50 protein-coding genes and 1 pseudogene (1 of these 51 cut by a window edge) are annotated in these 57,439 nt (G+C 60.4%); 14 read left to right on the top strand and 37 right to left on the bottom strand.

Translation table 11 applies throughout. The annotated features are described in order from the left end of the window. A protein-coding gene (locus HBR94_RS12800) for a DUF6482 family protein (protein WP_115128216.1) crosses the window boundary here: on the top strand, positions 1 to 238 show its 3' portion. The gene continues 68 nt to the left of window position 1, outside the view; 238 of the gene's 306 nt are visible here — the last part of the coding sequence; its start codon lies beyond the left edge, outside the window; the stop codon is at positions 236 to 238. Here HBR94_RS12800 and HBR94_RS12795 read toward each other — a convergent pair. Further along, positions 233 to 850 (bottom strand): dTMP kinase, encoded by a 618-nt coding sequence (locus HBR94_RS12795; protein ID WP_170044914.1) that lies wholly within the window; start codon positions 848 to 850, stop codon positions 233 to 235. The two genes, HBR94_RS12800 and HBR94_RS12795, sit on opposite strands and share 6 nt — an antisense overlap. Continuing rightward, a complete protein-coding gene (locus tag HBR94_RS12790) occupies positions 847 to 1,176 on the bottom strand; it encodes a lysozyme inhibitor LprI family protein (protein WP_170044913.1) in 330 nt (109 codons plus the stop codon). Before HBR94_RS12790 ends, HBR94_RS12795 begins: the two co-directional genes overlap by 4 nt. Before the next feature lie 112 nt (positions 1,177 to 1,288). Between HBR94_RS12790 and HBR94_RS12785 the strand changes: the two genes are divergently transcribed. Next, the gene (locus HBR94_RS12785) at positions 1,289 to 1,942 is read left to right on the top strand and encodes a TetR/AcrR family transcriptional regulator (protein ID WP_222932007.1); all 654 of its coding nucleotides are present in this window, start codon (positions 1,289 to 1,291) and stop codon (positions 1,940 to 1,942) included. Positions 1,943 to 1,952: 10 nt separating this feature from the next. On the opposite strand, the gene HBR94_RS12780 is transcribed toward HBR94_RS12785, so the two are convergent. From HBR94_RS12780 to HBR94_RS12770, 3 genes are read right to left on the bottom strand one after another with little or no spacing between them, the layout of a single operon-like run. Continuing rightward, a complete protein-coding gene (locus tag HBR94_RS12780; RefSeq protein WP_170044912.1) occupies positions 1,953 to 2,420 on the bottom strand; it encodes an Atu1372/SO_1960 family protein in 468 nt (155 codons plus the stop codon). A gap of 24 nt (positions 2,421 to 2,444) precedes the next feature. Next, complete coding sequence (locus HBR94_RS12775; protein WP_115128213.1) at positions 2,445 to 3,347, bottom strand: glycine betaine ABC transporter substrate-binding protein; 903 nt, start codon at positions 3,345 to 3,347, stop codon at positions 2,445 to 2,447. Beyond that, complete coding sequence (locus tag HBR94_RS12770) at positions 3,347 to 3,817, bottom strand: VOC family protein (protein ID WP_115128212.1); 471 nt, start codon at positions 3,815 to 3,817, stop codon at positions 3,347 to 3,349. Before HBR94_RS12770 ends, HBR94_RS12775 begins: the two co-directional genes overlap by 1 nt. A gap of 142 nt (positions 3,818 to 3,959) precedes the next feature. Between HBR94_RS12770 and HBR94_RS12765 the strand changes: the two genes are divergently transcribed. Both HBR94_RS12765 and HBR94_RS12760 read left to right on the top strand, forming a co-directional pair. Further along, complete coding sequence (locus HBR94_RS12765; RefSeq protein WP_057438469.1) at positions 3,960 to 4,340, top strand: RidA family protein; 381 nt, start codon at positions 3,960 to 3,962, stop codon at positions 4,338 to 4,340. Positions 4,341 to 4,434: 94 nt separating this feature from the next. Further along, a complete protein-coding gene (locus HBR94_RS12760; RefSeq protein WP_170044911.1) occupies positions 4,435 to 6,438 on the top strand; it encodes a U32 family peptidase in 2,004 nt (667 codons plus the stop codon). A gap of 34 nt (positions 6,439 to 6,472) precedes the next feature. On the opposite strand, the gene HBR94_RS12755 is transcribed toward HBR94_RS12760, so the two are convergent. Continuing rightward, the gene (locus tag HBR94_RS12755; protein WP_170044910.1) at positions 6,473 to 7,387 is read right to left on the bottom strand and encodes a DMT family transporter; all 915 of its coding nucleotides are present in this window, start codon (positions 7,385 to 7,387) and stop codon (positions 6,473 to 6,475) included. A 131-nt stretch (positions 7,388 to 7,518) separates the two neighbouring features. On the opposite strand from HBR94_RS12755, the gene HBR94_RS12750 reads away from it, so the two are divergent. Then, positions 7,519 to 7,962 carry an Lrp/AsnC family transcriptional regulator gene (locus HBR94_RS12750; RefSeq protein WP_057438466.1) on the top strand — a complete coding sequence of 148 codons (444 nt, stop codon included), beginning with the start codon at positions 7,519 to 7,521 and terminating at the stop codon, positions 7,960 to 7,962. Between the two features lie 71 nt (positions 7,963 to 8,033). On the opposite strand, the gene HBR94_RS28680 is transcribed toward HBR94_RS12750, so the two are convergent. The 3 genes from HBR94_RS28680 to HBR94_RS12740 all read right to left on the bottom strand — a co-directional run bounded on the left by HBR94_RS28680 (position 8,034) and on the right by HBR94_RS12740 (position 9,028). Beyond that, the gene (locus HBR94_RS28680) at positions 8,034 to 8,165 is read right to left on the bottom strand and encodes a hypothetical protein (RefSeq protein ID WP_262383389.1); all 132 of its coding nucleotides are present in this window, start codon (positions 8,163 to 8,165) and stop codon (positions 8,034 to 8,036) included. A gap of 4 nt (positions 8,166 to 8,169) precedes the next feature. Further along, positions 8,170 to 8,397, bottom strand: a complete 228-nt coding sequence (locus HBR94_RS12745) for a hypothetical protein (RefSeq protein ID WP_081044249.1) — start codon at positions 8,395 to 8,397, stop codon at positions 8,170 to 8,172. A gap of 85 nt (positions 8,398 to 8,482) precedes the next feature. Next, the gene (locus HBR94_RS12740) at positions 8,483 to 9,028 is read right to left on the bottom strand and encodes a hypothetical protein (RefSeq protein WP_057438464.1); all 546 of its coding nucleotides are present in this window, start codon (positions 9,026 to 9,028) and stop codon (positions 8,483 to 8,485) included. A 375-nt stretch (positions 9,029 to 9,403) separates the two neighbouring features. On the opposite strand from HBR94_RS12740, the gene HBR94_RS12735 reads away from it, so the two are divergent. From HBR94_RS12735 to HBR94_RS12725, 3 genes are all read left to right on the top strand, one after another. Next, positions 9,404 to 10,813, top strand: a complete 1,410-nt coding sequence (locus HBR94_RS12735) for a circularly permuted type 2 ATP-grasp protein (RefSeq protein WP_057959664.1) — start codon at positions 9,404 to 9,406, stop codon at positions 10,811 to 10,813. A gap of 2 nt (positions 10,814 to 10,815) precedes the next feature. Then, a complete protein-coding gene (locus HBR94_RS12730) occupies positions 10,816 to 11,766 on the top strand; it encodes an alpha-E domain-containing protein (protein WP_170044909.1) in 951 nt (316 codons plus the stop codon). A 620-nt stretch (positions 11,767 to 12,386) separates the two neighbouring features. Further along, positions 12,387 to 12,818, top strand: a complete 432-nt coding sequence (locus tag HBR94_RS12725) for a nuclear transport factor 2 family protein (RefSeq protein WP_057444786.1) — start codon at positions 12,387 to 12,389, stop codon at positions 12,816 to 12,818. A gap of 3 nt (positions 12,819 to 12,821) precedes the next feature. Here HBR94_RS12725 and HBR94_RS12720 read toward each other — a convergent pair whose 3' ends face one another. From HBR94_RS12720 to HBR94_RS12710, 3 genes are all read right to left on the bottom strand, one after another. After that, complete coding sequence (locus HBR94_RS12720; RefSeq protein WP_170044908.1) at positions 12,822 to 13,757, bottom strand: alpha/beta hydrolase; 936 nt, start codon at positions 13,755 to 13,757, stop codon at positions 12,822 to 12,824. 80 nt (positions 13,758 to 13,837) lie between these two features. Continuing rightward, positions 13,838 to 16,090 carry an ATP-dependent DNA helicase gene (locus tag HBR94_RS12715; RefSeq protein WP_170044907.1) on the bottom strand — a complete coding sequence of 751 codons (2,253 nt, stop codon included), beginning with the start codon at positions 16,088 to 16,090 and terminating at the stop codon, positions 13,838 to 13,840. After that, positions 16,087 to 17,736, bottom strand: coding sequence for a VRR-NUC domain-containing protein (locus tag HBR94_RS12710; protein WP_170044906.1), 1,650 nt, complete (start codon positions 17,734 to 17,736; stop codon positions 16,087 to 16,089). The genes HBR94_RS12715 and HBR94_RS12710 overlap by 4 nt, the downstream gene beginning before the upstream one ends. Before the next feature lie 188 nt (positions 17,737 to 17,924). Here HBR94_RS12710 and HBR94_RS12705 point away from each other — a divergent pair, with 188 nt between their 5' ends. Next, positions 17,925 to 18,149, top strand: a complete 225-nt coding sequence (locus HBR94_RS12705; protein ID WP_057438460.1) for a YgdI/YgdR family lipoprotein — start codon at positions 17,925 to 17,927, stop codon at positions 18,147 to 18,149. A gap of 44 nt (positions 18,150 to 18,193) precedes the next feature. On the opposite strand, the gene HBR94_RS12700 is transcribed toward HBR94_RS12705, so the two are convergent. The 10 genes from HBR94_RS12700 to HBR94_RS12655 form a co-directional block, all read right to left on the bottom strand. Continuing rightward, the gene (locus HBR94_RS12700) at positions 18,194 to 20,041 is read right to left on the bottom strand and encodes a polyurethanase (RefSeq protein ID WP_057959667.1); all 1,848 of its coding nucleotides are present in this window, start codon (positions 20,039 to 20,041) and stop codon (positions 18,194 to 18,196) included. 101 nt (positions 20,042 to 20,142) lie between these two features. Beyond that, positions 20,143 to 23,274 (bottom strand): autotransporter serine protease, encoded by a 3,132-nt coding sequence (locus tag HBR94_RS12695; protein ID WP_170044905.1) that lies wholly within the window; start codon positions 23,272 to 23,274, stop codon positions 20,143 to 20,145. A gap of 31 nt (positions 23,275 to 23,305) precedes the next feature. Further along, positions 23,306 to 26,230 (bottom strand): autotransporter serine protease, encoded by a 2,925-nt coding sequence (locus HBR94_RS12690; protein WP_170044969.1) that lies wholly within the window; start codon positions 26,228 to 26,230, stop codon positions 23,306 to 23,308. 66 nt (positions 26,231 to 26,296) lie between these two features. Beyond that, positions 26,297 to 27,634 (bottom strand): TolC family outer membrane protein, encoded by a 1,338-nt coding sequence (locus HBR94_RS12685; protein ID WP_057959670.1) that lies wholly within the window; start codon positions 27,632 to 27,634, stop codon positions 26,297 to 26,299. Positions 27,635 to 27,636: 2 nt separating this feature from the next. Next, entirely contained in the window at positions 27,637 to 28,959 is a 1,323-nt protein-coding gene (locus HBR94_RS12680; RefSeq protein WP_170044904.1) for an HlyD family type I secretion periplasmic adaptor subunit, read from the bottom strand. Beyond that, positions 28,956 to 30,707 (bottom strand): type I secretion system permease/ATPase, encoded by a 1,752-nt coding sequence (locus HBR94_RS12675; protein WP_170044903.1) that lies wholly within the window; start codon positions 30,705 to 30,707, stop codon positions 28,956 to 28,958. The genes HBR94_RS12680 and HBR94_RS12675 overlap by 4 nt, the downstream gene beginning before the upstream one ends. A 177-nt stretch (positions 30,708 to 30,884) precedes the next feature. Continuing rightward, on the bottom strand, positions 30,885 to 31,259 hold the full coding sequence (locus HBR94_RS12670; protein WP_170044902.1) for an AprI/Inh family metalloprotease inhibitor: 375 nt from the start codon (positions 31,257 to 31,259) through the stop codon (positions 30,885 to 30,887). 66 nt (positions 31,260 to 31,325) lie between these two features. After that, positions 31,326 to 32,774 carry a serralysin family metalloprotease gene (locus tag HBR94_RS12665; RefSeq protein WP_170044901.1) on the bottom strand — a complete coding sequence of 483 codons (1,449 nt, stop codon included), beginning with the start codon at positions 32,772 to 32,774 and terminating at the stop codon, positions 31,326 to 31,328. A gap of 426 nt (positions 32,775 to 33,200) precedes the next feature. Next, positions 33,201 to 34,298, bottom strand: a complete 1,098-nt coding sequence (locus HBR94_RS12660) for a P1 family peptidase (RefSeq protein ID WP_170044900.1) — start codon at positions 34,296 to 34,298, stop codon at positions 33,201 to 33,203. A 9-nt stretch (positions 34,299 to 34,307) separates the two neighbouring features. After that, positions 34,308 to 35,672 carry an APC family permease gene (locus tag HBR94_RS12655; RefSeq protein WP_057444785.1) on the bottom strand — a complete coding sequence of 455 codons (1,365 nt, stop codon included), beginning with the start codon at positions 35,670 to 35,672 and terminating at the stop codon, positions 34,308 to 34,310. Between the two features lie 212 nt (positions 35,673 to 35,884). Between HBR94_RS12655 and HBR94_RS12650 the strand changes: the two genes are divergently transcribed. Continuing rightward, positions 35,885 to 36,679 carry a helix-turn-helix transcriptional regulator gene (locus tag HBR94_RS12650; protein WP_057438452.1) on the top strand — a complete coding sequence of 265 codons (795 nt, stop codon included), beginning with the start codon at positions 35,885 to 35,887 and terminating at the stop codon, positions 36,677 to 36,679. Between the two features lie 200 nt (positions 36,680 to 36,879). Here the strand turns inward: HBR94_RS12650 and HBR94_RS12645 are convergent, their stop codons facing one another. From HBR94_RS12645 to HBR94_RS12630, 4 genes are read right to left on the bottom strand one after another with little or no spacing between them, the layout of a single operon-like run. After that, positions 36,880 to 37,959: a polyamine ABC transporter substrate-binding protein gene (locus tag HBR94_RS12645; protein WP_057959677.1), complete on the bottom strand. Its 1,080-nt coding sequence runs from the start codon at positions 37,957 to 37,959 to the stop codon at positions 36,880 to 36,882. Between the two features lie 60 nt (positions 37,960 to 38,019). After that, positions 38,020 to 38,361, bottom strand: coding sequence for a cupin domain-containing protein (locus tag HBR94_RS12640; protein WP_057438450.1), 342 nt, complete (start codon positions 38,359 to 38,361; stop codon positions 38,020 to 38,022). A 27-nt stretch (positions 38,362 to 38,388) separates the two neighbouring features. Beyond that, entirely contained in the window at positions 38,389 to 39,795 is a 1,407-nt protein-coding gene (locus HBR94_RS12635) for an FAD-binding oxidoreductase (RefSeq protein ID WP_057959678.1), read from the bottom strand. Positions 39,796 to 39,843: 48 nt separating this feature from the next. Beyond that, a complete protein-coding gene (locus HBR94_RS12630) occupies positions 39,844 to 40,668 on the bottom strand; it encodes a helix-turn-helix domain-containing protein (protein WP_170044899.1) in 825 nt (274 codons plus the stop codon). A 257-nt stretch (positions 40,669 to 40,925) separates the two neighbouring features. On the opposite strand from HBR94_RS12630, the gene HBR94_RS12625 reads away from it, so the two are divergent. Next, the gene (locus HBR94_RS12625) at positions 40,926 to 41,198 is read left to right on the top strand and encodes a DUF1652 domain-containing protein (RefSeq protein WP_057438448.1); all 273 of its coding nucleotides are present in this window, start codon (positions 40,926 to 40,928) and stop codon (positions 41,196 to 41,198) included. Positions 41,199 to 41,245: 47 nt separating this feature from the next. Here the strand turns inward: HBR94_RS12625 and HBR94_RS12620 are convergent, their stop codons facing one another. Beyond that, entirely contained in the window at positions 41,246 to 43,711 is a 2,466-nt protein-coding gene (locus HBR94_RS12620; RefSeq protein WP_170044898.1) for a UvrD-helicase domain-containing protein, read from the bottom strand. 227 nt (positions 43,712 to 43,938) lie between these two features. Between HBR94_RS12620 and HBR94_RS12615 the strand changes: the two genes are divergently transcribed. After that, on the top strand, positions 43,939 to 44,634 hold the full coding sequence (locus HBR94_RS12615; RefSeq protein WP_057438447.1) for a pirin family protein: 696 nt from the start codon (positions 43,939 to 43,941) through the stop codon (positions 44,632 to 44,634). Between the two features lie 130 nt (positions 44,635 to 44,764). Here HBR94_RS12615 and pgm read toward each other — a convergent pair whose 3' ends face one another. The 4 genes from pgm to HBR94_RS12595 form a co-directional block, all read right to left on the bottom strand. Beyond that, complete coding sequence (pgm, locus tag HBR94_RS12610) at positions 44,765 to 46,411, bottom strand: phosphoglucomutase (alpha-D-glucose-1,6-bisphosphate-dependent) (RefSeq protein WP_057444783.1); 1,647 nt, start codon at positions 46,409 to 46,411, stop codon at positions 44,765 to 44,767. Positions 46,412 to 46,525: 114 nt separating this feature from the next. Continuing rightward, positions 46,526 to 47,932, bottom strand: coding sequence for a PLP-dependent aminotransferase family protein (locus HBR94_RS12605; RefSeq protein WP_170044968.1), 1,407 nt, complete (start codon positions 47,930 to 47,932; stop codon positions 46,526 to 46,528). A 37-nt stretch (positions 47,933 to 47,969) separates the two neighbouring features. Beyond that, complete coding sequence (locus tag HBR94_RS12600; RefSeq protein ID WP_170044897.1) at positions 47,970 to 49,379, bottom strand: hypothetical protein; 1,410 nt, start codon at positions 49,377 to 49,379, stop codon at positions 47,970 to 47,972. Between the two features lie 701 nt (positions 49,380 to 50,080). Next, positions 50,081 to 51,103: a zinc-dependent alcohol dehydrogenase family protein gene (locus HBR94_RS12595; protein WP_057438444.1), complete on the bottom strand. Its 1,023-nt coding sequence runs from the start codon at positions 51,101 to 51,103 to the stop codon at positions 50,081 to 50,083. A gap of 247 nt (positions 51,104 to 51,350) precedes the next feature. Here HBR94_RS12595 and HBR94_RS12590 point away from each other — a divergent pair, with 247 nt between their 5' ends. Both HBR94_RS12590 and hxsD read left to right on the top strand, forming a co-directional pair. Further along, positions 51,351 to 52,265 (top strand): LysR family transcriptional regulator, encoded by a 915-nt coding sequence (locus tag HBR94_RS12590; RefSeq protein ID WP_057959684.1) that lies wholly within the window; start codon positions 51,351 to 51,353, stop codon positions 52,263 to 52,265. 345 nt (positions 52,266 to 52,610) lie between these two features. Next, positions 52,611 to 52,910, top strand: a complete 300-nt coding sequence (gene hxsD / locus HBR94_RS12585) for a His-Xaa-Ser system protein HxsD (RefSeq protein ID WP_170044896.1) — start codon at positions 52,611 to 52,613, stop codon at positions 52,908 to 52,910. Between the two features lie 174 nt (positions 52,911 to 53,084). On the opposite strand, the pseudogene HBR94_RS28675 reads toward hxsD, so the two are convergent. From HBR94_RS28675 to HBR94_RS12560, 6 genes and pseudogenes are all read right to left on the bottom strand, one after another. Next, positions 53,085 to 53,436: pseudogene (locus HBR94_RS28675) on the bottom strand (histone-like nucleoid-structuring protein, MvaT/MvaU family). A 62-nt stretch (positions 53,437 to 53,498) separates the two neighbouring features. Continuing rightward, entirely contained in the window at positions 53,499 to 54,917 is a 1,419-nt protein-coding gene (locus tag HBR94_RS12580) for a hypothetical protein (protein ID WP_170044895.1), read from the bottom strand. Between the two features lie 21 nt (positions 54,918 to 54,938). After that, positions 54,939 to 55,376 (bottom strand): hypothetical protein, encoded by a 438-nt coding sequence (locus tag HBR94_RS28670; protein ID WP_262383388.1) that lies wholly within the window; start codon positions 55,374 to 55,376, stop codon positions 54,939 to 54,941. Between the two features lie 95 nt (positions 55,377 to 55,471). Further along, positions 55,472 to 56,257 (bottom strand): aldo/keto reductase, encoded by a 786-nt coding sequence (locus tag HBR94_RS12570; protein ID WP_170044894.1) that lies wholly within the window; start codon positions 56,255 to 56,257, stop codon positions 55,472 to 55,474. Continuing rightward, positions 56,254 to 56,835, bottom strand: a complete 582-nt coding sequence (locus HBR94_RS12565) for an AAA family ATPase (RefSeq protein ID WP_170044893.1) — start codon at positions 56,833 to 56,835, stop codon at positions 56,254 to 56,256. Before HBR94_RS12565 ends, HBR94_RS12570 begins: the two co-directional genes overlap by 4 nt. Next, on the bottom strand, positions 56,832 to 57,302 hold the full coding sequence (locus HBR94_RS12560; RefSeq protein WP_346342843.1) for a 3'-5' exonuclease: 471 nt from the start codon (positions 57,300 to 57,302) through the stop codon (positions 56,832 to 56,834). Before HBR94_RS12560 ends, HBR94_RS12565 begins: the two co-directional genes overlap by 4 nt. Positions 57,303 to 57,439: the final 137 nt, after the last annotated feature.

Raw genomic sequence — 57,439 nt, 5'->3', positions numbered from 1 at the left:
CGAAGGTGGTTTTTATCTGGCACGAATCCGCCTGGATCACGGCCAGTTCACCCTGCTTGATGATGCGGCCAAGCCGATGCGCCTGCGGTCGACCACCCACCTGCGCGACTTGCTGCAGACCGTGCCGGCATTTCCTTGCGTGCTGGTGCAGCAATGCGCGCACGACGAAATGTGCGGCCGGGATTCAGGGCCTGTCGAGGAGCTGCGTATCCCGTTTTCGCTCACCACGCCATTATGAGCAGGCAAGCACGCGATAAATCTCAGAAACCACCTGCAATGTTGCCTCTTCAAGCGTTCCCTCGTTGCGGCATAAAACCCAGCCTTGATCTGCAACCGCTCGCTCGAACGCCTGGGTACAGGCAACATGTTCTTCCAGCGTATGCATCACAGTACTGCTCAGCCCGCGCCGTCGTGCTGCGGCCCTCGCCCATGAAATTTCAGGGGCGGTGACGATCCCGACGTGCAGGTCTGGCACTTGCACGTTGCGATCAATGTTCAACTGGAGAATGTCTGCAAACGGGACTATGCGCCGAAACGCGGCATCAGACGGGTACCAGCGATCAATCAACACAATGCTGCCCGGAGGTTGTTTAGTCAGCACCTGTCGGGAAATCCATGCACGGCTATCCGCGAGGCGTTCACACACCTGCAACTCCAGATCCCGGCAGGGATTTCTCACCAGCTTGTTAACGAGGGTCATTGTTTCCCGTCTAAAGGGATCGCTTTTTTTCTCGCAAAGTCGGATTACCGTTTTGGCGTCTGCCCTCAGTACTTTCGTAACGGCTTCCAACAGTGTGGTTTTGCCGGTGCCCTTGGGCCCATCCAGAGAAACAAACAGCGGAAGATTCATTGTTGCAGTTCAACCAACCGCTGCTTGTAACTGTCACGAATGCAGGCCTGTTTGTCGTCAGCTTTCCAGCAGTCGTTGCGCCCCTTGATCCAGCCACGTTGCTCGGCCTTGAGCATCTTGGCCTGGCTGCCGGCCTTTTTCAGCGCGGTGTTGTAGGTGCTCGCCATCTGGCGATCCAGGGCGGAAAGCGCTTCGCTGCCGCAAATCAGCGTTTCCACGGAACTGGCCATGTTTGCGCTGCACTTGAACGAAGGTCCGGTCTGGGCGTGTGCGCTGATGGCGAAAATGGCCACTGGCAACAGCGCCGCGCGGATGAATGAATGCATAGGAGTCTTCCTGTAAAGGTGTCGATGGCCACATCGATGCGGGCCCACGTTGACCGCTGCAACGCGTATGATTCTGTCACGCTTTCTAGATGTGGCACTGCATAGGTCAACAATGGCAAAAATCAGCGTTATCAACAAGGCGACCACGCCAGGCCGAAAAAATCTCACGGCTGCCGATCGTCAGCAGCAGATGGTCGAACGAGCGATCACCCTCTTCGCCCAGAAAGGCTTTGCGCTCACCACCCGCGAGCTGGCCGAGGGGCTGCAGGTCACCCAGCCCCTGCTCTACCGCTACTTTCCCAGTAAGCAATTACTCATCGAACAGGTGTACCAGCAGGTGTTCATGAACCGCTGGGACCCTGAGCTGGAGCAGCAGCTCAAGGACCGCACGCGTCCTTTAAGGGAACGGCTGATTGATTACTTTATCGGTTATACCCGCACCATCCTGAGCAATGAATGGGTGCGGATCTTTCTGTACGCCGGCCTGCAGGACCCGGAGTTGAACCAGCGCTATCTCAAACAATTGCACGAGACGGTGTTCCTGACGATCATCGAAGAGCTGCGTCATCAGAAGCAACTGAGCGCCCCGCTGGATAAACACGCGCTGAGTCTTGAGATCGAAGTGCTGTGGGGCTTCCACAGCAGCTTCTTTTACCTGGGGGTGCGCAAGTGGGTGTATCAGATGCCCGTCCCTGAGAATCTGACCGAACTGATTACCCTGCGGGTCAATGCCTTCCTCGATGGCGCCCTGCATAACGAGGCGTAGTGAAGGCCGTTTACGGGGCGTCGATTTCCGCAAAGAGATACACCAGGCAAAAGCCATCCATGGGGATGACCGGGTTGGTCCAGATCATGCGCGAATGCCGGGCCTGTTCGGCGAAGACTTCGACCAGCACGTCAGACGCGCCATCCAGGGCTTTGGGGTGCTCATGGAAATCCTCCGCCACATTCAGTACGCCTTCCAGCCGATAGACCTGGCGGATACAGCTCAAATCCCCCACCGCATCCTTGAGCTGGGCAATTGCATTCAATGCCGCCAGGCGACAGGCCGCATACCCTTGCTCCAGGTTCAGGTCGCGGCCCAGGCGCCCACGGTACAGCAGCCGGCCATCAATCCAGGGGAATTGCCCGGAGGTCATCAAGGTATTGCCAACAATGCTCCAGGGCACGTAGTTACCCAGGGCCGGGGCGGGAACAGGCAAGGTGATGCCGGCGGCCTGCAGACGCGATTCAGGGGTGGTCATGATCGGTTCCTGTTTTGATTGTGTTCAGGCCAATGGCGCCAGCCAGGAGGCGAGAGTCTGCGGGTTGTTCAGTAGCCAGCCCTCAGCCGCCTGGTCCGCACTTTTACCCTGGCGATTGAGGGCGTAATCCAACTCGGCGACAATCGCATTGCTCAGACGGATGTTATCGAGCACCTGCAATTGCGCCTCGCTGAACCGCCCCAGGCGATCAACCCGCGCCAACAGCACCGCACGGTCGACACTGCCCAGCAGCCCCTTGGGATCCTTGAGATCACGGATACGATGGCGGAAATGCAGGAACTGCGGATGCCAAAGTGGCACCACGCCCCATCTGCCCTCCTCGACCAGCGCCTCGAACGCCGCCACGCATTGTTCCTGGGTGCCGGTGCGAAACTGGTAGCCCGCCGCCGCAAGGCCGTAGTCCTCCATCATCCGCAGCGAAAACCGGGTAATCCCGGCGCCCGGGCCAATCCCCTGGATCAGCGTGTGCATACGGGCGATAACCTCGGGTTTGCGCAGGTCATCCACGGAGTCCACCTGCGACACCGGCACATAGTCGGGCACACCCCACAACGCATACGGGGTGTAATGCAGGCCCAATTCGCGGGTGGCGACCACCTCTTCCACCCGGGCTTTGTACATCCCATGGCTGGACGGGATCCATGCGGAGGCAATCATGTCGATGCTGCCAGCACGCAACTGCTCGAAATTGGCCTCGTGCAGCGCATACGAACGCTCCACCCCAAAGCCCATGCGCTGCAATACCGAAGCAACCACCGCGGCTGTCGCACGATGAAAGGACAGATCAGTCACACCGAGTCGTACCATGGTTGGGCTCCTCTCAGGGTTATTGCCACGGGCCAGCAGCGGCGCCAATAACGCTGCGCTGCCCAGGGCTTGAATCACACGTCGACGTTTGAAGTCCATCAGCGACCTTCCGCAGACGGGCCAATGGCAAGGCTCGCCATGGCCTCGCCGACAATCCGGGTTCCTGGCACATAGTCAAAGATCATTTCGATGGTGATGCCGTTGGGGTCTTCAAGAAACAGCTGGTGCTCGCCAATCTGCGGAATCACCCGTTCGCGAAAGGCGATGCCCAGGGATTGCAGGCGGTTCTGCACGGTTTCCAGCCCTTCACAACGCAGCGAGACATGGTCAAGGGCGCCCGACCCGTAGCCGCCCGGCTTCTCGCCCAGATAGGCCTGCAGATCCTTGTCACCGCCCACGATACTGGCGATGTGCAAGAGCGGACGGCCGCCGGCGTACATCCAGCAGCCAGGGAAACGAAAATCCGGGCGCGGCCCAGGTGACAGGCCAACCACTTGTTCAAAAAACTCGGCGGTCTTGCCCCATTGTTCGGTGCGAATGGTGAAATGGTCGAGCGCTAGGACTCCCATGTTCTCTCCTGACAGTGCGGATTAGAGACGGTACAGCTGCATATTTTATCATTCGATAATTTATTTCAAGGGATAATTTATCGACCGATAACTAGTGCGTAGCGTTTACTATCCACGCTGTTCCATTCACCTAGGGCTCCCCATGAGCAACCACGACCTCAGCTTCACCCCCGACCTCGACCCGGATTCGATTTCCTCCGACGTCATCGGCTTCAACGGCATCCTGGTCTCCACACAAATCCCGGTACGCGCCGATGGCAGCCTGGAATTGGGCGATGTCACTGCGCAAAGCGAATGCACCCTGCAAGCCCTCAAAGTCGCCCTCGAACGCGCCGGCAGCAGCATGGACCGGGTCATGCACTTGACCATCTACCTCACTGACATGGCCGACCGCGCCGCATTCAACGAGGTGTACAAGCGCTTCTTCGCCAAACCCTGGCCGGTACGCGCGGCGGTTGGCGTGGCGTCGTTGGCGGTCGAAGGCATGCGGGTTGAAGTCACGGCGATGGCCGCCAAGGGCTGAGCCCGGCGCGTCATTGGGCATCCAGCGGGTGCCCGCCAGGCGATTCACGGCTACAATGCGCGCCTCAACCGTGACAAGCCTGACTAAAAAAACTATGTCCTTGCCCAAGCATCATCTGGAATTGCTCAGCCCTGCCCGCGATGTCGCCATCGCGCGCGAGGCCATCCTGCACGGCGCCGACGCCGTGTACATCGGCGGCCCAAGCTTCGGTGCGCGCCACAACGCCTGCAACGACGTGAGCGAGATCGCCCAACTGGTGGAATTCGCCCATCGTTACCACGCCCGGGTGTTCACCACCATCAACACCATCCTGCACGACGACGAACTGGAGCCGGCCCGCAAGCTGATCCACCAGTTGTACGATGCCGGCGTTGATGCGCTGATCGTCCAGGACCTGGGGGTGATGGAGCTGGATATCCCGCCCATCGAGCTGCATGCCAGCACCCAGACCGACATCCGCACCTTGAACCGGGCCAAGTTCCTCGACCAGGCCGGGTTCTCCCAACTGGTGCTGGCCCGCGAGCTGAACCTCCAGGAAATCCGCGCGATTGCCGATGAAACCGATGCCGCCATCGAGTTCTTCATCCATGGCGCGTTGTGCGTAGCGTTCTCCGGGCAATGCAATATTTCCCACGCGCAAAATGGCCGCAGCGCCAACCGTGGCGACTGCTCCCAGGCCTGCCGCCTGCCCTACACCCTCAAGGATGACCAGGGCCGCGTCGTGGCCTTTGAAAAGCACCTGCTGTCGATGAAAGACAACAACCAGAGCGCCAACCTGCGCGCTTTGGTAGACGCCGGCGTGCGCTCGTTCAAGATCGAGGGCCGCTACAAAGACATGGGTTATGTGAAGAACATCACCGCCTATTACCGCCAGCGCCTGGACGAGATCCTCGAAGACCGCCCGGACCTGGCTCGCGCTTCCAGCGGGCGTACCGCGCATTTCTTCCTGCCAGACCCGGAAAAAACCTTCCACCGTGGCAGCACCGACTACTTCGTCAGTGACCGCAAGATTGATATCGGCGCCTTCGACACCCCAACCTTTACCGGCCTGCCGGTAGGCGTGGTGGAAAAAGCCGGCAAGCGCGACTTGCAGGTGATCACCCATGAGCCGCTGTCCAATGGCGATGGCCTCAACGTGCTGATCAAGCGTGAAGTCGTGGGTTTTCGCGCCAATATCGCCGAGCCTAAAGGTGAGTTCGAAGAAGACGGCGAAAAGCGCTACCGCTACCGTGTCGAGCCCAACGAAATGCCGGCGGGCCTGCACCAACTACGACCGAATCACCCGCTCAACCGCAACCTCGACCATAACTGGCAGCAAGCGTTGCTCAAGACCTCCGCCGAGCGGCGGGTTGGCGTGTCGTGGCAGGCCACCCTGCGCGAAGACCAATTGCAACTGACCGCCACCAGTGAAGAAGGCGTGAGTGTCAGCACCACCCTGCCCGGCCCGTTCGGCGTGGCCAACAAGCCGGAACAGGCGCTGGACACCTTGCGCGACCTGCTTGGCCAACTGGGCACCACCCAGTATCACGCCACCGCAATCGAGCTGGACGCCCCCCAGGCGTTTTTCATTCCCAACTCGCAACTCAAGGCCCTGCGCCGCGACTTAATCGAAGCGCTGACGGTTGCGCGTGTCGAGGCCCACCCCCGTGGTGGTCGCAAGGCCGAAACCACACCGCCGCCGGTGTACCCGGAGTCGCACCTGTCGTTCCTGGCCAACGTCTACAACCAGAAGGCCCGCGACTTCTACCATCGCCATGGCGTGAAGTTGATCGATGCGGCCTACGAGGCCCACGAAGAAACCGGTGAAGTGCCGGTGATGATCACCAAGCACTGCCTGCGTTTCTCCTTCAACCTGTGCCCCAAGCAGGCCAAGGGCGTGACCGGCGTACGCACCAAGGTCGCACCGATGCAGTTGATTCACGGCGATGAAGTACTGACCCTGAAATTCGACTGCAAACCGTGCGAAATGCATGTGGTGGGCAAGATCAAGGGGCATATCCTCGATCTGCCGCTGCCGGGCAGTGGTGTGCAACAGCAAGTCGTGGGGCATATCAGCCCGGCGGACTTGCTCAAGACCATTCCCCGCGCACCGCACTGAGTCCCCCTCTGTAGGAGCTGGCTTTGGCTGGCTCCTACAAGGGGCGCTTAGCATGAGAGGGCGAAACATCCGACTTCCAGTGCCACCACCATCCCCGCTGCAACCCCGCCGCCGCCAGCAGAATCGCCGCAACACCCAGCCATTGCGTCCAACCCAGACGATGCCCATAGGCCATCCAATCAACCAGGATCGCCGCAATCGGGTAGATGAACGACAACGCCCCAGTCAATGCCGTCGGCAGTTTTTGGATCGCGCCATACAGCAGCACATACATCAGGCCGGTGTGCACCATACCCAGTGTCAACAGCGCCGCCCAGGCATCAACCGGTGCTGAAAGGCTGTGCCATGAAACCAGTGGCACCAACAGCACCGCACCGGTACTCACTTGAATCAGCGCCAGCAGATGGGGCGGCACAGCCTTCAGGCGCTTGATAATCAGTGCAGCGATGGCATACAAAAGAGCCGCGCCCAGCGCCTGGGCCACGCCCCACAGGTATTGATCACCGCTGCCCTGCTGCTCGCCATGGGCGGTGACGATAGCCAACATGCCCATGAATGACACGCTCAGCCACGCCAGCTTCTGTACGGTGATTTTCTCGCCAAGCAACAGCGCCGCGAGAATCACCAGCATAAATGGCTGAACGTTATAGACCGCCGTGCTGATGGCAATCGACGCTTTTGAATAGGACGCAAACAGCAACAGCCAGTTACCCACGATGGCCACGCCGCTCAACATGGCCCAGCCGAGTGTCGAATAACTCAACCAGGCACTGCGCAGATACCCCAGGTGCCAGCACACCAGCAACAAGGTCAAGGCGCCAATGACGCAACGCCAGAACACCACCTCAATGACCGGCACCCCAGACACCAGCACAAACCAGCCGATCGTGCCGGAGATCAGCATGGCGCCAACCATTTCCCATGAGCCGCGACGTATGGATTTGTCCATGATTAAGCTCCTCGAATGAGGCTAAATTATGGCAATCTGCGTCGATCAGGCTCCAGCGCCTGAGAAAGGCCAATGGCGGTGTTTGCCTATTCTTATTAGGCAAAAATTCAGGTTCACCTAAGGAGCCCAGCATGATTGACGTTATCGACCAGCAACTGCTCGCTGCCTTGATGGACGACTCGCGTTGCTCGCTCAAGACCTTGGCCGGCATAACCGGCCTGTCCTCACCCAGTGTCGGCGAACGCTTGCGCCGCCTGGAGGAGCGCGGGGTGCTGAAGGGCTATACCGTGGAGGTCGACCCCAAACATTTTGGCTACTTGCTGCAAGCCATCGTGCGCATCCGCCCCCTGCCCGGCCAATTGCAGGAGGTTGAACGGCAGATCCAGGCGATCCCGGAATTCACCGAGTGTGACAAGGTGACCGGCGACGACTGCTTTATCGCGCGGCTGCACGTGCGCACCATGGATCAGTTGGACACCTTGCTTGACCGCCTCAACGGCTATGCCGAAACCAACACCGCCATCGTCAAGAAAACCCCGGTCAAGCGCCGGCTGCCGCCGTTGGCAGGTGGGTGATGCCAGGGTTGATGCACGCTCCTCTCGCTTTGGATCACATAACAAGCTGGCTAGCTGATGCGGCGCTGACGCTAGGCACCAGCACTGCCCTCGTCCGCCACCTCATCCTCCTCAATCAGCGGCACTTGCGCATCATCCATCAACGATCCGGGGTCTTCATTGCCCGGATCATTGATCGGTTCCTCTTCGGCTGGAATGTGCATGGCCTTAGCCGCCCGGGGTATCAATGTCAGCGTCGGTCTGCGGCTTGGGCTCGCGCTCTGGCTTGAAGTCCGGGCTGTACTCATTGTCCCTGGCCACCTTGTCGGTGGCGGGTTGTGGGTCCTTGGGGGCGGCGGCTGCGGTGCCGGGAGCGGGCACTTGGCGAGTCTCGTCATCGATGGCCGGATCGTTCCTGCCGCTGACGTGTGGGTCTGGGCTGTGACGGGTGCTCATGGGAACCTCTTTATCCGATGGTGTAAGGTTAAGGTGCCGCACTGGTGGATGAAGTTCAGTCCGGATGACCTGTACTGATCAATGGTCACGCCCCCGGATTGTCCACCTGGATATAGAACGCAAACGCCGCCAGCAGTATCCAGAACACCATGAACAACCACGGCGTGCGCACCGAAAACAGCAACGACTTGCGATAACCCTTGTGCGACGACTCGGTCTCGCAGAACAGCGGTGACTCATCGTATGCCATGCCCATCACCGGCTCGCTGCGCAACAACTCGCTTTGCTTGAAGTGCCAGTGGTCAATGATGTCGTAGGCTGCGCGGATGCCCGGCCAGGCATTGAGCGAGCTGAACACCCCGAGCATCGACAACAGCAGCGGAACCACCAGGGTAAACAGCTTGCCCCACTCCGGGTTGAGGTTGCCCATGCACGACACAAAGGCAATCACCAAAAACGACTGCGCCGTCAGGTAGGCATCGGTGCGGTTGGCGAGGATGGTGGTTTCGTACTGGATTTCCCGGCGATAGAAGTCCAGTCGGTCCTTGGGCGAACCGAAAATCTTGGCGTTGTGTTCGGTGTGGTCAGTCAGCGCCGATTCCGGGCTGTGCGGGGAGATGATTCTGGGCACAATCGTTGATCCTCAGAGTGCTTAATCTCCTTAGAAGAACCGCCCATCGCCGAAGTTCAGGTCAATCGCCTGCACCGTTATAGAGCACAGACTGCGCATATCACGCACTGCACTTGCGCAGGCTGCTCCAGTAACGGGCTGATACACCGTGTAATCCCCATAAACGCGGTTCCGGCACAGCCATTGCTTTACTCCTGTAATCCCCTGCCTGCCCAGGTGAACACAGGAGCAACTGTTACCCCCCGACTCAGAGCCGACTCCAAAAGAAAGTAAGGACCCGGTCCGTTGGCGCCAAAAGCCACGGGCTCATAACAATGCGTTTTCTAAAGCGGCAGTGCCTGCAGCCTTTCACCCGGCACTGACAAGGTAATTGGAATGGCTCGATCTTTCTTTGATGAGATGAATGACGCAAACGGCGTATGCCGTGCGCACTACCAGGATTTTTCCCGCTGGCTGGCCAACACCCCGCCGGAACTGCTGGCCCAGCGCCGCCGTGAGGCCGACCTGCTGTTCCACCGCGCCGGCATCACCTTCACCCTGTACGGTGACGAGCAGGACACCGAGCGCCTGATCCCCTTCGATATCATCCCGCGCAGCATCCCCGCCAGTGAATGGAGCGTGATCGAACGCGGCTGTATCCAGCGGGTCAATGCGTTGAACATGTTCCTCGCCGATATCTACCACGACCAGCGCATTATCAAGGCCGGGATCATTCCCGCCGACCAGGTGCTGGGCAATGAAGGCTATCAGAAGGCCATGGTCGGCCTGGACCTGCACCGCAATATCTACTCCCATATCTCCGGTGTCGACCTGGTGCGCGATGGCGATGGCACCTACTACGTCCTCGAAGACAACCTGCGCACCCCCAGCGGCGTGAGCTACATGCTCGAAGACCGCAAGATGATGATGCGCCTGTTCCCGGAAGTGTTTGCCAAGCAGCGCATCGCGCCGGTGGATCACTACCCCAACCTGCTGCTCAAGACCCTGAAAAGCGCCAGCCGCCTGGACAACCCCAATGTCGTGGTGCTGACCCCGGGGCGCTTTAACAGCGCGTTCTTCGAACATGCGTTCCTGGCCCGGGAAATGGGGGTGGAGCTGGTCGAAGGCGCCGACCTGTTCGTGCACGACCTCAAGGTGTTCATGCGCACCACCGACGGCCCGAAAGCCGTGGATGTGATCTACCGGCGCATCGACGATGCCTTCCTCGACCCCCAGGCCTTCAACCCCGAATCCATGCTCGGCGTGCCTGGCCTGGTGGCCGCCTACTGCGCCGGCAATGTGGTACTGGCCAATGCCATCGGCACCGGGGTGGCCGACGACAAATCCATCTACCCCTATGTGCCGGAGATGATTCGCTTCTATCTGGATGAAGAACCGGTGTTGCAAAACGTGCCGACGTTCCAGTGCCGCAAGCCTGAAGAACTGTCCCATGTACTGGCGCACCTGCCCGAGCTGGTGGTCAAGGAAACCCAGGGCTCCGGCGGCTACGGCATGCTGGTGGGCCCAGCCGCCTCGGCGGCCGAGATCGAGGACTTCCGCCAACGCATCAAGGCCCGGCCCCATGCCTATATCGCCCAGCCAACCTTGAGCCTGTCGACCTGCCCGACCTTTGTCGAAAACGGCATCGCGCCACGGCATATCGACCTGCGTCCGTTTGTGCTGTCGGGCAAGGAAACCCGCCTGGTGCCAGGCGGCCTGACCCGGGTGGCATTGCGTGAAGGCTCATTGATCGTCAACTCGTCGCAAGGCGGCGGAACCAAGGACACCTGGGTGGTGGAGGGCTGAGTATGCTGAGTAGAACCGCCGCAGATCTGTATTGGATGTCGCGCTACCTGGAACGCGCGGAAAACCTGGCGCGCATGCTGGAGGTCAGCTACTCGCTGTCGCTGATGCCCCAGGCCGGGCGCAATGATGGCCTGGACGAACTGGCGATGTCGCTGCTCAGCAGTGGCACCCTCGACAGCTACCTGGAGCGCCATCAACAACTGGACGCCGAGCGCATGTTGCACTTCTTCGCCCTCGACGAAGAAAACCCGGCCAGTATCTACAACTGCCTGCGCGCCGCCCGGGGCAATGCCCATGCGGTACGTGGGCGGATCACCGCCGACATGTGGGAAAACCTCAACGCCACCTGGCTGGAAATGCGCAGCATCGCCGCCGGCGGCCTGGCGCGCCATGGCATCAGCCACTTCTGTGACTGGGTCAAGCAACGCTCGCACCTGTTCCGAGGGGCCACGTCCGGCACCATCATGCGCAACGATGCCTATCGGTTTATCCGCCTGGGCACCTTTGTCGAGCGCGCCGACAACACCCTACGCCTGCTGGATGCACGCTACGAGATGTTTGGCGAAGAGTCCGAAGAAGTCAGCGACCTGTCCGCCCGCGGCTACTACCAGTGGAGCGCCCTGCTGCGTGCCTTGTCGTCGTTCGAGGCCTACACCGAGCTGTACCCCAATGCGCTGAATGCGCGTTCGGTGTCGGAACTGCTGCTGTTGCGCAGCGACGTACCGCGCTCGTTGCATGCATGTATCGAGGAGTTGAGCCATATCCTCGCCGACCTGCCGGGCAGTTACGGCCGTACGGCCCAGCGCTTGGCGGCCGAGTTTGAGGCGCGGCTGCGTTACACCGGTATTGATGAGATTCTCGAAGAAGGCTTGCACAGCCGGCTGACCGAATTTATCGACACCGTGCGCGAACTGGCGCGGGCGATCCACAGTTCCTACCTGGAGGTGGTTTGACCCCCCATATCCCGCTGTAGAGGTGGGTCCGTTATAGCCATAGGTATCTATTTTTTAGTGTTTCTTGGGTTTGTGTACATATCCGTTGCTGCGGTTATGGCGGCTATTGGTTCCGCTCTTACAGCGGGTCACTTTTGGAAAAGAGCCCCAAAAGTAACCAAAAGGGCTCTTGCCCCACCACTCGGTGCCTCGCCTAGGCTCGGCATGCCCGCAGTCAGGCATTGCTCCGTGGGCCCGCCGCGATCGGCCATCCATGGCCGTGTCGCGGCTACCCCGGCATCCATGCCGGGGTGCCCACTGCGCAATACCTGCCTGCGGCCATCGTGGTTTAACGGGGCGCCTGAGATCAAGATCAAAAGCCAGATCAAAAGCAGAGCAACAGCAAAGCCGGGGTGCGAAGCTGCATTCCCCTGTGGGAGCTGGCTTGCCTGCGATGGCGGTGTATCAGTCGATAAATGTATTGGCCGGTACACCGCCATCGCAGCGATGCGGCGACCCGACAAGCCCGCTCCCACAGGTGTGGTGTTTGCTCCAGACATATAACTGTCAGTTTGGATCATTGATCCCACCTCGCGGCTGCTCTTATGGTTGTTCGACACTCATAAGAACAGGTACAGACCATGTCCGACGCTCTGCAATTAGCCACCCCGGCCGCCCATACCCTAAAACGCTGGCACACCATGCTGGCCACTGCCGATCTCAAAGCCCTGCCCGAACTGCTGGCGCCGGAGGCGGTGTTTCGCTCGCCCATGGCGCATACGCCCTACCCCGGCGCGCCCGTGGTGTCGATGATCCTCAACACCGTGTTTACCGTGTTTGAAGACTTCCAGTACCACCGCGAACTGGCCAGCGCCGACGGGCACAGTGTGGTGCTGGAGTTCAGCGCGCGGGTGGGCGACAAGCAGCTCAAGGGTATCGACCTGATCCGCTTCAACGAACAGGGGCAGATCATCGAGTTTGAGGTGATGGTCCGCCCCCTGAGCGGGCTACAGGCTCTCGGTGAAGAAATGGGCCGGCGCCTGGCGCCGTTCCTGGCCAAGGCCAAGGGTTGATACTCAACGCCCGAGGAACTCCAGCAACCGGGCGTTGACCTGCGCCCCTTGCTCCACCTGGATCCAGTGCCCGCAGTTGGCCAGTACCTGCTGTTCCAACTGCGGTACCACCTCGGGCATGCGCTTGAGCGTATGTGCCTCGAATACCCCCACCGGATCGCGGTCGCCGATCAGGAACAGCGTCGGTTGTAACACTTGCCGCCCGGCCAGGAACTCGGTGCGCTGCCAGTTGCGCTCGAAGTTGCGGTACCAGTTCAACGGCCCGCGAAAACCCTGGGCGAAGGTTTGCACATAGATCTCCAGGTCGTGCTGGCTGCACCAGGCCGGCAAGGCGCCCGGCAGCGCGACACCCTCGAGCAAGGTCGCCGTGGCCGGCTTTTGCTGCAGGAATACATCCTGGTCCTGCATAAACAGGCGCAAGGTGCGTTCGATGTCCGCTTCCAGCTCCTGTTCGGCCACGCCGGGCTCCTGGAAGTACAGGATGTAGTTGAACCGCTCGGCGTACAGCTCGCGCATGATCTCGATCACCGGCCTGCGGGAGCGACCGGCAAAGGGCACCGACATTGTGACCAGGGCGCGGATGCGCTGCGGTTCCAGCAAGGCCAGGTGCCAGGCCACCACGGCGCCCCAGTCATGGCCGACCATCGCCACCCGACGATGCCCGAACAGGTCCATGGCGCCCTGGATATCTGCGCACAGGGTCAACAGGTCGTAGTCAGCAATGTCTGCAGGGGCACTGCTTGGCCCGTAGCCGCGCATTTGTGGGACGAACACCCGATAGCCGGCTGCCGCCAGCGCCGGTATCTGCAGTCGCCAGGAGTGCCAACACTCGGGAAAGCCATGGAGCAACCACACCGGCGGGCCGGTCTCGGGGCCGGCGATATGCAGGCTCAATTGAATACCGTTGACCTGGATCGTCTGTTGCTCGATAGCACTCATCACGCGGCTCCATCAGAGGGACTGCTGCAGACTGCCCCAGCAGCACGGCCTGCGCCAGCATCATTGATCGGGCAAATACCTCAGGTCACCGACCACCAGCGCGGCAGCAGTGGCCGCACCTTGGGCTCGGCAAAACGGTCATCAATCAGCATCACTACCCCCTGGTCCTGCTGGGTGCGAATAACCCGGCCGGCCGCCTGCACCACCTTCTGGATCCCGGGATACAGGTAGGTGTAGTCATACCCCGAACCGAAGATCGCGCCCATGCGCAGCTTCATCTGCTCGTTGACCGGATTAAGCTGCGCCAGGCCCAGGGTGGCGATAAAGGCCCCGATCAGACGCGCCCCCGGCAGGTCGATACCCTCGCCGAACGCCCCGCCCAGCACGGCAAACCCCACGCCCTGGCTATGCTGGGTGAACTGCTCAAGGAAGGCCTGGCGCTCGGCCTCGGCCATGCCCCGTGATTGATGCCAGGTCGGGATCGCCGGATGCCGCTCGGCCAGTAATTGCGCCACTTGCTGCTGGTAATCGAAACTGCTGAAAAACGCCAGGTAGTTGCCCGGGGTACGCGCAAATTGCTCGGCGATCAACGCCACGATGGGCTCCAGAGACGCCTGGCGATGCACAAACCGCGTGGAGATGCGATCGATGATGCGCACCTGCAACTGCGCGGCCTCGAACGGTGATTCGACGTCAATCCACGCGGTATCCGCCGGCAACCCCAGCAGGTCGGCGTAGTAATGCCGGGGGCTCAGGGTCGCGGAAAACAGCACGCTGCTGCGGGCTGCGGTCAAACGTGGACGGATAAATTCGGCCGGCACCACGTTGCGCAGGCTCAAGCGCGAGAAGCGGCGCTTGGCCAGCGGGTCGCGCTGGCTGATATCAAAAATAAACTGCTCGTTGAACAGCTCCGCCACCTTGGCGAACTGCAAGGCCTCGAAGTAAAAGCTTTGCAGTTCGCCCGTGAGCGCCTGCGGGTGGTCGTTGAAATACTCGCCCATGGCGCTGGTGCACAGGGCCAGGGCCTGCAACAGCTTGTCCGGTTTGCTGGCATAGGCCTGGTACACCGTGACCTGTTCCTTGTGCAGCGCATTCCATTCACGGTTGAGCCGCTGCAATGGCTTGTGCAAAGGCTCTGGGGCGCTATCGCGCACGCTCTTCAGGGCAAATTGATCAAGGTCGGCGCTGTACATCGCCCGGCCCCGCTCCACCAGGTTATGGGCCTCGTCCACCAGCACCGCGACCCGCCATTGGTTGAGTTGGGCGAGGCCAAACAGCATCGCGCCAAAATCGAAGTAATAGTTGTAGTCGGCGACCACCATGTCGCACCAACGCGCCATCTCCTGGCTCAGGTAATACGGGCACACCTCATGGGCCAGTGCCACCTCGCGCAGCGTGGGTTGATCCAGCAGGCGCACCTTGGCTGCGGCCTCGCGCGCGGCGGGCAGGCGATCATAAAAGCCTTTGGCCAGTGGGCAGGAATCACCGTGACAGGCTTTGTCCAGGTGTTCGCAGGCCTTGTCCCGCGCCACCAGCTCCAGCACCCGCAATGGCAGGTCGGCGCTGGCGTGCAGCACTCGCACCGCGTCCAGCGCCAGTTTGCGGCCGGGGGTCTTGGCCGTGAGAAAGAACAGCTTGTCCAACTGTTGTGGTGCCAGGGCCTTGAGCATCGGAAACACCGTGCCAATGGTTTTGCCGATCCCCGTGGGTGCCTGCGCCATCAGGCAGCGCCCGGTACTGACGGCCTTGTACACCGACTCGGCGAGGGTGCGCTGGCCCAGGCGAAAGTCCGCGTGGGGAAAGGCCAGGGCCCTGGTTGCGGTGTCACGGGCCTGGCGCTGCTGCGCCTGCTGGTCGGCCCAACCGAGAAACAGCGCGCACTGCTGATTGAAGAACTTCTCCAGTTCATCCGCAGGGCACAGCTGGTTGATCACGGTTTCGCGCTCGCTGACGATATCGAAATACACCAGCGCCAGCCCGATCTCAGGCAACCCCAGCTTGCTGCACATCAGCCAGCCATAGACCTTGGCCTGGGCCCAGTGCAGTTGCCGGTGGTTGGCCGGCTGGGCATCCAGGTCGCCACGGTAGGTCTTGACCTCTTCCAGCACGTTGCGATCCGGATCATAACCATCGGCGCGGCCGCGCACGCTCAGCTGTTGGTAGCCCCCTTCCAGGGCCACCTCACTCTGGTAATGCGCGCTTCGGCGGGACGCCACCGTGCGGTGGCCGAGCATGCCTTCCTGGGCACTGGGCGAAGGGGTAAACCGCAGGTCGAGGTCACCGACCTTGGCCGTGAACTCGCACAATGCCCGCACGGCGACCGTATAACTCAAGCGCCCTGCTCCGCCCAGCGGACATAACAGACGGTGACCGGCATCTCGTGCTCGCCACAGAACTCCAGCCAGCGCAATTGGTTGTCCTGCAGGCGGTCGCCCGGGCCTTTGACTTCGATCATGCGATAGGTTTTTTGCGCCGGCCAGAACTGGATCAGGTCCGGCATCCCGGCGCGGTTGGCGCGGATATCCAGCAACAGGCGGTCGAACCAGTGCCGCAGGTGCTCGGCGGGCAGGCAATCGAGGGCCTGCTCGAGCAACTCTTCGCTCAATACATTCCAGAACACAAAGGGTGACTGGATCCCCCATTTTTCGGCGTAGCGCTGGCGGATCGTGGTCTTGTAGCGCTGGTCGTGCAGTTGATCCAGGCAGGCGGCAAACAGTTCGGCGCGGCGCTGCTGGAAGTCCTCACTGTGCAAGTCCACCGGCCCGCGCTGGAACGGGTGAAAAAACGAGCCGGGCAACGGCGCGAAGATCGCTGGCCAGCACAACAGGCCGAACAGCGAGTTGATCAGGGTGTTTTCGACGTAGTGCACCGGCCCCGCGTCATCTCCCAGGTGCGCCTGCACGCAGAACTCCACGGCGGCCAGCGGTTGCGGGAATGGCAGTTCCAGGTCCAGGCGCTGGATCACCGGGGGGTTGGCCTTGGGCAGCGCCGGTTCGCCCAGCTTGCGCCGCAACCGCGGCAGCACCCGCAACAGGTGCTGCTGCTCGGCCGCACTGTGGGGCGCTGCCTGGGCCTCCAGGGCCAGGTCCATGGCCTGGGCGAACGCCTCTTGACGCTCCAGCACCCGGATCAGCCGTGCACGCGCGCCGGGGTAGGCACAATCGCGGTAGATCGCCTCGGCCAGGGCCAGTTCGGCGACCCGTTCGCAATGCTGGCCGACCTGGAACAGCAGCTTGGCCCGGCGCTTTTCCAGCCAGGGGTTATCAGTGGTCAGCGTGGCGATCTGCGCCAGCACCTCCGCCAACGGTTCACCGGCCTCGAAGGCCTGCTGGCATTGGTGCAGGAACAGCAGGCCAGACACATCGTCGCGATGGCGCAGGCCACGGGACTCGGCACAGAACTCAACCTTTTCGTAGGTGTAGATCCCCAGGTCCGCCAGTACAAACTCCGACCAGTCCTGGTACAGGTTGCCGAAAAACATCAGCCGCAGGCGGTCACACAGGTCCATCACCGTAAGGCTGTACAGCCGGTCGTCCAACTGCGGACACCACTGCGCAAACGTCCGCGGCTCGGTAAATTGGCTGGATAAACCGGGCAGCCAATCGGACTTCTTGCCCCTGGGCTGCTCGATCCACGGCTTGAACGCTTGCAGCACCTCGCCTTTTTGCAGTTGCCCCCACACCTCATCAAGCGCCAGCAGGCCCTGCTCATTCACCCAACCGTGAGCCAACAGTGGCTGCACGGCCACGTCGATCGGGCCGATCTCGAGGTAATTGAGCTTGCTCGCCCGAAAATGCAGGCCCTTGCGCATCACCATGCGCACCAGTAACGCCTGGGCCGGTTGCGGCAGCTGGGCGAACTGCGTAATGAAGCGCTGCTCTTCATCGTCCAGCACATCGGCATAGCGCTGCTCCAGCCAGTCGAGCACTTGCTGGAAGTTATGCAGGTAGTAAAACGGGTCTTCGAGGGGATTGGACATGACGGGCACTTGGGCAAACACTGGTTATGCATACAGATTGCCGCTGCCAGGCCTGCGTTGCAATCGCTAATAGATCAGTGGCGCACGCAACTTTTTGCATAAAAGTGATCAGATGGGGGTGGATCCGCGTAACATTTGTTGCCCGCAGCCGTTGAGCACGGGGTTTTCGAAGGATGAGAGTAAGGGTTATGAACATGAAGAACTGGGGCCTGCCGCTGGCTGCACTGACGTTTCTGGCATTGGCCGGTTGCTCGACGCCGACCGTCGTGACCTTGCAAAACGGTACGCAGTACCTGACCACAGACACGCCGAATGCCAAGACTCCCGATGGTTTCTACGAATTTACCGATATCGCCGGCAAGCGCGTACGGGTCAAGGCGGCGGATGTCGCGACCGTGCGCAAGGAAGACTGAACGAATCACCGTAGGAGCCGGCATGCCGGCGCCTACGGTTTGTTTCAGGTAATCACAAACGCCTCCGCCGACAGGCTGCCCAGCCCTACCCCCACCAGCGTCACCGAGTTATCGCCGAAGGTCAGCAACGTATCGCTGCCCACTGCCTTGGCATGGTCGAGGTAGTTGTACTGCCCGTCCACCCCCGCCACGCCCATAAATACCAATTTGTCCGTCGACTGGTAGCCCAGGATCCGGTCCTGGCCGAAGTCACCGTCGAACAGGAAGGTATTGCGCCCGCCACCCGCTTCCAGCAGGTCATTGCCGGCCCCGCCCACCAGAACATCGTTGCCTTTACCGCCGATCAGGTGGTCATTGCCGTCCAGGCCAAACAACCACTGCCCGCTATCGCCGGCCTTGAGCAGATTGGCGCCGGCATCGCCCTTGAGCGACGCCGCATAGGCGGTCAGGTCCTTGCCCGCCAGCAACCCCTTGTCGGTCACGCTGTGGGTCACCTCTTTGCTGAACAGCAACAGATAGCTTTCCTTGCTCACTATCGCGCCCATATCGCGGGTCATGCTGATACCGCCTTGGCCGTCGCGGATGTACAGGGTGCCTGCGCCATCGTTGGCCACTTCGACGTTTTTCAGCGACTGCTGCAAGTCCAGGGTGTTGAACCCCTTGCCGCCCAGCAGGATGTTGTAGCCGCCGCCATCACGGAAGGTATCGTTGCCGGCGCGACCTTCCAGGTAGTCGTTGCCCCGGCCACCCTGGATCAGGTCATTGCCGTCGCTGCCGATAATGAACGTACTGCCCTGGTGGGCTTCGGCGTTGCGGTTGAGGTCCTGCACCCAGGTGTTGGCGCGCGCCGGGTCCGACAGATTGGCGACGATGATCGTCGAATCACGGCTGGTCAGGTCATAGAACTTGGATTCGAGGATGCGGCTCATGCCATCGCCATAACCCGTGGGTAAATGGGAAATCCACGTCGGCAGGTTGAGAATGGAAAACGGCAGGATGTTCCAGAGCGTCGAGGCGTAGTGGTCGTTGAAGCTGACGATGTTATCGGCGCTGGAGGCATGCGGTTGGTCATGCACCCCGAGGGACGACAGGTTGAACGACGAACCGTCGAGGGCACGATAGACCGGGTCGTTTTCATAACCGATGTTCAACACCTTGTCGCCGCTGCTCTGGGTCGGCGAGGCATAGGCCACGTAGTTGGCGTCCTTATAGAAACCCGCCCAGGTGGTGTTGCTCAAGTCGGCCATGCTGTTGACCGCCAGGCCACCGAGGCTATGGCCGCTGACCAGTACATCCTGGCCACTGAGCCCCTGCGCGCCGGCATACGCGGCGACTTTGCCGAGCAAGTCGCCAAACGCCTGGCCCGCGTAGTTTTTCGCATAGTCCGCAGGGCCGAAGGCTGCCAGCAAGTCGCTGATCACATCGCCGATGGAATCGACAATCAGGTTCTCCCTGGGCCCCGAGGTGCCACGGAAGGCGATGCCGATTTCCAGCAGTTTGCCGGCGTCATCGTATTTGCCCAGGACTTCCACCTGGGCACTGGTATAGCCGGTTTTCTCACCAAAGAAGGTGCCCCGGGCATCGACCTTGCCGCCGTAGTCGAGGGTGCTGGCGCTGATGGGGGTCCAACCGGCCTTTTGCACCGCGTCGAGGGCGGCCTTTTCCGAGTCGGGGTTCCATGGGATACCGGGGATCACTCCCTGGGAGTCGGTGCTGCCCAGCAACGCCTGCACCAGGGTCACCGGCAAGCCAAGCCCCAGGCCATGCTGCTGGTAGCCCACGGCAAAGCCGTTATCCAGGTTGTGGTAGGAGTACAACGTGATCGCCATGGCATCGGCGAACAGTGCTTTGGAGTCCTCGGTAGTAAGATTTTTGTAGTCGTAGACACCCATGGTATTGCCTCTCTTTTGTTGGAATTGTCGAGAAAGCCAAAACGGTTGGAATGCTGTAACTGTGGGAGCAAACCTGCTCCCACAGTTTGGAGCTGCGGTGTTTAGAAGGCCCAGTCCAGGCTCAAGCCCACACCGTGGATTTTCTCCTTGCTGGCCAGCAGGCCGTTGTAGTCAAAGTTCAGCCGCGCATCCTTGGTCAGCGCCAGGCTGGCCCGCGCACCGACCAACGCCGCATCGCGCACCATCGGCGAGCTTTCCACGGCAAACGCAGTGCTACCCGAAGCAAACGCCAGGTGGCGCTCGGAATCAGTGGCGCTGAGGTTGTGCTGCCAGCCCAGGGTGCCGGAAACGTCGAGGGCCTGATGGTCGGTGACGTTGAAGGTCTTCAAGGCCCGTACGCCCAGGGTGCTGAGCACCAGGTCGCGGGTGTCATCGCCGCCCTTGAGCGCCGCTGCATCGCCTTTCTCGCTGAAGCCATCGCTGTCCAGATGCACATAGGCCAGGTTGGCGAATGGCTCCAGCGCCAGCGGTTGCAGGTTCAGGCGGTAAGCCGCTTCGGTAAAGACCTGGGTGCTGCGGGCATCGACCTTGGCTTTCTGCTTGCCGGCGACTTCGCCGTATTGCAGCTCACGCGTCACATCAGCACGGTGCCAGCTATAGGTTGCCCCGCCGCTCAGGCGCCAGGCGCCGATGTCGTGACCGGCATAGGCGCCAAAGTGGTAACTGTCCACCGATGCCCGCGAATGGGTGCCATCGCCCATGTTCAGCGAAGTGTCGCTGTAGCCGGCGACCAGGCCCAGGCGCGTGTCGTCATCCAGCGCACCGTCCACACCCGCCAGCAGGCCGCCGATGGAGGTGGTGTAGCCCGCCGTATCGCTGGCGCTGTCGGTTTTACCCCAGGCGCCGAGGGCCTTGATCCAGACGTTGCCACGCGAGTCGAGGGTTTGCGCTGAAGTGCCCATTTCCCCCTGCTGCAGGCGCTCGCCTACGGCTTCACGCAGGTAGCGGTTGTCGTTGACCAGCGCGGTTTCCAGGGCGGGGTAGATTTCCCCCGACAACTGTTGGAACGCCCCTTGCGCCGAGGCCGCACTCGGCGCCAGCAACAGGCTTTCATACACCCCGTTACCTGCACCCAGTTGCTCGGCAGCCGCCGCCACCGCACGTTGGTTATCGGTCGCCGCGACGCTGGCAAAGCTGTTGGCCGTGCGCGCGACATCCAGTTGCACGCCGTTGGCGCCATAGTTCAGGTTGCCGCCGACAAACAGGTAATTGGGCAGTACCGAGGCAAAACTACCGGTAATCCCCCCGGCCGCCTGCAGAATGTTGTACTGGCGGCCAATCAGGCTTTGCGCTTCGGGCTGGCTAAGCAAGGTCGGGCTGTTCTCCAGGGCCAGGGTCACAGTGCCGCCGTTGAGGGTCGCCTTGCCACCGGCGACGATGCGGTCGCTGCTGGTCGTGGACAGCTCTACCGCATAGGTGGAGCCCGCATCGAAATTGACATCCCCAGCCACATTCAAGGTGCCGATGGAGTTGCCCGGCGCGACCGTACCGCCGCTTTTCGCGTTTAGCGCGCCGATGCTACCGGCCCCGCCCAAGACCCCGCTGTTGCTGACAGTGACCTGCGATGTAAGCGAGCCATTGACCGCCAGCAAGCCTTGATTGACCAGGGTCGGCCCGCTGTAGGTGTTGCTGCCGGTCAGCACCAGAGTGCCGATGCCCTGTTTGGTCAGGCCACCGTGACCGGAAATGTTGTTGCTCCACACGTCCCGCCCGCAGTGCACATCGGTGCACAGGCGCTCGGTGGGCTTGCCGGCATCGACCACCGCCCCAACCCCGGGCAAGTCCGCGACAAACTGGCCGCTGCCATAGCCACCGTCGATGCGAAACTCGGCCGGAATATCCTCGGCGGTGATAAACATCCCCGGGCCGTTGACCGCCTTGCCCAGGTTGATCATGCCCCAGCCGTACAGGGAGTCGATGCCCGGTGCGCCAAGGTCGGTGGCGGTGGTCTTGAGCAGCGTGGAAATCTGCTCGCCGCTCATATACGGGAAACGCTCCATCAACACCGCGGCCGCGCCCGCCACATGGGGTGCGGCCATGGAGGTACCGCTTTTATTGTTCCAGCCCAGGTTCATGTTATCGACGGTGGTGCCGACCATCACCGAGCTGTAGATCGCCGTGCCCGGTGCCGATACGCAGATGCTCGCGGCATACCCGCAGCGCGAGGAGAAGGTGCTGATCACATAGGGGTTGGGGCTGTTGACGTCCGGGTTGCGCTGCAACGCCGCCACCGACAGCCAATTGGGTGCGATCTCGGGGACAAAATACGCCAGGCCGGAAATCGCATCGGGGTTGTTCAGGTTGTAGTCGTTGCCGGCGGCAAAGATTGTCAGCACGCCGCTACGCGCCGCATTGATCGCGCCCGAATAAGCGCCCCCTGCAGCGGTGCCCAGCAAGGGTTTGATCTGGTCGAACTGCGCCTGCGCCTCGCTGAGACCGAAATGGGGGAACGCCGGGTCCTTGCCGCCCTGGGCAAACTGATCGCCAATGCCGATGCCCCAGCTGTTGTTGATGATGCGCGCACCATTGGCCACCAGGCTGTCCCAGCCGGCCTGGTACACCGCGCCGTCGTTGCCCAGGATGATCCCGTCTTCGGGGCCGGGGTCGCCGTTCTCGGCGCTGAGGATCTGTGCGTTGTAGGCCACGCCGTGCATCGGCCCACCGTTACGGTCGCCGGCGGCAATGCCACCGACATGGGTGCCGTGGTCGCCCAGCTTGCCATTGGAACCCTGGGACGGTGTGCCGTCATAGCGGAACGGGTCACCGGCCTTTACCGGGATGTACGGGTCGGTGTACTGGCGGATCCCTTCAGTGACCAGGGTCTGCACCTTGCCCGGGCTGGAGAACTCAGGGTGCAAGGCGTACACCGGCTGGTCGAAAATCCCCAGCTTCACGCCCTTGCCGCTGTAACCGGCGGCATACGCCACATCGGCATTCACCGCCCCCAGGCCCCAGTCGGCCTTGAATTCATTGCTGCGCCAACTGGCGACATCCCCCAGCTTGCCGGTTTCGACGTAGGGTGCGGCCTGGGCGGTACCCAGGCTGGCCAGGCAACACAGCAACGCGCCGTATGGCACGCGACTCAGGGCCTTGAGCGGGTAGCCCGGGCCTGTTGGGATGGCGGAGTGAAACCCTCGTTGTTTTACGTTCACGGTGACCTTCCTTAGTTTCATTGCGTTTGTTGTTCTTTTTGTTGGCGCCGCTTCAGAACTGCCAGTCGAGGCTCAGGCCCACGCCCTGGTTGTTCTCCTTCGCACCCAATTGGCCGCTGTAATCGAGGTTGACCCGCGTGGTCTCGCTCAATGCCAGGCTGGCCTTCAAGCCCACCAGCGTGGCGTTGCGCTGCAACGGCGTGCTTTGCACGGCAAACGATGGGCCGCCGGCAACAAAGGCCAGGTGCTCCTCGGATTCAACCGGTGTCAGGCTGTGCTGCCAGCCGAGCGAGCCGGAGAGTTCCAGTTGCTGGCGGTCATTCAGCGGCACTGTTTTAAGGGCGCGCAGGCCCAGGGTGCTCAGGGTCGCGTCGCGGCGATCACTGCCGCGCTGCAGGGCGGCGGCATCGCCTTTTTCATGGAAGCTTTCGCTGTCCAGGTGCACATAGGCCAGGTTGGCAAACGGTTCCAGGGCCAGCGCTTGCAGGTTCAAGCGGTAGGCCGCCTCGGTGAACACCTGCAGGCTGCGTGCATCCAGCTTGGCCTTTTGCTTGGCGCTGACGTCGCCGTATTGCAGGTCGCGCTGCACATCGCCGCGATGCCAGCTGTAGGCGCCGCCCACACTCACGCGCCAGTTGCCCAGCTCACGCCCGGCATAGGTGCCCAGGTGGTAGCTGTCGACATCGGCCGACGAGTGCGTGCCATCGCCCATGTTCAGCGAGCTGTCGCTGTAGCCCGCCATCACGCCGACGCGGGTCTGTTCGTCCCACTGGCCATCGACCCCCAGCAACATTCCGCCGATAGAGCGGGTGTACCCCGCGTATTCGCTGCTGCTGTCGGCCTTGCCCCAGGCACCAAGTGCCTTGATCCAGAGGTTGCTTTCGCCGGTCGCCGGCACATGGCGCAGGCGCTCACCGACGGCCTCGCGCACATGGCGGCTGTCGTTGATCAGCATCGCGCCCACCGCCGGGTAGATTTCGCCAGACAACTGCTGGAAGGCCTGGCGCGCGACCACTGCGGAGTCGGCACTCAGCACGCTTTCATACACCGGGTTGCCGGCCCCCAACTGCTCGGCAGCGGAAGCCACGGCAAGCTGGTTGCGGGTCGCCGCGACGCTGGCAAAGCTTGCGTCATTGCGCGCGATAGCCAGTTGCACGCCGTTAGTGCCGTAATCGAGGTTGCCGCCCAGAAACAGATAGTTGGGCAATACCGCAGCAAAACTGCCGGTCACTCCGCCCGCCGCCTGCAAGATGTTGTACTGGCGGCCGATCAGGCTTTGCGCCTGGGGCTGGCTGAGCAGGGTCGGGCTGTTTTCCAGGGCCAGGGTCACGGTGCCGCCGTTGAGGGTGGCCTTGCCGCCCGCGACGATACGATCGCTGCTGGCGTCCGACAGCTCCACCGCATAGGTGGAACCGGCCTCGAAGCGCACATCCCCGGTCACGTTCAAGGTGCCGATGGAATTGCCCGGCGCAATCACACTGCCGCTGTTGGCCTGCAATGCGCCGATGCGCCCGGAACCGCCCAAGGTCCCGCCAGGGTTGACCGTGACCGCCGAGGTCAACGAACCATCGACCTTCAATACACCGCCATTGACCGTGGTCGGGCCACGATAGGTGCTGTCGCCACTGAGCAGCAGGCTACCGGCGCCGGACTTGATCAGGCTGCCTTGGTAAATGCGCTGGACCGCCGCCGCATCTCGGGCCATGCCCACCGCGTAGTCGGTCTGCTCCTGCTGGCTGGCGCCGGCGCCAGGACCATTTTCCCAGCCCTTGTCCTGCACGGTCTGTTGCCATGCCAGGTGTTCGGCGCTGTCTTCCGCCTGGCGCTGCAGCAGCGCCTTGTCGGAAATGCCATTGCTCCACACATCGCCCTGCCCGGCCGCCAGATTGACGTCCATGGCGCCCAGTAACTGCCCCGGTCCATGCATCGCCCGGCCAAGGTCCGGCACGCCCCAGCCGACCGTGGCGTTCGGCGCGTCGGTCACCGAACCGTCCAGTTGCGTGGCCGTCGTCAGCAACACCTGCAAGGCCTGCTCGTTGTTCAAGTACGGGTAGCGCTCCATCACCAGCGCCAAGGCGCCCGTGGCATGGGGCGCCGACATCGAGGTGCCGGACTTGACCGCATAACCGCCGCCAGGGATGGTGCTGTCGATCTTCGCGCCGGGGGTGGAGATGCACCAGTACTTGGCGATGCCGCACTGGTTGTACTTCTGGTTATTGGCCTGGTCCAGGCCCGACACCGCCAGCCAGTGGCCTTCCAGCGCCGGCTCAAAGTACGGCAAGGCCGAGCGCACGCTGGCGTTGGCATAACCGCTGTTGCCGGCGCTGAACACGTTGATCACCCCGGCGCGCGCCACATCGGCGGCGGCGTCCAGCCAGGTGCCCTGGTTGAAGTGTTGCGCGTAGGCGGCGTGTAGATCACCCAGGGTCTGGTAGCTGACATCCTTGGGCTGGCTGCCCCAGCTGTTATTGATCACGCGTACCCCGGAATCGACCATGGCGCTGTACACCGCCTTGAAGTACTTGGGGTCGGGCGTCGGGCCAAACAGGAAGCTGTCGTTGGCGTTGGTATTGCCCACATAGATCTGCGCGTTGTAGGCCACGCCATGCATACCGTTGCCGTCCCGCGCAGCCGCCATGGTGCCGGTGACGTGGGTGCCATGGGAGTCGTTGTTGGGATTCAGCGCGCCGGTGGTGGAAAACGGGCTGCCATCCACGTAAGTGCCGCTGGCGGTCACCGGGTGAAAACGCTGCGGGGAGGCTTCCGGGTGGCTGGCATCAAAACCCGAGTCCAGCGCGCCGATCTTCACCCCGGCACCGCTGATCCCGGCGGCATAGGCTTGATCAGCCTGCATGCGGCCCAGGCCCCAGTCCCTTTGATATTCCGCCGAGCGCCAACTGGCGGGGTCGCCCAGCTTGCCGGCCTCTACATAGGGCGCGGCCTGGGCAGTGCCAAGGCTGGCCAGCCCACACAGCATGACGCAGTGATAGCCTCGTTGTTTCGCGTTCACGGTGACCGTCCTCACTTTTATTGTGTTTTTTATTCAGCGCGGGCCTGGGCCAAAGGCTTCGTCGACCTTGGCCAGGTCGGTGTCACGCAAGTTGCCCGCGTAGTAATGCAATTTGGTCCAGGCCATCAGGTAGTCGTAACGGGCCTGGGCCAGGTCGCGACGGGTGCTGTACAGCTGCTGCTCGGCGTTGAGGGCATCGAGGTTGACGCGCTCGCCGCCAAGGATGCTTTGCTTGGTCGACACCACCAGCGCTTCAGCCGAGGCCAGGGCCTTTTGATAGGCGCGCAGCTTGCTGACCCCCGACAGGCAGGCACTGAACTGGCGCCGCAGCTCGATCAGGGTCTCGCGGGTCTTGCCCTCCAGCTCGTACTCGGCCTGCTCCATGGAGCGACTGGCCTGGCGGGTGGACGCCGAGACGCCGCCCCCAGCATACAACGGCACGCTGACTTCAATGCCGATGGTGTTGGTGTCGTAGCGCTGGTTGTAGGTGTTGCCGCTGTCGGACTCCTGCTGGCGCGAACTGGCATACGCGGTGATGCGTGGCAGATGCCCGGCGCGGTTGCGTTCCACCTCATAGCGCGCCACTTCCACGGCCTGGCGCTGGGAGGCCAGGGTCGGGTTGTTGGTCAATGCCAGTTCGTGCCAGCTGTCGTAGTTGGCCGGGGCCAGGGTCAAGGCGGCGAAGTCCTGGTTCAGTGGCGCGAGGTCGGCAATGTCGACGCTCTGTACGCCAAGCAAAGCCCCCAGTTCGCGCAGTGACGCGTCCTGCTCGTCGAGCGCCTGGATCTCTTCGGCCGTCGCCAGTTCATAACGGGACTCGGCCTCCAGAATGTCGGTACGCGTACCCTCGCCTTGCTGGAACAGGTGCTGGTTCTGCTGGAACTGTTGCTCGTAGGCCTTCTTCTTGGCCCGGGCGATGTCGATCTGGTCCTGGGCGAACAGGGCCTGGGTGTAATAGGTCAGCACCCGCACCAACAGCGCCTGGCTCTTGTCGCGAAAGCTCTCATCGGCAAACAGCGCCTGGGCCACGCCCTTGCGGTAGTTGGCATAGGCTTCGTAGTCGAACAGCGGCTGTTGCAGGGTGAAGGTCGAACCGAAACTGTTGTAGTTGCGGTCGTCGTGATAGTGGCCGCCACGGCCATCGGGCAGGTTGGCCTGGGAGTTGTTGCGGCCCTTGTTGTAGTTGTACGACAGCCGGGGCAACAGGCCGGCGCGGCCGATAGTGCGGTTTTCCAGGCCGGCGTCACGCTCCTTGATTGCGCCGAGGAAGGCTGGATCGTTACGCAGGGCCTGTTCATACACATCGAACGGGCCCATGGCTGCCTGGGCGCCGGTGCAGGCGAGAAACAAGGCGATGAACACAGGCTTCATGCTCATTCCTCGGTCAACGCAGAGCCGGCACGGTCGAGCAGCGGCTTGAACAGGTAGTTGAGCAGCGAGCGCTCGCCGGTGCGCACGAACATCTCGGCGGGCATGCCCGGCTTGATCACCAGGCCCTGGAGTTTTTCCAGGGCAACATCGCTGACCGTGGTGCGCAGCACGTAATACGGCACACCGGTTTTTTCGTCGAGCAACTGGTCGGCGGAGATCAGGCTCACCTCCCCCGGCACCCGGGGCGTGCGGCTCTGGTTGAAGGCGGTGAACAGGATATCCACCGGCAGATCGGTGCCGACCTTGTCCACCAGGTTCACCGGCAGCCGCCCTTCGACTTCCAGGCGCGTGCCCTGGGGCACGATTTCCAGCAGGGTTTCCCCGGCCCGCACCACCGCACCGATGGTGTGCACGCCGAGGTTGACCGCAATGCCATCGGCCGGCGCGTTGATTTCACTGTGTTGCAGGTCAAAGCCGGCGGAGGTCAGTTGCTGCTCCAGGGTCAGGCTGCGCAGTTGCGCGTCGGCCAACTGGCTGCGGACTTCCTTCTGGTACTCCTCGCTGTGCTGTTGCAACTTGAGGCGCGATTCGAGGATGCCCTGCTCCAGGCGCCCGCTTTCGCCGCTGTTCTGCGCCAGGTCCTGTTGCACCTGGGACAGTTGGCGCTGGTACTCCAGCAGGCGGTTGCGCGGGATATAGCCGTTGTCTGCCAAAGGTTGCAGGTTGGCCAGTTGGTCACGCAGCGATTGCGCCTGGGCGCTGAGGTCCGTGCGGGCGCGGCGCATGCCGTTGAGCTGGGCGCTGGCGCCTTCGATATTGGCGCGGATCCCCGATTGCTCGCGGGCAAAGGCCTCGCGCCGGCTGCTGAACAGTTGGCGCTGGCCTTCAAGTACCAGGGCCAGCGCAGGATCGGGGTTGGCACTCAGTTCAGCGGGAAAGGTCACGGCCGGCAAGCTGTCGCGCTCGCTCTGCCAACGGGCGACGCTGGCCCAGGCCATGCGGTACTGGGCTTGCAGGGAATGCACATCGGCCTGGCTTTGGGTCTGGTCGAGGCGAAACAACGGCTGGCCCTGTTTGACTACCTCGCCTTCGCGCACCAGGATCCGGCTGACCACGCCGGGGCTCAGGGTTTGCACGGCCTTGCGCTTGCCGGACACCACCACCGTGCCCTGCACCGGGATCCCCTGGTCCAGCGGCGCAAGGCTGGCCCAGAGGAAGAATCCCCCGGCGCCAACCACCGTCATCAGCCAGCCCAGGCGGGAGAAAAAGCGCGCATCGCGCTCGGGAAAGGTCTGCTCGAGTGGCAGGCTGTTATCGGTACTCATTGGCCTGGATTCCTTGCCGCAGGATATTGACGGTTCAAGCTGACGCCGGCCTTTTCACGGGGGGGCTCCGCGTGGCCGGACAGTGCCCGCAGCACCTCCTGGCTGGGGCCAAAGGCTTGCAGGCGCCCTTCATTGAGCACCAGCAACTTGTCGGCCTGGGCCAGGGCCGAGGAGCGATGGGTCACCAGGATCACGCTGCTGCCCTGGGCTTTCATCTGCATGATGGCGCTGGCCAGGGCGGCTTCGCCTACGGTGTCGAGGTTGGAGTTGGGTTCGTCGAGCACGATCAGGCGCGGCCCGCCATACAACGCGCGGGCCAGGGCCACCCGCTGTTTCTGCCCGCCGGACAAGCCGCTGCCGTCGTCGCCCAACACCGTGTCGTAGCCCTGGGGCAAGCGCAGGATCAGGTCATGCACCCCGGCTTGCTGGGCGGCCTGCACCACCCGCTCGGGGTCAGCCTGGCGAAAACGTGCAATGTTGTCGGCGATGCTGCCGCTGAACAGTTCGATGTCCTGGGGCAAGTAGCCGATATGGGGGCCGAGGTCGTCGCGGTCCCAGCGATGGATATCGGCGCCGTCCAGGCGCACCGTGCCGGCCAGGGTTGGCCACACCCCCACCAGCACCCGCGCCAGGGTCGACTTGCCGGAGCCGGAGGCGCCCAACACCCCCAGCACTTCACCGGCCGCCAGCTTGAAGCTGACCTGATGTAAGGTCGCCGCCCGCCGCCCCGGCGGCCCGGCGCTGACCTGCTCGAAACTCACCTGGCCCTGAGGCGCCGGCAACGCCATGGCCTGCGCCCCAGGCGGGAACTCCTGCAACAGCTCATCGAGGCGTTGATAGGCCAGCTTGGCCGAACTCCATTGCTTCCACACGGCGATCAACTGGTCAATCGGGCTCAGCACCCGGCCCATCAGAATGGTGCCGGCAATCATCATCCCGGCCGTCATCTGCCCCTTGATCACCAGCAAGGCGCCCAAGCCCAGCACGAGGGATTGCAGGAGCAGGCGCAGGGATTTGCTCAAGGAGCTGATCACCGAACCGGTGTCGCTGGCCCGGTTTTGCAGGCCGAGGAATTGTGAATGCACCTGGAACCAGCGACTGCGCAGCGCCCCCAGCATGCCCATGGCCTGGATGGTCTCGGCGTTGTGCAAGTGGCTGGTGGCCAGTTGGGTGGACTGCTGGGAGTAGCCGCTGGCTTCGCGCAACGGCTTTTTGGTCAGGTATTCGTTAAGGCACGCCAGGCCGATCAACAGCACCGCACCCGCCGTAGCCAGCACTCCCAGCCACACGTTGAACAGGAAGATCACCAGCAAGTAGATCGGGAACCACGGCGCATCGAAGAACGCAAACAACGCCGGCCCCGTGAGGAACTGGCGGATATGGGTCAAATCCCCGAGCGATTGCCCGGCGTGCCCCTCACCCCGTTGCAGGTTGCGCTCGAAGGCGGCCTTGTACACCTGCAGGTTGAACCGCCGCTCCAACTGGCTGCCGATACGGATCACGATAAAGCTGCGGACGATTTCCAGGGTGCCGATAAAAGCAAAGAAGCCCACCACCATCAGGGTCAACATCACCAGGGTGGTTTCATTCTGCGAGGACAGTACCCGGTCATACACTTGCAGCATGTAAATGGACGGCACCAGCATCAGCAGATTGATCAGCGCGGTAAAGCAACCGACGCTGATCAGGATACTTCTATAATCGCCGAGGGCTTTAAACAGTGGTGCAGTGGGAGTGGTCTTCGCCATGTTGCCTGATCTTCCCTGGACTGAAATACGCGCAATAGTCTGCCGAGCGCCCCAAACAATGGGGCGGGCAACTATTTCAATAGTGTTTAATGCGTTGGAAGTGACAGGTCGATAAAGGTCACGACCAACAAATACCTCTATACCCGGCAGTTATAAGCATATAACCGCAATACTTAATTAGTGTATGCGTCGCAGTAACAGCTCTACTCCAGAAGCAGAACGCGCTGTGTATTCGCCTTCTTTCTGTCGATTCAAATGGGTAATACCGGTGCCCTCGGTATTCATCAGCCAAATGCCATCCGGGGTGGGCAGCCAGGTCAGGGGTTTTTGCCCCAGCCACTGTTGCGCGCACTCAATATCACCGGCCAGGCTATTGGGTTCGGCGATCAGATCCATCTCGCACACCTGCTCCTGCTGGCGCAGTTGCCAGTGCCCCGCCAATTGCGCGGTGCTGGGTAAAACAAGACTGCTTGCCATTGCGTTGGCTCCTGCCGACACGAGCAATGCCAGGATCAACCAGGCGATTGCGTTGCGAAAATTAGTCATCACCATTACCCGTTTACGGGGCTGTTGCAAGGGAAGAGCAGCGCCGGGGCGCCACCCTTCGTTACGCCTTGATCAAGCCACGATGTCGCTATACATCGCCTGGCCTACGGTGGTGACGAGGAAATCCGCCACGCCGTGCCCGGAGAAGTCCACCGCCAAGGTGCCCAGGTTGGTACCCGAGGCATAAGTCAGCACGGCATCACCGATAGCGCCGGTAAAGGCGTTGACGAAATGCAGGCCGCTGCCGTTGGTGATGCCGGTCAGGTCGATCTTGTCCGAACCCGAGGTGAAATCAAGAATCTGATCCGCCGTACCCGGCTTGGAGTCAGAGCTGGCACCGAACACAAAGGTGTCCGAACCCGCGCCGCCCCACAGTTTGTCGGCACCGCCACCGCCGTAGATCAGGTCATTGCCGGCGCCACCCTTGAGGGTGTTGGCCACGGCGTTGCCGATCAGCAGGTCGTTGCCCGAGCCACCAAAGGCGTTTTCCACGGTCACGCCCTGGGCGATCGACACGTTACCCACCAGGCCACCCACGTCGGAGAACGAGGTCGCGTTGAGGTTGATTTTCTGGTTCTGGGTAAAGCCGGAGAAGTCCAGGGTGTCGTTGCCGCCACCGTCCCATACCGAGAACACCAGCTTGTCGGCGTTGGACGTGGCGCTGAGGTGATCGCGCCCGGTGTTGGAGTTGAAACCGTAGGTGGTATCACCGGCACGGGTGTTGTAGTTGGCACCGTAGAGCTTCTGGATCGCCGCAATATCATCGATCAGCGGGCCGGACGCATAGGCCTCGACCCCGCCTTTGGTGAAGTTCTGGTTGGTGTTGTTTTCGCCCCAGTAGCTCATGACGCTGTAGCCACGGGTGTCCTGGCCGTAGTCCGCGTCTTTGTAAGACGGGTTGCCGGTCCCGGCGTTGTAGTCGCCAGGGTGATCCAGGCCCAGGGTATGGCCGATCTCGTGGGTCAGGGTCTGACGCCCGTAGTTGTTCAGGCCAGGGTTGATGTTGGCGGTGTAGCTGTTGTTGATCAGGTACCACGAGGTGCCATCCGTGCCACTCGTGTGGTACTTCTCATTGGTGCCAGGCAGGTAGGCAAACGCTGCGGCGCCGTCCTGGCCTGCGCTGTAGTTGCCGAAGGTCATGTGGAAGTCGCCGCCCGAGGCTTTCTCGGTGAAGGTGACATTGGCCACATCGGCCCAGGATTGCATGGCCAGAACGGCCTGGCCTTTTTGCAGGTTGCTGAACTGGCTGAACCCGGAGATACCATGCTTGTTCATGGTCGCCGAGGAAGCCGAGGTCAGGAAGGTGTAGGTCAAGTCGATCCTGCCGTTACCGTCAACGTCCCGGTATGCCGCGTTTTCGCGCAGCAAATGGTCGGCTGCCTGGTCGACAGAGAACGAGGGTTTGCCATTGACCGTGAGATTGCCGCCACGGTCATACAAATGGCTAAAGCTATCGACTTGTGAGTAGGCACTACTTGCTTGAGCTGCCGAGACAATAGCTTTGTCTTTTACTTTCGACATAAACGTACTTCCTTGTTTGCAAGTGGAACAGTTTTTGTCCGATAGCGACGTTCTCGGGCGAGATCGTCCTATCACTCGCCTCTTATGAAGGCGAAAAGAAACTGACACAATTCGAAATCACACGTCCAGTATTTTTTTTGTTGGAAAAGTGCGTGGACGGAATAACGACTGCAAACATTGGGAATCAAGTGTTTATATTCTTTGTTTTGGGCTGGATGGCGGCAAGCGGGCTATTTAAATATTAAATAGTGCTAAATAGTTAAATGCCAGACACGTCACACTTTAGTGCTAAGTGGATCCAATATATTGAGTGGGGTGCACTTTTAAAGTGCCACCGTGTCATTGGTAAATATTAAATAGCCACTGTTTAAATATCGACAGCTTGCGGCCGCTATCACCGGCAAGCCGGCGATAGCGAGGTCAAGACTAGCCACGCCACCCCGTTTGGCGCAGGGCCTCCAGCAGCGTCTGCCCCTCCAGCCCCGGTACCAGCACGCCATCGGCGGTGGTCATGTCCTCCCCGGCGAGGATCGCGTTGATGATCGCCTCTTCCACCGCCTCGGCCGCGGCGCTGAACAAGGGCGAAATATGATCGTTATTGACCATGCTCAACGTTGTGCTCAGGGGCAGGTCCTTGCGCCCGTAATCCGCCGGCGGGAGGTCGTGGTTGCCGGTGGCAAACGCGAGGAACAGATCACCACTGGAGTCCTCGGTGCCACCGCCGGTGCGGGCAATGCCGATGGAGGCGCGTTGCGCCAGGCGCTGGCACTGGTGCGGCAGCAGCGGCGCATCGGTGGCGATAATCACCACGATGGAACCCATGCCCGGCGTACCACGCTCGGCAAATGGCGAGGCGATTTCCATCAGGTGCCGCCCCACCGGGTAGCCATCCACCCGCAGCTCCTGGCGCTTGCCGTGGTTGGCCTGCACCAGCACGCCGACAGTCCAGCCGCCCTGCTCCGCCGCCAGCTTGCGCGAGGCGCTGCCGATGCCGCCCTTGAATTCATGGCAGATCATCCCGGTGCCACCGCCCAGGGCGCCCTCCTGTACCGGGCCGGATTCCGCGTTGGCCACGGCCTGCAGCACATGCTCGGGGCCGATATGCTGGCCCCAGATATCGTTGAGCAGGCCGTCGTAGGTTTCCATCACCACCGGCATGCACCAGTACACCGCCGGGTCCGCCAGGCTGTCGCGCTCCAGGGCAATCAGGGTGTCGCGCACAATGCCGATACTGTGGGTGTTGGTGATCGCCAGGGGCGTGGTCAGCAGCCCCGCTTCGCCGATCCACTCAAGGCCGGTGGCGTCGCCGTTGCCGTTGAGCACGTGGTACCCGGCAAAACACGGCTGCAGCCGCGCTGCACCGGCCCGCGGCTGGATCAGTGTGACCCCGGTGCGCACCTGTTTGCCGTCGATCTGCTCCTTGAGCGTGCTGTGGCCGACCCGAATCCCGGGGACGTCGGTAATCGCATTCAATTCGCCGGGCGTACCCAGCCCCAACGTGATGCCCAATTGACGTGCGCGCATAACCACTCCTTACAGTTTCTGAAACGCCGGACTCGACCGGCCGCTGATGCAGTACAGGATCACCGACAAGGCCAGCAGGCCGATGATAATCATGATGTCGCGCATGGACGCCGCGCTAAACAAGGTAAATAACAGATAACCCGCGCCCGCCACGGCCAGCAGTGCCGGCACCGGCCACAGGGGCATGCGGTACGGGTGCTCGCGGTCGCGCAACAGCACCCGGCTCATCAGCGCGCTCAGGGCGACGATCAGGTACACCAGCATGATCAACAACACGCTGAAGGACGTCAGGTCTGCCAGGTTGGAGCTGAAGCTGAGCAGTGCCGATGGGATCGCCAGAAACAGCGTGGCCAGCCATGGCGAATCCCAGCGTGGGTGGATGCGGGTGAAGAGTTTATTGATGGTCGGCGTCCACAGCGCATCACGGCCGCTGCTGAACACCACCCGGCCGATCTGGATCACGATGGCAACGATGGCGTTGAACACCGAGAGGAAGATCCCGGCGCTGACCAGGCGTGACAGGGTTTCATTACCATGGCTGGTCAGCAGGTAGCCGATGGGGTCCGGGCTGCTGATCATCTCGCTCAGGGAGGGCGCGCCGATCAACAGCGCGGTGATTGGCACCAACTCGATCACCACCACCAGGCCCAGGGACCACAGCACCGCCTTGTGCACGCCCTTGCCGCCGCACTTCATGTCTTCGGCCAGCAACACCGCCGGGCCGTAGCCGTTGAACGAGAACAGGCCGATGCCCACCGCGCCGATCACCAGGGCCCAGGGCGCCAGGTGCAGCACGCCGTTTTCGACGATCTGCGGTTGGAACAGCACACTGGCCGGCTGTACCGGGTTGCCAAAGCCGATAAACACAATCACCAGCAACGCCGCCACTTCCAACAGCAGGCAAGTGCCGGTGATCCAGGCGTTGAGCTTGATATTGAGAATACCCAGGGCGTAACTGCACACCACAATCACCAGGGCCACGGTTTGTGAATCGAATTTCGTGCCCAGGGCGTTATTGAGGTAGGTCGCGGCGCCGGTGGCCAGGACTGGCGGGATAAACAGCAGCATCACCAGTACCGTGAGGAACGTCGCGTAGCCGGCCATGCCGCCAAACACGCGCTTGGCGTACACGTATTCGCCACCGGCACTGTTATGGGCACGCCCCAGTTCCGCGTAGCAAAAGGCAAACATCAGCGCCAGTAGCCCAGCCATCACAAATGCCAGGAACACCCCGCTGCCCGCTTGCTGGATCGCGAACGGTGCAATAACAAATACGGAACTGGCCGGGGTTACCGCCGAAACGGTAATGGCCACCACATCGAACACACTCAAGGTAGGTTTCAGCACGCCGTCGGGTGCGGGGGTTGCGCTCATGTCGTTATCCTCGTGGTTATTCTTTTTATTGGAAAGCTGGTTGAGGCAGGAACGAAAAGGGAATGCGTGTGCGGGATATGTTTCCCGCTGAATGCCAGGGAATCTAGGCGCTGCGCCGGCACCCGCCAATTCCCCTATTGGAGTACTCCCCTTGACGGGCTCGTGCAAAAGCCGAACCCTTGGCCGATCTTTCAGCCATCGGAACCCATCACATGAGCCTGTTCAGGGAAATCGGCATGCATGCGGGGCTGGGTCGAACGGTGTCGCAAATTGGCACCGAGCGTTTCTGGAAGCAACTGGTGTTGCTGCTGCACCAGAACCTGGCGTTCGATAACGCCCTGGCAATCTTCTACCCGCTGGATGGCCCGCCCCAGGCGCTAGAGGAGTACGACGCGCAGCCCACCAGCAAACCGGCGTCGATGCTGGTGTACCTCAATGGTTTGTACTTGCTCGACCCGTTCTTTCAGGCCTGCCGTGAAGGCTATGCCAGCGGCGTGTATCGCCTGGAAGAGGTGGCGCCGGACCATTTCCGCCAGAGCGAGTACTTCCTCAATTACTTTCACGACAATGTGCTGGAGGATGAGGTGCAGTTCATCCTGCAACTGCCGGGGGTGGGCACCTTGTCGTTGTCCCTGGGGATGCAGCGGGTATTTACCGCGCCTGAAACCGGGCTGCTGACCCTGCTGGCGGCGTGGGTGCTGCCATTGATGCAGCAGCACTGGCAGCAGAGCACCCGGCGCGCACCGGCTGGCGAGGCCATGGCCAGCCAGATTCGCGATGCGTTGAGCCATTTTGGCAGTGGGGTGTTGTCCGAGCGCGAACTGGAAATCGCCCGCCTGGTATTGCGCGGGTTCTCATCCAAGGCCATGGCCGAACGCCTGAGCATCTCGCCGGACACCGTCAAGGTGCATCGCCGGCACCTGTACGCCAAGCTGGATATCTCGTCGCAGCCGGAGTTGTTTTCGTTGTTTATCCAGTCGTTGGGGCATGACCTGGATAACCCATAGGGCAGGCATGTGGGAGTGGTGGATCCAGTAAGGATGTGTCGACTGGCCTACCGCCATCGCAGGCCAGCCAGCTCCCACATTTGACTTGTGGTGTGGCCACAATTTTCTGCTCGCCGAGTTCCCCCTGTGGGAGCGGGCGGTGTGTCAGTCACATTTATCTAACCTGACACTCCAGCCCCCATCAGGGTAAGCGTGCTGCCTTAGCGCCCGGTACGGATAGTGTTCCAGATCCGCGTGCGAACACGGTCGATCTTCATCGGCATGGCTTCGAGGGCGAAGAGCTTGCCCATCATTTCCTCGCTCGGGTACACCTTGGTGTCGCTCTTGATCACCGGGTCTACCAGGCTGTCGGCGGCGCTGTTGCCGTTGGCGTAGTGCACGAAGTTGGTGATGTCGGCCATCACGTCCGGGCGCAGCAGGTAGTTCATAAAGGCATAGCCGGCCTTCTCATCCGGGGCGTCGGCGGGCATGGCGACCATGTCGAACCAGATCGCGGCGCCTTCCTTGGGGATGTTGTAGCCGATCTTCACGCCATTCTTGGCTTCCTTGGCACGGCTTTCGGCCTGCAGCACGTCACCCGAAAAACCCACTGCCACGCAGATGTCGCCATTGGCCAGGTCACCGGTGTATTTCGAGGAGTGGAAGTAGGCAATGTACGGCCGCACTTTGATCAGCAGCGCCTCGGCCTTTTTATAGTCTTCGGGGTTCTTGCTGTGGTGCGGCAAGCCCAGGTAATTCAGGGCAATGGGCAGCAGTTCCGGGCCGTTGTCGAGGATCGCCACCCCGCATTTACTGAGTTTTTCCATGTATTCGGGCTTGAAGATCAAGTCCCAGGAGTTGACCGGCGCGTCGTCGCCCAGCACTGCCTTGACCTTGTCGATGTTGTAGCCGATGCCGGTGCTGCCCCACAGGTACGGGAAGCCGTGTTCATTGCCCGGGTCGTTGGTTTGCAGGGCCTTGAGCAGCACCGGGTTGAGGTTTTTCCAGTTCGGCAGTTGGCTCTTGTCGAGCTTTTTCAGGGCCCCGCCCTGGATCTGCCGGGCCATGAAGTGGTTGGACGGGAACACCACGTCGTAGCCCGAGTTACCGGTCATCAACTTGCCGTCCAGGGTCTCGTTGCTGTCGTACACGTCGTAGCTGAAACCGATCCCGGTTTCCTTCTGGAAGTTCTTGGTGGTGTCCGGCGCGATGTAGCTCGACCAGTTGTAGATTTTCACCGTCTCGGCGGCCTGGGTCAGGGACGCCACCAACATCAAGGGCAACAGGGCAATGGGTCTCATGGTTCGATTTCCTGGCGGTTATAGGGCTGTTTTTATGGCAGGCGATCAAGGATCAAAAGATTAGAGGATCAACACATAGGTCTTGCGCACGGTCTCCTGGATATCCCAGATGCCCGTGCTGTTGGCCGGCAACATCAGTGCATCGCCGGCTTCGATATGCAGGGTTTCGCCGTCATCGGGGGTGAAGGTGCAGCGGCCCTGGATAAAGTGGCAGAACTCCTGGGCCACGATCTGGCGCCGCCAGCGGCCCGGGGTGCATTCCCAGATACCGGTTTCGACGCCGTCGTTGCGCTCTACGCTGAGGGTGGAGGCCACGGCAACCGGGGTGCCCAAGGGCACGGCGACCGGGTTTGAGTCCGGCAAGTGGCGGTTAAGGGTGTCTTTGAATTGGGTAATGCTCATGGTCATACCTGTGGTGATTGAAGCGACTTAGTGCATGAAACCTTCCATGAAACCGGCAATCCCACTGGCCAGCTTGCGCCGCCAGGGCGCGGTGTTCGGGTCGGCCAGGGTCTGGTCCTCATGGACAAAACTGCGAATGATGGCGTTGTAGCCCAACCAGCGGCACGGCTCCGGCTCCCAGCCCCGGAGGGCACTCAGGCCGCCGTCGCGCAACACCCATGGCTGCTGGACCAACGGCGTGTCGCGCCCCAGGATCAGGTCGGCCAGGGTCCGGCCACCCAGGTTGCTGGCGCCCACGCCCTCCCCGCCATACCCGCCGGACAAGGCGATGCCACTCTGTTGGTCGCACAGCATGTGCGGCCGGAAACGCCGCGACATGCCGAGGTTGCCGCCCCAGGAGTGGGTGACCCGCACATGCTTGAGTTGCGGGAACAGCTCGCAGAACAGGTAGCGGCGCAGTTCCACTTCGCTGTCGGTGAGGTCGAAGTTGTGGCGCAGCTTGCCGGCAAACTGATAGCCGCCGCGCGCCCCGAACACCAGGCGGTTATCGGCGGTGCGCTGGCCGTAGGTGACCTGGCGGCTGCTTTCACCGAAGGCCTGGCCTTGATTCAGGCCGATTTCCTCCCAGGTACTGGCCGGCAGGGGTTCGGTGGCGACGATCAGGCTCTGCACCGGCAGTTGATAGCGGCCCAGGGGCTTGAGCGTCGGCGCATAGCCCTCCACCGCCGGCACCACCCACGAGGCGCGGACCTGGGCCTGCTCGGTGCGCAGACTGCCGGATTGCCAGTGGGTGACCGGGCTGTTCTCGTAGATCGCCACGCCCATGGCCTCGACCACCCGCGCCAACCCGCGCACCAGCTTGGCCGGGTGGATCGTCGCGACGTGGGGGGTGTAGACCGCACCATAGGCCGAGGCGATGCGGATCTGCCCGGCCAGTTGTTCGGGGCTGAGCCAGCGATAGTCGTCGTCGGTCAGGCCCTGGCCATGCAGCTTGGCCAGGTATTCGCGCAGGCTGGCTTCCTGCTCCGGGTAACGGGCGGCGCAGTGCAACGCCCCGCCTTTGCGGTAGTCGCAGTCGATACCTTCGCGCTGCAACACCTGCCCGACTTCATCGGGGATGCCGTGCAGCAGGTCAAACGAGGCCCGGCGCTGCTCGGCGGGCAGCCCTGCCAGCAAGCGATCTTCGCCCAGCAGATTGCCCATCAGCCAGCCACCGTTGCGCCCGGAAGCGCCAAAACCAGCGGTCTGCGCCTCGATGATCACCACCTTGAGCTGCGGCGCGTGGCGCTTGAGGTAATAGGCGGTCCACAACCCGGTGTAGCCGGCGCCAATAATGGCCACATCGACATCCAGGTCCTGCCCGAGGGACGCACGCGCCTCCAGCGGCTCTTGCAGCTGGTCCATCCATAAACTGATCTTGCGCCATGCCGGCATGCCGAACTCCACCACCAAACGTCGATGGCGTGATCCTAGTGCCTGGCTTCAGTCGTCGTCTTGCGCGCGTGCACGCAGGGAAATTTGTTTGACGTAGGCCTTGGGCGACAAGCCAGTGTGCTGGCGGAAACAGCTGTAGAACGCCGACAAGGAATTGAAACCGGCGGCAAACGCCAGCTCGTCGATACGGATCGGCGGCGTGGCGCCCTCCAGCGCCGCCAGTAAATGCTGCAGGCGGGCCTGGTTGACGTAGCGGTAGAAGCTCTGCCCCAGCACCTGGTTGAGCAGATAGGAAATCTGGTTGCGGCTGTAACCACATTCCTTGGCCACCCGCTGCAGGTCCAGTTCCGGGTCGAGATAGGGTTGCTGGCGCTGGAAGTACTGCTGCAGATCGTTGGCCAGGTAACTCAGTTGCTGGGGCGACAGGCCCAGGCGGCTGACGGTCGGCCGCGTGGCCTGGGACTGGGAGCGGCTGGTGGCGGGCTCGTGCACCAGGGACGCGTATTCGTTGACGCGCCAGATCAGCCCGTCGCGCACGGTGATCGCCTCACTGGTGCGAAACGACACCAGGCCCTGGCCGCCGCGCAAGGTCACGCGATACTGGATAAAGGCGGTATCGCCGTCGGTGCGAATGCGGTCGGTGTGTTCAATGCCTTCGTCGGGGTCGCGGGGCATGCTGGCTTGCAGGTACTCGCGCAACTGGTCGAAGCACACCACGCGGTTCTGGAAGAAGTCGTGGTACTGGATATCCGGGTGATAGTGCGCCATCACCCCGTCCAGGTCCCGGTGTTTCCAGCAAAGATGATGGCGCAACACCACCTCGGCAGTCGCTTGCGTCTGTTGCGGGCTATCGGCCGGGGCGGTCTGTGGCATACAACGCTCGAAAACGGCTAAAGCCTGGAGCTTGCACAACTTTACCAAGGGCTTCAATGGCAACGTGACAGTTTTAAGTAGTGGCCTTTTGCCTAAGCATTCGTAAGACATGACCCACATCAAACTTCTTGCAAGCAACTGCCGAACGGATAGAAAAAACTCCGGTGTTCACTGCGAGTGAGTGCTATTTTTTAAGCTTCACGGTCAGCGCCATTGATGGTTCTGACGCCCTTGCCGCGAGCTAAAGGAAGCGCTCAATGAACAAGGTGGGCCACATGAACAAAGTGACGTTCCCCAACGCATGTCAGTTGATGCGCTGGCATTTTCATCCGGTCGGTTTTGAAGGCAGCATGGACGCCCCCGGCAGCCTGATTGCGCGCCTGTTTGACCGAGAGAGTGGTGAAACCCTGATTGCCATCGCTGGCATTCCCTGCGCCACGGTGATGAATGCCACGGATGTGGAGCGGATTATCGAGGCGATCGAGGCTGAGCTGGAATCGTTTGTGCGGCCAAAGTTGCTACAGGCCTGAAGGGTGTGGGAGCTATCTCGCCCGGCGAGACAGCTGCCACATTTGATTTATTGCGCTTTAATGGCGCGGCGATCATCAAAGAACGCCTTGCCCCCCGCCACCCGATCCGACGCCCTGGGCGCATGCCCCACCTGGCCATCCTGCCCCTCGACATACCAATAGCAATGGCTCACCGCCCGGGTAATCCCGACATAGGCCAGGCGCAGCACTTCGTCTTTTTGCGCATTGTCGTAAGGCTCGGCATCCCCGTCCTTGCCAAGGCCGGCCATGCGGTACACCTGGTTCTTGTAGGGCGAACGGGTCAGGTGCTGGCAGTCGCCGAGCAAAAACACAGCATCCGCCTGTAGCCCCTTGGCGCTGTGGTAGGTCAGTTGCTTAAAGCGGCGCATGCCCGGCGGCAAGCTAGAATCAAGGTTAACTACAGACTGAATATGTTCCTGAATCAATAGCTTATCGCTGCTTTTTCGATACAACATCAACACCGACTCGCCCCGTTGATAGTGCGCCAGCAACCGCTGCGCCAGGCCCGCCTCGTCACGATCCAGCACCTGTACCGGCACCAGCGCCCTGGCTGCGCCGCTGGCCTTGGCCTTCTTGCCGCTGATTGCCGGTGCGGCTTTAACGATATGTTCGGCCGCATCAATGATGTGCTGATGACTGCGGAAGTTCTCCCCGAGCATCACCCGCGTGGTGGTCGGCGACGGGAACTCCTTGTTGAACTCCATGAAGTACTTGGGCGAACTGCCGCGCCAGCCATAGATCGACTGCCAGTCATCACCGACACAGAGCAGCGAAGAATGCTGGGCCGCGCGCCCCACATGCAGCGCCGGCCCACGGCTGCGGATCTCGCGCAGGCTGGCGCGGATCCACGACACGATCTGTGGCGAGACATCCTGGAATTCGTCGATCATCAAGTGCGACAGCGGGCGCAACAGCCCGTCGCCGAGCAGCTTGAGGTTTTCTGGCGTGTTCTCGCCAAACAGCGAAAACATGCGGTTGTAGGTCATGATCGGCGGCGACTGGTCCAGTAGATGATCTTCCAGGGCCTTCCAGAAAATACTCAGGGCCTCGAAGAAGCCGCGGTCCGGGTCATCCTTGGCAAAGCTCATCTGGCCCACCGCCGTGGGCACGTCCAGGCCGAGGTTCTCGATAAAGCCGGCGGCGCTCACGAAACAGTCCAGCAATGGCGCTGAAGCCAACTCACCCTTGACCTTGTAATCAAACCCGGGGCCGGAGCTGGCATCCCCCGCCAGGCTGCTCAACAGGCGCTTGGATGATTCGTAGTTATCCAACCAAATCAATGGCTTGCGGCAGAATGCTTGAAACAGGGTGCGCTTGACCGCCCATTCAGCCCGCACCGACAGCTTGGCCCCGGGGCGGGCGATCTGTGGGTTTTCCCTGGCGTCGAAACCCAGCACTACCCAGGCATCCAGCTCGGCGCTGTAACCATGGCAATGGAACGACGCACCATTGATTTCAACACGCTGGCGGTTCGGCTCGATGCCCTTGATCGGCCATGCGCCGGCCCGGAACCACAGATCCTCGATCACATCGCACAATTCTTCATCGCGCTTGGCCGCCAACTCGGTGACGGCCACGCGTTTTTGCACATCCGGGTGGTCGCGCTCCAGCTCCTTGAGCTGCAAGGCATGGCGGGCCATCGGTGCAATCAACTCGCGAAAACGTGCATGCCGGCCGTAGAGGCCGTGGTAGCAGGCATTGAGCTGCTGGCGCTGGGCATCGTTGATGCGCAGGTCGAAGGGGTTGCTGTCGGCCTCGTCATCGTAGAGGCCGCTGCGCAGGTTTTCGAAGGCCTGCAACCGCTCAAAGCCCGGAAGGCTGCGAACCATGGGCAGGATGCGCGAGTGAAAGGTCCGCACTACCGCCTGGGCTTCTTTCAAAGCAAGGGGTTGGCCCCACAGGTGGAGAATCTCCATGAGCTTGCGGATAAAGTCCTGGCGTGACTCGCGGGTGAAGGTCACCACGGTCATGGCGCTCAGCTCAAAGCCCAGGTAATGGGTCAACAGCAGGATCCGCAGGACCAGCGAGGTAGATTTGCCAGCCCCGGCCCCGGCAATCACCGAAGTTGAAGGGGTATCGCTGAAGATCATCTTCCACTGCGCCGTGCTGGGCTGCGCATGGGCCGGCAGCAGGCGCGCCACATCGGCTTTGATGCGTTTTTTCAACTCGGGGGTCAGTGGCAGGCGCCAATCGTCGAACAGGCTGTCGTCCACGCCCGGGGCGCGGTGCTCATCGCTACGGAAGTCGCGAATCAACAGAACCTGACGCCCCTCTTCGATGCCATCGCGCCGGCCTTCCTGGTAGCCATACTCCACGCCGGCCTCATGCCCGCTGCGAAAGCCATCGGCCTGACCGTGCAACCACGAAAAACGATGCTGGGCCCGCAGGCGCGTCAACCCATGGCCAAACAGCCGCGCAGCCAGGCGTTTGAACAGCGGCATTTGCGCCAGGGGGCGCAGTTCGGGAGGCAGATCGGGGGTGTGTTGCGGCACGCGGACTCCTGCGGGGGCTTGAGCGAACAGAGCCCCTATGGTCGCCGGAATCCCCCGACAGTTCCAGCCAATTGCTTTGGCTTCATGCAGTTAGGCGATGAACTGAAGCTGGGGTCTAGTTTTGGGACTGAACAAACAATCGAATAATCTGATAAGAATCAGGCATTTTTTACGCTTTTTGTCGATGATGCCCTGGCGGATGATAGGCCCATCAACAGGAGACGATCATGCTTGAACTTCGACCTTTTACCTCCCTGGGCGGCGCCAATCACGGTTGGCTGGATGCTCATCACCACTTCTCGTTCGCCGAGTACCATGACCCGCAACGTATGCATTGGGGCAACCTGCGGGTGTGGAACGACGACATCATCGCGCCGGGCACCGGCTTCCCGCAGCATCCGCACCGGGACATGGAAATCATCACCTATGTGCGTGAAGGTGCCATCAGCCACGCTGACAACCTGGGCAACAAGGGCCGTACCGAGGCGGGCGACGTGCAGGTGATGAGCGCCGGTACCGGGATCGCCCATAGCGAATACAACCTTGAAGCCACGGCGACCAAGATTTTCCAGATCTGGATCATTCCCAATGAAGCGGGCTTGCCCCCTTCCTGGGGCGCCAAACCTTTTCCCAAGGGTGAGCGCGAAGGGTTCGTGACCTTGGCCAGCGGCAAGCACGGTGACCATGAAAGCTTGCGGATCCGTGCCGACGCACGCCTGGTGGCGGCCAATCTGAAGGCTGGGGAAAGTGCCGAGTATCACCTGGATGCGGGCCGCCGGGCGTACCTGGTGCCGGCGACCGGGGTGATCGAGGTCAATGGTCTGCGAGCGCAGGCGCGTGACGGCGTTGCAGTGCAGGATGAGCGGGTGTTGCGGGTAACGGCGGTCGAAGACAGCGAAGTGGTGCTGGTGGACCTGGCCTGATCTCGAGCCAGACTCAAAAACCAATGTGGGAGCGGGCTTGCCCGCGATGACGATGGGTCAGTCACACATGTATTGACTGATCCACCGCCATCGCGAGCACGCCCGCTCCCACATTTTTTACAACTGTGTGTCAGTTCGGGGTGATGGCGCCATCCACCAACACCTGAGCCTCTTCCACCAGGCGCTTGAGGTGATCTTCGCCAATAAAGCTCTCGGCGTAGATCTTGTAGATATCCTCGGTGCCCGACGGCCGTGCGGCAAACCAGCCGTTTTCGGTCATGACTTTCAGCCCGCCAATCGCCTGGTCATTCCCCGGCGCATGGCTGAGGATTTGCTGGATGCTCTCCCCGGCCAATTGCGTGGACGTGACCTGCTCCGGTGCCAGTTTGCCCAGCAGCGCCTTCTGCGCCGGCGTGGCCTTGGCATCCACCCGGATGGCGAACGGCTCGCCCAGGGCGTCGGTCAGGCCACGGTAGATCTGGCTGGGGTCCTGGCCTTTGCGCGAGGTCATTTCTGCGGCCAGCAAGGCCGGGATCAGACCGTCCTTGTCAGTACTCCACACGCTGCCGTCCTTGCGCAGGAACGAGGCCCCAGCGCTTTCTTCGCCGCCAAAGCCCAGGGAACCGTCGAACAGGCCGTCGGCAAACCATTTGAAGCCTACCGGCACTTCGTACAGGCGGCGGCCGATGCGTGCGGCCACGCGGTCGATCAAACCACTGCTGACCACGGTTTTACCCACGGCAGCATCCGCCCGCCATTGGGGACGGTTCTGGAACAGGTAGTCGATCGACACCGCCAGGTAGTTGTTCGGCGCCAACAGCCCGCCCGACGGAGTGACGATGCCGTGGCGGTCGTGGTCGGGGTCGCAGGCAAAGGCTACATCGAAGCGTTCTTTAAGGCCGATCAGGCCTTGCATCGCGTAGCTGGAGGACGGGTCCATGCGGATCTGGCCATCCCAATCCACGCTCATGAAACGGAAGGTCGGGTCGACTTCGGTATTCACCACGTCCAGGTTCAGACGGTAATGCTCGGCGATGGCCGACCAGTAGCGCACCCCTGCTCCACCCAGTGGGTCCACGCCCAGGCGCAGATCGGCGCTGCGGATGGCGTCCATGTCGATGACATTGACCAGATCGGCCACATAGGTGTTGAGGTAGTCATGGCGATGGGTGGTGTCGGCTTTCAGCGCCTGCGCGTGGGTGATGCGCTTGACCCCGGCCAGCTTGGCCGCCAGCAGTTCGTTGGCCTTGGCCTCGATCCATTTGGTGACGTGGGTATCGGCCGGGCCGCCGTTGGGCGGATTGTACTTGTAGCCGCCGCTCTGGGGCGGGTTATGGGAGGGCGTGATGACAATGCCGTCGGCCAGCCCGCTGGTGCGGCCACGGTTGTAGCAGAGGATGGCGTGGGAAATCGCCGGGGTCGGCGTGTATTCATCGCCTTCGGCGAGCATCACATGCACACCGTTGGCGGCCAGCACTTCCAGGGCGCTGGCGCCGGCCGGCGTGGACAGCGCGTGGGTGTCGAGGCCGACAAACAGCGGGCCATTGATGCCTTGCGCCTCGCGGTACAGGCAAATGGCCTGGCTGATGGCCAATACGTGCCACTCATTGAAGCTCAAGTCAAAAGAACTGCCACGGTGCCCGGAGGTACCAAAAGCCACGCGCTGAGTGGAGATCGCTGCATCGGGCTGGCCGGTGTAATAGGCCGTCACCAGTCGCGGGATGTCCACCAGCAATTGAGCTGGCGCCGGTTTGCCCGCAAAAGGACTGAGAGTCATGCAAAAACCTCTGAAAAGAAGGATTCGGAAAAGGAATGCAGTTTACTGGGTGTTCGACCGCCACGCGACGGTATCTATCCCACAATAATCAGGGATATTTCCCACAAAACCAATTCATCCGTGCTGCCCCTGCTTGAGGGCCTGGGCCAACTCCTCCAACACCAGGTCCAGGCTGTGATGAGTGCTGACCACATGGCTCAAGCGAAAGTGCTGCTGGTACAGGCCCGTCACGCTGAACAACTCGCCCGGGGCGATCACCACCTGGCGCGCCAGCATGTTCTGGAACACCCGGCGCATATCCACGGCCTCGGTCGAACGCAACCAGAAGGTGGCGCCAGCCTGCGGCGCCCGGTACGTCACGCGCTCGCCCAGATGCTGGGCCAGGCGTGCCTGCATCGCGGCAGCGTGTTCCTTGAGCACTATGCGCAAATCATCCAGGTGCTGGTCAAAGCGGCCACTGTGGTAAAGCCGGGCAATCGCACGCTGGCGAATGGACGATAAACGAAACGCACGCAACAGGAACTGACGCTGCAAGGGTGTGCTCAGGTGTCGCGAGAGTAGATAACCATAGGGCGCCTCCGGGCCCATGGCTTTCTCGAAACTGGAAAACACCATCAGCCGCTCGGGGTTCACCAGGTCCCGCAGGTAGCGGGTGCACGCCTCAAACGCCAGCCCGCCATGGGTGTCGTTTTCCAGCAGCCAGCAGTCATATTGCTCCAGTAACCCGGCCACCTGCGCCTGATCCGCCAGACTCAAGGCGTTACCCGTGGCAAGGCCTGGGGTCGAGGACAGCAGCGCCAGTTGCACCCCCTCGGTCCGCAGTTGCTGCTCCAGATACCCAGGATCGAGCCTGCCCTGCTCGTTGCATGGCCACTCGATCACACGCACTCCGGCATCTTGCAACAGGCGCAGGATAAGCCAGTCACACGGCGACTCCACCAACACCGTCGCCCCTTTGAGCGCCAGCACCTCGATCAGAATGGCCAGGACACCTCGCAGGTCCGCGCCGATGTACACGTCATCCGCCTGCCAGCAACGTGTGGGCGAACGGGTATAGCGCGCCGCCAGTGCCGCACGCAGTTCCCAGATACCACACGGCTGGGAATAGGGTTGCAACTGGCGCGGATACTGGCGCACCAGTTCACGCTCCAGTTGCAGCAGCGGCGCGTCCAGGGACAACAGCTGTGCCGGCTCATCGGCACTGAGTACCAACATCCCCGGCCTGCGTGTCCCTACATACAAGCGCTCCAGCAAATCCCCCGTGGTACAGCACGCAGTGCTACCGGCAATGGGCAAGGCGTAGTAGCCGGACTTGGCTACCGAGTACACCCTGCCCTCCTTTTCCAGGAGCGAGTAGGCGTACTGAATGGTGGAAATCGACACATTCAACCGCTCTGCCAGGTGTCGCAAGGACGGCAGCTTGACCCGGCCCTCGGTGCCCACTTCATTGATCAGGTTGATCATGTAGCGATACACCGCCTGATAGGCGAAGTCTGCCTGTTTATCGTCCCTCATGAGGATTCCTGCCCGAGCAACGGCTGCCGTCGCGCAACCACCCTCAGTACCCTGTTACGCCGCACGGTCCTGTGGCCGGCTCCTCGACATTGATACAGGCCGCATTGGCCGCAACATGGGTGCCGTACAAATGCTGCAAAAGCGCCAGGGGCAAACCGCTGGTATCGACAATCCAATGCTGGATCAGCTCTGCCGACGCCTTGCCCTCAAGAGCTTTGTGCAGTTCGGGCAGCGCCACCAGCATGCCGGGATGACAGCGACGCAAGAAGGCTTCCAGCCGCTGTCCTTGCTGGATAAACGGTGAAAACAACAGGCACACCAGTTGGCTCTCCTCCAGGCCAAAGAACTCGCGGGCGTAGGTCGCCGCCAGCATGCGCCCATCCTTGGTGCCGGCTTGGGCAATCAGCAACTCGGGGATTTTTTTACGGCGCATAAAGCCGCTGGCGTGTTCGATAAAGCGCGTGACGCCCTCTCGATAATCAAGGCCCAGCAGCACTTCGGCCTGCAGGCCATGCATATGCGCCATCAGCAAGGGGTTGGCGTAGGCCGGGGTGCTGAACTGAAAGGCGAATTCATCCTGTTTGTAACCCATAAAATCGTAAAGCAGTGCCGTGAAATCCTGCCCGGCCGCGCGTAACAGATCGGCCACGCCGATATAGGTCAGGTGACGATGCACCTCTTTGGAAGCGTTATCCTCCGACGCGTAATGTTCGCCATAGACATCGCGGTAATAGCCGGCGCTGCAATCATCCATCCGGCAAAACAGGGCATTGAGCGCCAGTGGCTGGCCGGCGTGGCCTTTCATGCCTGCAGCGCGGGTGGTCCTGAACAGCCACGCCAGGTATTGGTTCTGCTGGCGCGGCGAATCACTGCTGACCAGGGCGTGCACCCCACCGTCCCATGCCGTGATACGGCGATAGAAATCCCCCAGGGACAAGTATCTGTCGTTGCACACGCTGGCGCGGATATCCCCTGAACGCTTATGCCCGATCATCAACATGTTGCGCCGGCCGATATCCTGGCCCGCTGCTGAAGCGGGGCGCAGGTGGTTAAAGGGCAGAACTTCCTGGTTTTCCACCATCAGCAGCTCGACCCTGGGGTCGTCGTGGAAAAACAACGCGCTGTAGCCCCGATGAATGCTGTCCAGCGCCGCTTGCGTCATGCCGGTATGGCGCAGGGTGGCGACTCGCAATTGAAAACTCCTCGGCGCCCGGCCGGCGATGGTCAATTGGGCGGCGCGCAAGAAGGCCAGTGCGTAACTGCTGCCTTTGCCGCCCCCGTGGGTGACCAGTACTTTGTAGTCGCCGATCTGCTCGATGCCACCTGCCGCTACAATCAACCGCTGAATCAATAACTGAAGTGCGGTGCGCTCCGCTCGCGAGAAGTAGCCCTGCAACCGTTGCAATACCTGCTGGTAAACATAATTCATGGCTTGTTCGTGAATAGCGCTCATAGCTTTACTACCTGAGGTTAACTGTCAGTTCCGAGCAAGCAGTTGCGCGTGCCTGTCCGACCTGCTGTTTGCTTAGAGTTGACGTCTGTTGCGATTAAAGCTGATAGCTAAATGTTAGCACCGCACAACAAAACGCCAGTTGGAACATCCCGACGAAGATGCCACCACCTGCTGAAGAAAGCCCCTACAGCGGCCCAATGACCACCTTAGGAACGGTCTTACAACTTCCTACTAGTCTTTAACTCAAACATTAAAGAATGATCTGACATATGCAGTGCAGGGCAAAGTCGGGATTCAGTTCGCGCGCACTTTAAGCCTCTCTCTACAGGCCAACGTCCTTGAGCCGGTATACAAGACGACTTATTAGTTACAGCGAACCGCTGTTTGGATTTGATTTCTGCAATCATTGCTCAGTCCTTGAGATGAAAGTGACTGGGCAATTATCAGCGCTTGTTTGATGATTAAAAGATACAGACTCGGCGCGAAAACCAGTGCAGTTTGGCGAGCCGGTGTTTACCGCAGTGCCCATGTAAAACGCCGCTGCTCTGGGATTCAGGGCAGCGGCGGCATTAAAGGCAGGTTTTGCAGGGGAAGAATCCCGGCGGCAGATTCAGCAGGCGCGGAGATCCTGTCCTTCTAAATGGCGTATTTGCCCCATGGCAAACACCGGCGAAATGTCCGTTTACGAACATTCCCACAGATCAAACAGCTTCAACCTGCAACGCCACCCGCTCGCGGCATGGGCATTCGTCCATATAGCGATGGGCTTCGACGAACTGGCTGAACGCAAACACCCGGGTCTTGAGCGGCACCAGCATGCCGTCGGCGGTCAACTGGTTGATCTCGCGCAGGGCCCGTTGCAATGCGGCCTGGTCCTGGGCAATGCCCAACTCCGGCTTGCCGGTGAAGTTGCCGATGCAGTGCACAAAGAACTGGATGTTTTTCTGGAACGCGGCACAGGCCGGGAACGGGGTCTGGTTGCCACCTTGCAGGCCATACAACACCAGACTGCCACGGGGTGCGAGAACATCGCCCAACAGTGACATCTGGGGGCCACCGAGGCCGTCGAACACCACATCCACACCGCGTCCATCGGTGAACTTGTTGATTTGCATCAGCAAGTCCTGCTCTTCAGTGACGATGACCTTTTCCGCGCCCAGGGACAGCAGGTATTCACGCTCGTCCGGCGACTTGGTGGCGGCAATCACCCGCGCCCCCAGGGCCTTGCCCAATTGTACGAACGAAGGCCCGGCACAATGGCTGGCATCCGTGACCAGGGCGAATTGCCCGGGCTTGACCCGCGCCAGGTCGACATAGGCAAAGTAGGCAATCAACAACGGCGTGTAATGCACGCTGGCCTGCACCGGGCTCAAGACATCCGGGTAACGGGTCAGGGCTGAACGGGGCAGGACAATCAGTTCGCCGTACACTGGATAGTCATTCGGGCTTTCGGCCGGAAAACTGGCAACCTTGTCGCCAATGGCCAGGTCTTCAACGCCCTCGCCCACAGCCACCACCACACCGGCCATTTCATGGCCAAGGCCCGACGGCAAGCGCGCATGGGAAGACGCCAGGTTCTGCCGCCAGAGAATGTCGTACCAGCTGATGCCAATCGCTTCGACACGCACCTGCACTTCGCCCGGTGCGGGCAACGTGGCTTCATGCTCTTCGCACTTGAGCACCTCGGCCGGACCAAACTTGTGAAAACGGATCGTGCGGGACATCGCAAACCTCGCCAAAGTAACCTCTAATGCCATGAACTTTATCTGGGCTTTCGGGGCAAGGCCACCAGTCGCCATTAATAGTCGTCATGTCTGTCATTGATTCCGCCCCTTCGGAAAATACCCCAGGCAGCGTAGGAAATCTGAATTAGCCGGTGCAGAGTACCAGCCTTTCCCCGTAAGATTCATGCCGGCCATTGTTATCATGTGGCCGCTCACGTCAAGTTCGCTGAATCTGCCAGGACACAAGATGAACCGTAACGACCTGCGTCGTGTCGACCTGAACCTGTTGATCGTATTCGAAACCTTGATGCATGAGCGCAGTGTGACCCGCGCTGCCGAGAAGTTGTTCCTCGGCCAGCCGGCCATCAGCGCCGCCTTGTCGCGCCTGCGCGGGTTGTTCGATGATCCGCTGTTCGTGCGCACCGGGCGCAGCATGGAACCCTCGGCCCGGGCGGTGGAGATTTTCGCCCTGCTCTCGCCGGCCCTGGATTCGATTTCCACCGCCGTCAGCCGCGCCGCCGAATTCGATCCGGCCACCAGCACCGCAGTGTTTCGCATCGGCCTGTCGGACGATGTAGAGTTCGCCTTGCTGCCACCCCTGCTCAAGCGCCTGCGCGCCGAAGCGCCGGGCATTGTGCTGGTGATCCGCCGCGTCAATTACATCCTGATGCCAGGCCTGCTGGCTTCCGGGGAAATCTCCATCGGCGTCAGCTACACCGCCGACCTGCCGGCCAACGCCAAGCGCAAGCTGCTGCGCCGCAGCCTGCCCAAACTGCTGCGCGCCGACAGCGTGCCCGGCTCCCTGAGCCTGGACGACTTCTGCGCCCGCCCCCACGCCCTGGTCTCGTTTGCCGGCGACCTCAGCGGGTTTATTGATGAAGAGTTGGAAAAACTCGATCGCAAGCGCCATGTGGTGCTGGCCGTCCCGCAATTCAACGGCCTGGGCACCCTGCTGGCGGGCACCGACATCCTCGCAACCGTGCCCGACTACACCGCCGAAGCCCTGACCGCCGCAGGCGGCCTGCGGGCTGAAGACCCGCCGTTGCCGGTGCGCAGTTTTGAATTGCATATGGCGTGGCGTGGTTCACAGGACAATGATCCGGGGGAGCGCTGGTTGCGGTCGCGGATACAGATGTTTTTTGGGGATCCTGAGAGTCTTTAGGCGTTGTCGGGCAGGCTGTTTAGCTGATCATTTCTGGCTTTTCATAGGCCATGGAGATCCATTCACTTCCAGTGGATTGCTACATTGGGGGCACATCGAGGGCATGCTTTGGGTGGTTTGAAAAGGATGCCCCCAGCCTGAGGCCAAGCAGGCTATTGATGAGGATGGGTGCACTGAGGGAGCTATGAATCCTCGACCCTACCCCGTATCAATTACCGAGCCGTAGTGAGCGCACCACCCACCACGCTCGACAAATGCGTGCGAATGTAAAAAAATATGATGGCACAATGCCTTGGCAACCGGCAAAATCCACACGTTCCCAACGGATTTGAAGGACCGGTTCCGATGACATGGCCAGTCACGCTGAAACTCGACAGCTCAGCCTACCCGCTGAGCGTGGTGCAACGCGCCGCTTATTCCTTGGCCAACACTGTCGCGATCCAGGTCGGTATTGTAACCAATCAGATAAGCCTCACGGCCCACCCCGCTGAAGCGAGGCTAACGCTTTCCCCGGAACAGGCTCACTCGCTGATCCTTCAGCATCTGAACGACTTCGCCCTATGCGACCATATCAACCGCGAAACAGCAGGGCTGCGCAAAGTCTTGGCCCGAACCGCGCTCGCTGGATGTGGGATTTCCCAGTGACACTAATTGCGACAGACGCCAAGCACTACCGCTTGTTGCCTTTTCGATCATGTGGCCTACAACCTTCACCAGATCTTGGAGGAGCGTTGGTCGTTTCATCGAGTTTTATTCGGCGTGACAAGGCTGAAGACTACATGCAACGCGGACAATTCGACGCAGTCGCCAAGCCATCGATTACTGCACCCTGCTCTCAAAGGTGTCCGATCCGTGCTCCTGATTCCACTGCTTAAGGATCTTGTGGTTGGCAGCCTGGGTTCCGCGACTTCACCGCTGTGCGTGTTCTTGTAACGCTTCACCTCGCGAGGCTTGCTCTGGGTGTTGAGGGGCGCGCTGGTGGAGGTCACGGTCAGACCTTTGGACGGATCCAAGATGGTGCTCACTTGACGCAAGCTCATACCGTACTCCTCCGGTTCGCCTTGAGTTTTTGTTCAATCTCTATTTCCTACTCCAAGCCGGAGTCGTTCTTCATCGCATCCAGTTGTCGCAGCTGCGCTTCCAGCACTTTAAACTCTGCAAGTTTCGACATAGACACCCTAACAATAAGGCTACTCTGGCAAAAACAACCGAAACGCATCGGGTCGTCGAGAGCTACTCTGCTTCGCTACATTTACCCGACGAACCGTCGCATTCATTAGAGTTAGGCGTTTTACTTTCCTTATATTTATCTATGAATTTCTTACTTTCCGCCCCCCAGTCATTTTTATGCAAGAACCAATCATCCGAGAGCGCACTATGAGTGAGATTCCGCATAGCCCTATCGAAATCGGAGAACAGATCATCGACGACATTCAATGGCAGTTCAACTCTAACCAGATGAGAGCTGGTCGCAGTTACTTTGGCATCACTGAACAATTCCTCAATTCTAGGCCTCGAGAGAGCTATTGTAGTTTCCTGTTCAAGAGGCGAAAGTTTGATTAATTCATTCAAATCTTCCTTAAGAATTGAAAGCGACCACTCCAACGAACGCACCAAATGCGATAGATGTTTACTCTCAATTTCTTCCGAAGTAACTAAAGGCAAATCTTCACCTTCCGTGCCGCTCGCAAGCTCCTTTCGATATCGCAACAATGATTCAATAGCCTGCAATACCCCAACGACCTGTGAAATCATGGATGAAACAGAACCATACAATATAGTAATTGGCATATTGTATTGAGAGTTACCAATACCTTTTTCGAGTGAAACTTGAGAGCTCGACACTTTATGATAATATGAGCCTGCCCCATAAACATCCTGAGACCAACTGTATCGTCCTTGTAGCTTAGCTAGCACTTGTGGGTAGACCGTACTCCACACACCGCTAACTGACGGGCCTCTATCTTCCGTCCATAAATTACTCAAAGGAATGGTGGTACATCTTTGACTTGCTACTAAAGCATCAATTTTTCGCTTATATTCTCCCTGAATCCTTTTTCCGCCCTCATCTATTAGCAATATTAGATGACATTCATTCAATCCTTCAGCTTCAAGCGCATCGAGAATTTCAACCACAGCTCGACCAGAGATCACGGTATCAATAAAAATAAACTTGCTAGACGGAAGATTTCTAGGCAAAACAGACGTCAACTCTTTCTTCTGTAAGTGCTCAACAATTTTTTGATAAAAAATGAGATGCGGATCTCTTCCGTCACGTCGAACAAGAGCTGAAAGCACCTTTACCCAGAACGTACGAATACCCTTTGAGGTCTGCTTCTCCTCGTCAGGATCAGCCGAAAATGGCAGCATCGTTACCGCATGCATAGGAGACCCTAGCATTTCTATTTTAGATAGAAACCGGTCCTCTGATGATTGAAGATTTCTTATTTCGTAATGCCAGGCATGTTGAGCAGCGCGAAATAGAGGAACTGCTCCACGACTTGGAATTACAATTGAGTCATACCCATCCAAAAAAAGCACCCTCAAATAATAAGCAAGGTCCTTAGCCGCTCGGCCATACTCAATAATATTCTCAGCAGTAAAAACATGCTCCCAGTAGTGATTGGAGATTGACAAATTATCCTTACTCACTCGAACCTCCTTGATCCAAGATCATAATCTGCTCAAAGCATTTAATATAATAGCCGAATTAAACTTCGAAACCGCCACCACCCTAACACCAACACTTCCAAGTTCTAAACCTACACATTCCAAAGCAAGAGCTAACGACCTTTTGGTGCCGATCCGATTTTGAACCCGGCTACCAGAATTCATTGATCCCTCCGAGCTCTCGAAAAATGATGGTCTTGGATTCATAGCTCTGTTGATGAAAAGGATGAGATGGTTCCCGACTTGATGCTGGTTTGGCATTTGTGCCAAAGCGTTGAACAAGCGCTTCCACTTGGTGTAGTTGGCGTCGGCGTCCGGAACGCGAATGTCTTGGAGGAGATATCCAATTTGAGTGCCCCTCAAGCCACGTTCCGTATCAGCCAGAACACGACATGCAGCTTCTAGGTGTTGCGAACTAAAAGGTGGGATGCGGGTACTCAAAGCCAATCTCCATCGGTAAACACTAGAGTGCCACTCGAGCAGCTGGGAAAAATAGCCCATAGGCCAATGTGTCGAATGAGAGAGCGCACGAGGTGCTAACCCTCAATATCCGATCTGAGGTTTTCCTCCAGATGCTCAACTCTGGATGTGCCCGGGATTGGGAACATGACCGTCGAGTAATTCAGAAGCCATTTCAAGGCATGGGCTGCCGAAGCGGATTGGTTTCGAACCTCACCGGATGAAAAATACCTTCCGGCGCTCAGAGGCGCGTAGGGAATGAACGCTATTTCGTTCTGCTCACACCAGCGGATCACATCCTCGGACTGGTAATCCAGGATACTAAATTGATTCTGAACCGCAACGATGGGTGCAATCGTAATCGCCTGCGTGAGTTGAAGAATATCGACTTTCGACAAGCCTAGGCATTTGATCTTCCCTTCTTGACGCATCTTCTCAAGCTCCCCAACCTGGTCAGCCAAAGGGACATTTGGATCGACACGGTGCAAGTAATACAGATCTATCGCTTCGACGTTGAGCTGCCTGAGGCTCATCTCAACGCACTGACGCAAATACGCTGGAACGCCACATGGCGTCCACTTGCCAGGGCCTTGGCGGGTGAAGCCACCTTTAGTCGCAATGATCAGGTCGTCGGCATAGGGAAATAACGCTTTACGAATTAGCTCCTCGGCCACATTTGGCCCATACGCGTCAGCGGTATCGATGTGCTGCACGCCCAACTCCACCGCTTTACGCAGGAGCTGAACAGCATCAGCTTCTGAAGCTGGTGGGCCCCAGATGCCCGGCCCCGTGAGCCTCATGGTACCAAGCCCGAGGCGCCTAACCTGCTTTCCTGCCAAGAGTCCCGTACGGGCGGCGGTCATAAGTGCTCCAATTTTTGAAGGATTTGAGTGTGTAAGCTATCGAGAAGAGCATCCCGTACGTCAGGAACAAGCATCTGATGCTGGATCCCGAAGTCGCTCAAAATCTGGTGCAAATGGCTGTCGACGGACGCCCTGAAAGGCAAGTTGGTATCACGTCCTGGGCCAAGAGCAATGGAGCTATCAAGCCTGGTCGCAACGATCGTCGTGTAGCCAGGAAGCTGGCTGGTGATTAATGACCTGACCGCATCTACCTGATGCATCGGTGCAGGTGTACCCCGATGCTCGACTGCGGCATTCCAATACGCCACGGCATCGATGATCGGTCGATCAACCAATATCACCTCGGCAGCGTCAGCCGCTGCTCGTTGCGCCTCGAGCGTACGGTCGATAAACCACATCGTGGAGTCGTAGGTATGCTGAGTGAGCAGCGGGATACCTTGCTGTACCGCCAGCTTCCCGAAAGATGGAATGGTCGCAACGCAGATGCCTTTGCACTCAAGTGAAGCTTTGAGCGCTTCACAGAAGGTGGACTTTCCCGTGGAGTGCGTTCCAGTGACACCTAAAAAAACAGATTTCACCACAGGCTTCCTTGCTCCGGGGGAGGCGACTGCTCGTAAGGTTGCGTTTTGAGCTGCGCAATTTTGCAGATTTCCTGCCAAGTGCTGGCAGATGACTTTTCGATGAGATGATCAAGCAATAACGCCGTTGCATAAGCATCATCGGCTGCTCGGTGGAGCTGGTCGGCGACCTTATCGCGCAGCCCTGTGTCAATGAGCAATGATTCAAACCGATGGCTTTTGGCGTTAGGGTAAACGTGACGAGCAAGTTTCAACGTGTCGATGACTCCCACCGGCGACCATTCGGGCAAGTGACGCTTCATCACGCCATAGTCGACCGACGCATTGTGCGCGACGAACCATCGGTTCTGCAGGTGCTGTTCGACGTCGTCCATGATCTCAGCCCAGGATTGGCAACTTTCCAGCTCCGCATTTTTAATACCGTGGATTCGCTGGGCCAGCCAAGTGATCCGGTTGACGGGTTTGATTAACCAAGACTGTTGCCGCTGACCGAAAACTGACCCAGTAGAGGCTGTTCTGCCGACTGAAAACTGACCCAGGTGTTCAACTGCTTCTGCTCAATTTTTGAGCAGGAGAACACAGGGTGATCAGTATGGAAATGATG

This window comes from Pseudomonas sp. WS 5412 (genome assembly GCF_012985615.1).
In the GTDB taxonomy this organism is placed as follows: Bacteria; Pseudomonadota; Gammaproteobacteria; order Pseudomonadales; family Pseudomonadaceae; genus Aquipseudomonas; species Aquipseudomonas shahriarae.
The sequence above is the reverse complement of the archived record's forward strand: the minus strand, read 5'-3'. Positions and strand labels throughout refer to the sequence as shown.

Coding starts and splice junctions, on each gene's coding strand:
- HBR94_RS12795 (WP_170044914.1), bottom strand. CDS start 850: ATGAATCTTCCGCTGTTTGTTTCTCTGGATGGGCCCAAGGGCACCGGC.
- HBR94_RS12595 (WP_057438444.1), bottom strand. CDS start 51,103: ATGTCCCGCACGATCCGTTTTCACAAGTTTGGTCCGGCCGAGGTGCTC.
- HBR94_RS12725 (WP_057444786.1), top strand. CDS start 12,387: ATGTCCGACGCTCTGCAATTAGCCACCCCGGCCGCCCATACCCTAAAA.
- HBR94_RS12710 (WP_170044906.1), bottom strand. CDS start 17,736: ATGTCCAATCCCCTCGAAGACCCGTTTTACTACCTGCATAACTTCCAG.
- HBR94_RS12645 (WP_057959677.1), bottom strand. CDS start 37,959: ATGAGACCCATTGCCCTGTTGCCCTTGATGTTGGTGGCGTCCCTGACC.
- HBR94_RS12750 (WP_057438466.1), top strand. CDS start 7,519: ATGATTGACGTTATCGACCAGCAACTGCTCGCTGCCTTGATGGACGAC.
- HBR94_RS12615 (WP_057438447.1), top strand. CDS start 43,939: ATGCTTGAACTTCGACCTTTTACCTCCCTGGGCGGCGCCAATCACGGT.
- HBR94_RS12665 (WP_170044901.1), bottom strand. CDS start 32,774: ATGTCGAAAGTAAAAGACAAAGCTATTGTCTCGGCAGCTCAAGCAAGT.
- HBR94_RS12625 (WP_057438448.1), top strand. CDS start 40,926: ATGAACAAGGTGGGCCACATGAACAAAGTGACGTTCCCCAACGCATGT.
- HBR94_RS12695 (WP_170044905.1), bottom strand. CDS start 23,274: ATGAAACTAAGGAAGGTCACCGTGAACGTAAAACAACGAGGGTTTCAC.
- HBR94_RS12785 (WP_222932007.1), top strand. CDS start 1,289: ATGGCAAAAATCAGCGTTATCAACAAGGCGACCACGCCAGGCCGAAAA.
- HBR94_RS12660 (WP_170044900.1), bottom strand. CDS start 34,298: ATGCGCGCACGTCAATTGGGCATCACGTTGGGGCTGGGTACGCCCGGC.
- HBR94_RS12650 (WP_057438452.1), top strand. CDS start 35,885: ATGAGCCTGTTCAGGGAAATCGGCATGCATGCGGGGCTGGGTCGAACG.
- HBR94_RS12670 (WP_170044902.1), bottom strand. CDS start 31,259: ATGGTGATGACTAATTTTCGCAACGCAATCGCCTGGTTGATCCTGGCA.
- HBR94_RS12755 (WP_170044910.1), bottom strand. CDS start 7,387: ATGGACAAATCCATACGTCGCGGCTCATGGGAAATGGTTGGCGCCATG.
- HBR94_RS12765 (WP_057438469.1), top strand. CDS start 3,960: ATGAGCAACCACGACCTCAGCTTCACCCCCGACCTCGACCCGGATTCG.
- HBR94_RS12780 (WP_170044912.1), bottom strand. CDS start 2,420: ATGACCACCCCTGAATCGCGTCTGCAGGCCGCCGGCATCACCTTGCCT.
- HBR94_RS12745 (WP_081044249.1), bottom strand. CDS start 8,397: ATGAGCACCCGTCACAGCCCAGACCCACACGTCAGCGGCAGGAACGAT.
- pgm (WP_057444783.1), bottom strand. CDS start 46,411: ATGACTCTCAGTCCTTTTGCGGGCAAACCGGCGCCAGCTCAATTGCTG.
- HBR94_RS12640 (WP_057438450.1), bottom strand. CDS start 38,361: ATGAGCATTACCCAATTCAAAGACACCCTTAACCGCCACTTGCCGGAC.
- HBR94_RS12705 (WP_057438460.1), top strand. CDS start 17,925: ATGAACATGAAGAACTGGGGCCTGCCGCTGGCTGCACTGACGTTTCTG.
- HBR94_RS12590 (WP_057959684.1), top strand. CDS start 51,351: ATGAACCGTAACGACCTGCGTCGTGTCGACCTGAACCTGTTGATCGTA.
- HBR94_RS12600 (WP_170044897.1), bottom strand. CDS start 49,379: ATGAGCGCTATTCACGAACAAGCCATGAATTATGTTTACCAGCAGGTA.
- HBR94_RS12630 (WP_170044899.1), bottom strand. CDS start 40,668: ATGCCACAGACCGCCCCGGCCGATAGCCCGCAACAGACGCAAGCGACT.
- HBR94_RS12730 (WP_170044909.1), top strand. CDS start 10,816: ATGCTGAGTAGAACCGCCGCAGATCTGTATTGGATGTCGCGCTACCTG.
- HBR94_RS12655 (WP_057444785.1), bottom strand. CDS start 35,672: ATGAGCGCAACCCCCGCACCCGACGGCGTGCTGAAACCTACCTTGAGT.
- HBR94_RS12770 (WP_115128212.1), bottom strand. CDS start 3,817: ATGGGAGTCCTAGCGCTCGACCATTTCACCATTCGCACCGAACAATGG.
- HBR94_RS12680 (WP_170044904.1), bottom strand. CDS start 28,959: ATGAGTACCGATAACAGCCTGCCACTCGAGCAGACCTTTCCCGAGCGC.
- HBR94_RS12685 (WP_057959670.1), bottom strand. CDS start 27,634: ATGAAGCCTGTGTTCATCGCCTTGTTTCTCGCCTGCACCGGCGCCCAG.
- HBR94_RS12760 (WP_170044911.1), top strand. CDS start 4,435: ATGTCCTTGCCCAAGCATCATCTGGAATTGCTCAGCCCTGCCCGCGAT.
- HBR94_RS12635 (WP_057959678.1), bottom strand. CDS start 39,795: ATGCCGGCATGGCGCAAGATCAGTTTATGGATGGACCAGCTGCAAGAG.
- HBR94_RS12690 (WP_170044969.1), bottom strand. CDS start 26,230: ATGCTGTGTGGGCTGGCCAGCCTTGGCACTGCCCAGGCCGCGCCCTAT.
- HBR94_RS12735 (WP_057959664.1), top strand. CDS start 9,404: ATGGCTCGATCTTTCTTTGATGAGATGAATGACGCAAACGGCGTATGC.
- HBR94_RS12775 (WP_115128213.1), bottom strand. CDS start 3,347: ATGGACTTCAAACGTCGACGTGTGATTCAAGCCCTGGGCAGCGCAGCG.
- HBR94_RS28680 (WP_262383389.1), bottom strand. CDS start 8,165: ATGCACATTCCAGCCGAAGAGGAACCGATCAATGATCCGGGCAATGAA.
- HBR94_RS12570 (WP_170044894.1), bottom strand. CDS start 56,257: ATGACCGCCGCCCGTACGGGACTCTTGGCAGGAAAGCAGGTTAGGCGC.
- HBR94_RS12720 (WP_170044908.1), bottom strand. CDS start 13,757: ATGAGTGCTATCGAGCAACAGACGATCCAGGTCAACGGTATTCAATTG.
- HBR94_RS12675 (WP_170044903.1), bottom strand. CDS start 30,707: ATGGCGAAGACCACTCCCACTGCACCACTGTTTAAAGCCCTCGGCGAT.
- hxsD (WP_170044896.1), top strand. CDS start 52,611: ATGACATGGCCAGTCACGCTGAAACTCGACAGCTCAGCCTACCCGCTG.
- HBR94_RS12700 (WP_057959667.1), bottom strand. CDS start 20,041: ATGGGTGTCTACGACTACAAAAATCTTACTACCGAGGACTCCAAAGCA.
- HBR94_RS12790 (WP_170044913.1), bottom strand. CDS start 1,176: ATGCATTCATTCATCCGCGCGGCGCTGTTGCCAGTGGCCATTTTCGCC.